The sequence below is a fragment of the Dyella solisilvae genome (assembly GCF_003351225.1).
Lineage (GTDB): Bacteria > Pseudomonadota > Gammaproteobacteria > Xanthomonadales > Rhodanobacteraceae > Dyella > Dyella solisilvae.
The window spans coordinates 421158-477823 of the sequence record NZ_QQSY01000003.1; the positions used below are offsets into that span (position 1 = coordinate 421158).

Consider the following 56666-nt stretch of genomic DNA (forward strand, 5'->3'; position numbering starts at 1 on the left):
CGCAAAGAAAAGTGACCCGGGCCGCGGCAGCGGTCCGGACGCCCGCCGCAGGCGAGCAAGGTCGCGGAAACGCCACGTTCAGAGCAAAGTCACTGGATCCCAGCGTCCTCTGGGATGACGGGCTAGGAAGAGACAAGGACACATGCCTCGCTTCGTTGGATCAGCCTCAGGGACAACACCCTAGGCAAGAACCCACGCCAGGATAGTTAACTTATCCAGTCTTCCCAGTTACCACCGCTTCCTGCCACCCACCACCCAACGCCTGAATCAACGCCGCCGTGTCACTGAGCCGCGCCGCCTGCGCCTGCACGCGCGAAATGCGCGCTTGTTGATACGCCTGCTGCGCATTGATCAGCGTGAGCACATCGACGTAGCCCAGCTGCTGCTGCTTCTGCGTCAGTTCCAGCGTTCGCCCAGCAGCCTTCTCGGCATCGTCGGCCGCCGCGAGGGCGCGGGCATCGCTGTCGATCGCATACAACGTGTCGGCCACGTTCTGGAACGCGCCCAGCACCACGCTGCGGTATTGCGCCGCGGACTGCTGCAAGGCCGCCTCGGCGGCGCGCTGCTTGTGCTTGAGGGCGCCGAAGTCGAACACCGTCTGGGTGACGCTGCCGGCCAGCGCCCAGAAGATGTTGTCGTCGGTGAACATGCGCGAGAACGAAGTGGAACTACCGCCATAGGCGCCGCTCAGGGTGAACTGCGGCAGGCGGTTGGCCAGGGCCACGCCGACTTCGGCGCTGGCCGCGTGCACGTTGGCTTCGGCAGCGCGCACGTCGGGACGCTGATCCACCAACTGCGAAGGCAGGTTGAGTGGCAACGTCACCGGTAGGGTGAGGTTTTCCAGCTCAAACTCCGGCGCGCCGGCCTGATCAGGCGTGTCGCCGCACAGCACAGCCAGCAGGTCGCGATTCTGCTGCAGCTGCTTCTGCAGGCCCGGCAGCGCCTGGCGCGCCTGGGCCAGCGTCGTTTCCTGCGCGGCTACATCCATGGCCGACGCATAGCCGAGGCGGTGCTGGTCGTGCAGGATCGTCAGCGCGTGCGTCTCCGCCGCGATGACGGCCTCGGTCGCCTCGATCTGTGCGCGCAACGACGCTTCCTGGATCGCCGCGTTGACGACGTTGGAAGCGAGGGTCAGTCGCGCCGCTTCGAGTTCATAGCGCTGGTTGTCGGCCTGAGCCTGCAGCGATTCCACGGTGCGGCGGTTGAGGCCGAACACGTCCGGCGCATAGCTGATGTTCAACTGTGCCGTATGCAGCGTGTAGTACGGGGCTCCGGAGTTGAGCGCTGGCGATAGGGTGCCCACGGCGTCGCGCTGGCGCGACGGCGAATAGCTCACCTGTGCCGATGGGAAGAAGCTGGCGCGCTGCGCCGCCACGTTCTCGCTCGCCTGCCGCAGGGCCGCCTCGGCCGCATCCAGATCCGGGTTGTGCGCCAGTGCGCGCTTGACGCGATCGTTCAGCGCGTCAGATCCGAATACTTCCCACCAGGTCCGCGCGATGGCCTGGCCGCTGGCCAGCTGCTGCGGCGAGTGGGTGTCGGCGCCCAGGGTGGCCGGCATGGCATCGCGGGTGTACTGCGTGGGCGCAGGCGTGGCCGGGCGCTGATAGTCAGGACCGACGGCGCAACCGGCGCAGGCCGCCAGCGCCGCAGCGAGCAGCGCCGGTCGAAGGGAAGGCATCAGACGGGTCATGGCGATTCTCCGCTCACGCGACGTTGCTTGCGCCGCTGGGACCACTCGACCACCAGCACCTGCAGCGCAGGCGCCACGATCAGCAGCATCACCGGGCCGATCAGCATGCCGCCCACCACCACGGTGGCCAGCGGTCGTTGCACCTGGCTGCCGATGCCGGTGGACAGCGCCGCCGGCAGCAGGCCGATGCAGGCCGACAACGCGGTCATCAGCATGGGACGCATGCGTTGCTCGGCAGCCTGCGCCATGGCCTCCAGCGGCGGCAGGCCGGTGAATAGGAGATGGTTGAAATAGGTGATGACCAGGATGCCGTTCATCACCGATACGCCGAACAGCGATACGAAGCCGATCGCGGCGGAAATGCTGAAGTCCAGGCCCGACAGGTACAGCGCGATGATGCCGCCCGCGATGGAGAACGGGATGGCCGCCAGCGTGAGCAGGCTGTCGCGGAACGAATTGAACAGGGCGAACAGCAAGGCGAGGATCAGGCCCACCGCGATCGGCAACACCACCGCCAGGCGCTGCTTGGCCTGCTGCAGGTCGTTGAACTCACCCGCCCATGACAGGTGGTAGCCGGGCGGCAGGACCACGTGCTCGGCGATGCGGCGTTGGGCTTCGGCCACGGTGCCGCCCAGGTCGCGTCCGCGCACGCTGAATTTCACCGGCACGAAGCGCTCGCCGCGTTCGTGGTAGATGTACGAGGCGCCGGTGTCGAGCGTGATGCTGGCCACCTCGCGCAGCGGCACGTAGCCGGCGCCACCGTTGGGCAGGCTGTAGCCGACCTGGATGTTGCCGATGTCCGCGATGCTGCGGCGGAACTGCGGCGCGAGCCGCACCACCAGGTCGAACTGGCGATCGCCCTCGAGCACGGTGGTGGCGGATGTGCCACCGGCGGCGGCTTGCACCACGGTGTTGATGTCGCCGGTGTTGAGCCCGTAGCGCGCAGCCCTGGCGCGGTCGATGGTGATGTTGAGGTTGGGCTGGCCCAGCACGTGGAACACGCCGAGATCCTCCACGCCGCGTACCTTGCGCATCTCGCGCATCACCTGGTCGGCGAGGCGTTCCAGCTCGGGCAGCTCAGGGCCGATGATCTTCACCGAGTTGGCGCCCTTCACGCCGGACAGGCCTTCCTCGATGTTGTCCTGGATGTACTGGGAGAAGTTGAACTCCACGCCAGGCATGGCGTTGTCGAACTCGCTCTGCAGTTCGGCCACCAGCTTTTCCTTGGTGTGGCCGGAGGGCCAGTCGCCCTCGGGCTTGAGCGGGACGAACAGCTCCACGTTGTAGAAGCCCGAGGCGTCGCTGCCGTCGTCGGGACGACCATGCTGGGACACCACCGTCACCACCTCGGGGTGCTTCAACAAAATGCGGCGCAACTGGTTGACCTTGCTTTCGCCCGCCTCGAGAGAAATGGTGGGCGGCATGGAGGCGCGGATCCACAGGTTGCCTTCCTCCAGCGCAGGGAGGAACTCGGTGCCCACGCGGGTCAGCAGCAGCGCCGCCAGCAGCAGGAAGCCCACGCCGATGCCGACCGTGGTGCGGCGACGCTCCAGCGCCCAGCGCAACACCGGCGTGTACACGCGTCGGATTGCGCGCACGAACAGCGTCTCGGTCTCCTTCACGTGCTTGGGCAGCAGCAGCGAGGCCAGCACGGGGGAGATGGTGAAAGTGGCGATCAGCGCGCCGGACAGCGCATAGGCATAGGTGCGCGCCATCGGGTTGAAGATCTGGCCTTCCACGCCCTGCATGGTGAACAGCGGGATGAAGGCGGCCACGGTGATGGCCGAGGAGAACAGGATCGCGCGGTCCACCTGCATGGCGCTGACGAACAGCAGGCGCAGGCGGTCGGTCCAGCCGTGGGTGGCGCCGCCGCGCATGTAGACGCCCAATTCGCCCTGGGCGGCGTCGTGCAGGATCTCGCGTTGTTCCTCCGCGCTCTTCTGGAAGTTGCGGAAGATGTTCTCGATGAGGATCACCGCCGAGTCGACGATGATGCCGAAATCCACCGCGCCCAGTGACAACAGGTTGGCGGAGTCACCCATCAGCACCAGGATGATGATGCTGAAGAACAGCGCCACCGGGATGTTCGCGCTGACGATGATGGCGCTGCGCAGGTCGCCCAGAAAGACCCACTGGATCAGGAACACCAGCAGGCAGCCGAAGATCAGGTTGTGCAGCACGGTGTGGGTGGTGACCGCGACCAGGTTGGAGCGGTCGTAGAACGGAACCAGCTTCACGCCGGCGGGCAACGAGCCGTCGCTGTTGAGCTTGTTCACCTCGTCCTTGACGCGCGCCACCACCTCGTTGGTCTGCAGGGTGCGGTTCATCACCACGATGCCGGTGACCACGTCGTCCTGCGTGTCGCGGCCCGCGCGGCCCAGGCGCGGCACCGCGCCGACTTCGACCTTGGCGACATCCTTCACCAGCACCGGGGTGCCGCTGCTCTGCACGAGCACGGTGTTGCCGATGTCGTCGACATCCTTGATCAGGCCGACACCGCGGATATTCACCGACTGCTGGCCGATGTTGATGGTGCGTCCGCCCACGTTGCTGTTGGCATTACCCAGCGTGCTCACCAGCTGGGGCAGGGTGATGCCATAGCTCTGCAGCTTGGCGAGGTCGGCCTGGACGTCGTATTCCTTGGTCGTGCCACCCCAGGTCACCACCTGGGCCACGCCGGGCACCGACAGCAGGCGGCGCGTGACCACCCAATCCTGCAGCGTGCGCAGCTGGGTCAGGCTGGTGCTCTTCGGGCCCACCAGCTGGTAGCGGAAGATTTCGCCGACGAGGCTGGAGGCCTGGATCTGCGGCTGCACGTTGTTGGGCAGGCTGACGTTCTGCTGCAGGGCCAGCGCGGCCTGGGTGTAGTCGAAGTAGTAGTCGGTGCCGTACTTGAAAGTGACGCGCACGAACGACAGGCCGTAGAACGAGGTGGAGCGGATGCTTTCCACGCCAGGCGTGGTTGCCAGGCCCACTTCCATCGGGCGCGTGTAGCTGCGCTCCATTTCCTCGGCGGACAGACCCGGCGCCTGCGCGGTGATCTCCAGGATCACCGGCGCCGGATTCGGGTAAGCCTCGATATTGAGCCTGGCGTAAGCCGCGAGACCGGCGACGACGAAGGCGGCCAGCGCCATCAACACGATGGCGCGGCGGGTCAGCGCGAACGCGACGAGGCCTCTGAACACGATTAATCCCTGTGACTAAAGGAAGCGACGGCGACGATCACTGCGACTGCAGCGCCAGTGCGTTACTGAGGAACAACGCGCCCTCGGTGGCGATCCGCTGGTGCGGCGGCAGTCCCGCGAGCACCGGGTAGTAGCCGTCCTGCAAGGGACCAACCTGCACCGGATGCCGGGTGAAATGCAGGCCATCGGTGGTGGTGAACATCACCATTTCGCCGGCGCCTTCGCGCACCACCGCGTCCACCGGTGCGGCGTCGTGGCGGGTTGGCGCGGCCGTGGTGATGCTGAAGTTCGCCAGCATCTGCGGACGCAGGGCGGGCGGTGGGGAGTGCAGCACCGAGCGCAGCATCACGCGGTGCGTGGCCGGATCCGAACTACTGCCGACGTAATCCACATGCGCTGCGATGGGCTGCCCCGGCAGTGCGGGCAGGCTGGCCGTGAGCGCCTGGCCGACTTGTACCTGTGGCGCATCGGACTCGGCCACGTTCGCCACGAGCCAAAGTCTGTCGGCGACCGCCACCGTGAATGGCGCGGGCGTGTTGCCGGGCTGGACCAGGTCACCCGGCGCGACGGTGCGGGCAGTAGCCACGCCGGCGATCGGGCTTTCAATGCGCAACTCGCCGTCGGCGATTCGCGAGGCGGCGATATGGTCGATCTCCGCGTCACTCTTGTTGAAGATGTGCAGCGCGCGACGGGCCGCCTGGTAATTGCCTTCGGCGGTTTGCTGGTCGGAGACCGCCTGTTCGAGGTCGCGTGGCGCATTGGCTTCCACCTTCGCCATGGCGCGCGCGCGCTCGAGCGCGGCAGTGGTTTGCGTGCGCGCCGCGGCGGCGCTCACCAGGGTGGCCTCGGCCTGGGCAAGGTCGGGGCTGTCCAGCGAAAACAGCACCTGGCCGCGGGTGACGCTGTCGCCGGCGCGGACGAATACTTCGCGCACGCGGCCGGCATAAGGCGAATTGACCTGGGCAAGATGATCCTGGTCGAAATCCACATAACCGACTGCATCCACCTGTGGCGAAAAGTCGCGCTCGGTGACGTCAGCCACGCGCACCTGCTGCGCCTGCTGGGCAGTGATGGTCACCGACTGGTCGTCGACTGGCTTGGCCGGCGCCGCCGCGGGCGTTGCGTCATGGCGCGCGAACAGCGCAAGCGAAGCCGCTGCGAGCAGGCAGCAGACCGCGAAAATTCGTCCGTGATGCTTTTTCATGTTGGTGTCGCCGTTGCTGAGCGGGCGCCGGCTCAGCGCACGAAATCGATCAGGCGGGGATACCTGGTCGCTGCGACTGAAGGGCGCGGGCGGCCACGCCGGCACGTCCGGCTAGCCTGCTGAATGCCGCGCGCAACGTTAGTCCTGCCGCAAGGGCGGCGACAGTTACGGTTTGGAAAGAGTGGCCGCGGGCAAGTTGATGTCCACTTTCAGGCCCGGCGTGGTGTTGGACAGCACGAGCTGCCCACGGTGCAAGGCCACCACCGCCGCCACGAGGCTCAGGCCAAGACCATTGCCACGCTGGTGGCGGCTGCTGTCGACCCGGAAGAAGCGTTCCGTGGCGTGCGCCAGGGCGGGTTCCGGAATGCCGGGACCATCGTCCTGCACGCTGATGCGCACCCGCCCGCCATCACGCGCGGCGCGTACGGCGACATTCGCGCCCCTGCCGGCGTACTTGAAGGCATTGTCCAGCAGGTTGGCCAGCACGCCGGCCAGCAGGTGGCGATCGGCCAGCACACACGGATCGCCGTCCACTTCGCCATGCAAGGTGATCGCCAGCGATTCGGCGGCCGGCTGATAGAGCTCGACGATGTCCTCGAGCAGGCCGCGCAGCGCCAGCGGTTCGAAACTCTGGCGGCGCACGCCCGATTCCGCCTCGGCGATCTGCAACAACTTGTCCAGCACCATGATCAGGCTATCAATCTCGTCGATCGCGTACTGGGCGTTCTGTGGCAGGCGCTCATGGCGCTGGGGCGAGCGCAGCGCCTGCTCCAGCGCGGCGCGAACGCGGCCCAGCGGCGTGCGCAGGTCGTGGGCGATCGCATTGGAGACATTGCGCGCGGTGTCCATCAGCCGCTCGATCTCGTCGAGCATGTCGTTGATGTCGCGCGCGACCACCGCGAACTCGTCGCGCGAGTCGCCCACCGCGACGCGTCGATCGAGCCGGCCTGCGGCGATCTCGGTGGTGGTGCGGTGGATCGCCTTGAGCTGGCCTTGCAGTTGCGTGCGGAACAGCGCCGCGCCTCCGCCGGCCAGCAGCAGCGCGAGCACGCCGCCGAGACCCAGCGCCACCAGGATCATGTGTTCGAGCTCGCGCACGTCGCGCATGTCGCGACCGACCACCAGCACCGCGCCGTCGGCGAAACGGTAGACCAGCAGCCGACTGGAGGAATGGCGGCCCAGCCGCTGCACATCGCGCTGGCGCAGGCCGTCGCTGGCCACGGCGTCCGCCGGCCAGGCGGTGAGGTTGCCGATCAGCTTGCTGCCGTCGGCAGCCAGCAGCAGGTAAATCTCGGTGTCGCTGTCCTGGTTGTCGGTGAGCAGGCCATGGATTTCCTCCACCAGCGCATCGGTGTTGCGCTGGTCCTTTACCTGCACCAGATGGCGCGAGGTGCTGCGCAGCTGCTCGTCGATATCGCGGCGAAGGAGACCGGCCGTGGCGACGTAGAACACCGAGGCGATCACCGCTACCGACAGCAACAGCAGCAGGCCATAACCTGCCGCCATGCGGAACACCACCGAGTGACGGAAACTAGCCATCCGCATCGACGTCATCCTGTGCAGGGACGGCGATGGTGAAGCCCACGCCGCGCACGGTGCGGATCAGGGCGGGCGCGCCTTCCTTGTCGATCTTGTTGCGCAGCCGGCTCATCTGCACGTCGATCACGTTGGTCTCCGGGTCGAAGTGATAGCCCCACACCGCCGCCAGCAGCATCTTGCGGGTGACCACTTCGCCCTGGTGGCGCATCAGGTATTCCAGCAGCTGGTACTCGCGCGGTTGCAGCAGCACCGGCTTGCCTTGACGGAACACGCGCCGCGTACGCGGCTCCAGCGTGAGGTCGCCAACGCTCAGCTGCTCCGGCTCGACGCGCTGGCCGGCGCGGCGCACCAGCGCCTCGACGCGGGCCAGCAGCTCGTCGAGGGCGAACGGCTTGGTCAGGTAGTCGTCGCCGCCGGCGCGCAGGCCGCGGACGCGTTCATCCAGGCTGCTCAGCGCGCTCAGCACCAGCACTGGCGTGGTGTCGTCCCGCAGGCGCATCGCGCCGAGGATGGCCAGGCCGTCCAGGCCGCCGGGCAGCATGCGATCGAGCACCACCAGGTCCCAGCGCTCGCCGGTGGCCCGGGCCAGCCCGCTGGCGCCGTCGTGGCAAACCTCGACCTCGTGACGGGCCTGCTGCAGGCCTTCGCGAATCAGCGCGGCGGTTTGGGTGTCATCCTCGATCAGCAGGCAACGCATGGTTCCGATCCGGCAGGTGGTGGCGGTGGGTGCAAGCGTCGCGCCGACGCCGCATGATGGGGCTATCGTAGTGACTCGCCGGGGCGCCCGTGGAGCAGTGGCTGGACAAAGCGATGCAGGGCGTGGATCCCGACAGCCCCGACGCGGCGCTGCAGGTCTTCATGAACCTGATGGGCATGCTGCCGTGGACGGCGCTGATCGTGTGGAGCGTGGTCTTCGTCGTGGTGGGCGCCGTACTGGGCTGGTGGCGTGGGCGCACCGTGGAAGGCATCGTGTGGGCCGCAGCGCTGGGGCCGTTCGGCTGGATCGTCGTGCTGCTGCGTCCTCGGCCACGGCCGAAGGCGATGCCGCCGCCGCTGCCCAGGCTCTAAGGGAGAACTTGCGACCGGGTGTATCATGCAAGGCGAGGTGAACCGATTGAGCCTACCCCTTTCCAGCAAGCCGCACGTGCACGACCACCATCACGACGACGCGCAGAGCTTCGTGCGTGCGGTGGAGCACGCGAGCGAGGAGCGCGGGCTGCGCCTGACGCCGCTGCGCAAGGAAGTGCTGGAGCTGGTGGCTGCGGCGGGCAAGCCGGTCAAGGCGTACGACCTGCTCGACCAGTTGCGCGAACGGCACGGCAACGCGGCGCCGCCCACGGTGTACCGCGCGCTCGACTTCCTGCTCGAGCACGGCTTCATCCACAAGCTGGAATCGATCAACGCCTTCGTCTCCTGCCACCATCCGGCCGAGGCGCACCAGGTGCCGTTCCTCATCTGCGACAACTGCTCCAGCGCCCAGGAAGTGTGCGACGAGCGCGTGGCCGAGCTGATCGAGGCCCAGGCCAAGGCGTTCGGTTTCCGCCCGCAGGCCCAGACCCTGGAAGTCCACGGCCTCTGCAAGAACTGCCGCAAGCCCTGAGCGGGTGGGTTTCCGCAACCCCGCCGGTGGGGCTAGCGCCAGAATCCGGGGCCTCAAGACGTTGAAGGCAAAGGCACGGAATCCCGTCAGTACGGGATGACGCGCGTCAGCGCGGTCGTTCAATGCTCCCCTTACAGTCAGCCCCGGCATTTGCGTTTGCGACGTTATAATGTAACATCCTCATTTAGGGCTGCCCCGGCCCGTGACGCACACTGGTCCGAACCGATGGATTCCAGAGCACCGAACAAGAAACGCTGGTGGTCCGTTGCCGATCGGATCGGCGCCACGGCGTCGTTTCTCTGTGCGATCCATTGCGCGGCGCTGCCGTTCGTGCTCGCGCTGCTGCCCCTGCTAGGCCTGGGCTTTCTTGCCGACCACCGTTTCGAGCGCGGTTTCGTGATGTTCGCCTGCGCGCTTGCGTTGTTCACCCTGATCAGCAGCTACCGTCACCACCGCCGCACGCTGCCGCTGATGCTCGCCATGCCCGGGCTGGCGCTGCTGATCAGCGGCGTCAGTCTCGCCGAGAATTACTCGGTGGCCCTGCACAGCGTGCTGGTGACCTGCGGTGGCTTGCTGGTGGCGTCGGCGCATTTCATCAACCTGCGTACGCATCGCGCCGTCCACGTGCATGGGCCGCAGTGTGCGCACTGAGGCGGCGGCAGTTCACCATGGTGATTGTGTAACGGGGCGGGCGGTTCCTAGCATTTGCCCCATGAGCACGGCCCACGCGCACACCCACGACCATCATGGCCATGACCACGTCCACGGTCATGCGCATGGTCACGAGCACAGCCACGACCACGGCGACTTCACCGGGCGCGAGCGCAAGCTGATTTTTGCCTTCGTGCTGACCACCGCGATGATGCTGGTGGAGGCGGTGGGTGGTTTCTGGTCCGGCTCGCTGGCGCTGGTGGCCGATGCGGGCCACATGCTGATCGATGCGCTGGCGCTGCTGCTGGCGGTGATGAGCGCCTGGTTTGCGCGGCGCCCGGCCGACGCCCGCCGCAGCTACGGCTACGGCAGGCTGGAGGTGCTGGCGGGCTTCGTCAACGCGCTGACCCAGTTTGCGCTGGTGGCTTTCATCGCCTTCGAGGCGGTGGACCGCCTGTTCCATCCGGCCGAGATCCTGTCAGGCATGATGCTGGTGGTGGCGGTGGTCGGCCTGCTGGTGAACCTGCTGGTGCTGCGCACCCTGCATGGCCACGCCCACGACGACGTCAACCTCGCCGGCGCCACGCTGCACGTGCTGGGCGACCTGCTGGGTTCGGTCGCGGCGGTGGTCGCCGCCTTGCTCGTGCGCTGGAAGGGCTGGAACTGGGCCGACCCGGTGCTTTCGCTGCTGGTCTCCCTGCTGATCCTCAACAGCGCCTGGCGTTTGCTGCGGCGTTCCGCGCACATCCTGCTCGAAGGCGTGCCCGAGGGCATGGATACCCGCGATGTCGCGGCGGCGCTGCGACACGCCGATCCGTCGATCCGCGACATTCATCATGTGCACGTGTGGCAGTTGGCTTCAGGTTCGCGCATGGCGACCCTGCACGCGGAGCTGCACGAGGGGCAGGGCAGTGGCGCGGCGATCGCGGCGATCAATCGGGTGCTGGCCGAACGATTCGGCGTGCAGCACGTGACGGTGCAGATCGATCCGGGCAATTGCCCTGACCAGGGGCTTGGCTGCGCCGGGCACGACTGAACCCTTGCGCTTTGGGCGGTCGCTGATACGATGGTCGGCCGTGTTCACCCTAACGAATCAAGGAGTTCCCCCATGGGCAAGGGCGATCGCAAGACCCGTCGTGGCAAGACCTACCGTGGCAGCTACGGCAACAGCCGCGTGCACGCGCTGCAGCCGGCCGTGGCTGGCGCCAAGGCGACGGTGACCAAGCCGGCCGCCGCCAAGAAGGCCGCTCCGAAGAAGAAGTCGGCCTGAACCTGACCGGTTCCCGAAAAGCCCCCGCCCAGGCGGGGGCTTTTTTTTGCCCTTAGGCATGATCGTCGGCACGTTTTCACCACTGGACGCGTGTTCCAATCGATGCGGCTCAACGAGGGAGAGACGGCATGGGAATGCAGTGGGGGCAGCGTTTTCTGGTGGTCTATTCGGGCGTGCTGACTACGGCGGTGGTGGCGGCTTTGCTTTGCGGTTTCGTGGTGAAGCCGAAGAAGCTGCAGATCGATGAGCTCGACGTACAGCGGATCAACCTGATCGAGCCGGACGGCACGTTGCGCATGGTGATCTCGGACAAGGCCAACTTCCCCGGGGCGATCTTCAAGGGGAAGGAATACCCGCATCCGCGACCGAACGCTGGCATGTTGTTCTACAACGACGAGGGCACCGAGAACGGTGGCCTGATCTTCAGCGGTCACAAGGACAAGGACGGCAAGATCGTCGACAGCGGCGGCAGCCTCACCTTCGACAAGTACGAGCAGGACCAGCTCGTGCAACTGGTGGGCGCCCACGACAGCAGCGGGCATCTGGCGGGGCTCATCGTGAGCGACCGTTCCGATCGCCCCATCGAGCAGGACTTCATGGATGCCGACAAGCAGAGGGCGATGCCGGCGGCGGAGCGCGATGCGCTGATCGCGCAGCGCGTGAAGGAAGGCTATTACGGTGTGACCCGCATAACGGTCACGCGCGGTGACGATGGACTGGCCAAGCTGTCCCTTCGGGATGCGCAGGGACGCCCTCGCATCGTCATGGGCGTAGCGGCGGACGGCGCGTCCAGCCTCAAGTTTCTTGATGCGGACGGCAAGGTGCTCAACGAGCTGACGCCGGCGACTGGAAAGTAGATCGCTGGCGATGGCTTGAATCGCTCAGGAATCCGGCGACAGCAGTTCGCCGCCCAGGAAGATGTCCCGCAAGGCGTGGCTGCCGCCGATCCAGTAGCAGAGCTCCGCCGGTTCGCGCACGTTCCACACGGCGAGGTCCGCACGCTGGCCCTCGGCGAGCGTGCCGCGATCGGTAAAGCCAAGGGCCTTCGCGGCGTTCACCGTGACGCCGCGCAAGGCTTCCTCCGGAGTGAGCCGGAACAGCGTGCAGGCCATGCTGGCGGCCAGGCGCAGCGACAGCAGCGGGGAGGTGCCGGGGTTGCAGTCGGTGGCCACGGCGATGGGCACGTGGTGTTCGCGCAAGCCGGCGATCGGAGGCAACTTCGTCTCGCGCAGCGCGTAATACGCGCCGGGCAGCAGCACGGCCACCGTGCCGGCCGCAGCCATGGCGCGGATGCCGCTGTCGCTCAGGTACTCCAGATGGTCGGCGGACAGGCCGCCGTAGCTGGCGGTGAGCGCCGCGCCGTCGAGGTCGGACAGCTGCTCGGCATGCAGCTTGACCGGCAGGCCCAGTTGCGTGGCGCGATCGAACACGCGGCGCGTCTCGGCCGGGGTGAAGCCGATGCCTTCGCAGAACGCATCCACCGCGTCGACCAGCCCTTCTTCGGCGAGCTCCGGCAGCATGCGGTCGCATACCAGCGCGACGTAGGCGTCGCGGTCGTCGCGGAATTCCGGCGGCAGCGCGTGCAGGCCCAGGAAGGTGGTGCGCACGGTGATGCCCAGCGCCTTGCCGAGGCGACGGGCCACGCGCAGCATGCGCCGCTCGGTCGCCGTGTCCAGGCCGTAGCCGGACTTGATCTCGATGGTGGTGACGCCGTCGGCCAAGAGCGCGTGCGCACGCGGGAGCGACTGCTCGAACAGCACGTCTTCGCTGGCTTCCCGCGTGGCGCGCACGGTGGAGACGATGCCGCCACCGGCGCGGGCGATCTCCTCATAGCTGGCGCCATTGAGGCGCAGGTCGAACTCATGGGAACGATCGCCACCGAAGACCAGATGGGTGTGGCAGTCGATCAGGCCCGGGGTGACCACGGCGCCATTGAGGTAGTCGACGCGCGCCGCCAGTGCTGCGGCCTCGCCGGGCAGCTCCTCGCGTGCGCCCACCCAGGCGATACGGCCCTGGTGCAGCGCCAGCGCGCCCTGCCTGATCAGTCCATAGGGCGCATCGCCAACGAAGGTGGCGAGGGTCGCGTCCAGCAGCAGGTGATCCCAGCGGGTGGTCATGTGAGTCGTTGGTCTTCGGTGTCAGGGGAGTGGCCTTGCGCCGGCGGCAGCGGCGTGGCCGGATCCTCGACCATGGGGCGGGCGGCATCGTACGCCGCGTCGTCGTCGTACGCCGTCGCCGCAGCGCGACGGGCCAGTTCCTGCTCGTAGCCCTCGATCAGTTTGTCCGCAAGCGCGCGGTAGACCGGCTTGCGCGACAACAGCGACGAGGCGGCGCGCGCCAGCAGGCAGGTGGCCATGATCGGCAGCACCATCTGCTGATTGGCGGTGAGCTCCATCGAGATCACCGTCGCCGTGAGCGGCGCCTGCGTCACGCCCGACAGGTAGGCGGCCATGCCGAGCAGGACCACGGCCGAAGGATCCACGCCCGGCAGGATGGCCGTGAGGTTGTTGCCCAGGCCGGCGCCGACCGCCAACGCCGGCGAGAAGATGCCGCCGGGGATGCCGGCCCAGTACGAGGCGACGTTGCCGAAGAACTTCAGCGCGCCGAAGCTCTTCACCGTCTCGTTGTGGTTCTCCAGGATTTCCTTGGCCTGCGCATAGCCCGTGCCGTAGAGGCCGGTATGCGTGAGCTGGCTCAGCAGCACCAGCGCCAGGCCGCAGCCGGCCGCGAACAATACCGGCTGGCCCGCACGCAAGCGGCCGACGATGCCGCGCAGTCCGTGGTCGCTGGGCTGGATCAGGCGGGCGAACAGGCCGCCGGCCAGTCCGCACACGATGCCGGTGGCCAGCACCGACAACCACGCCTCGCCCAGCGGCAGGCCGATGTCGAAGTGGCCGAAATACGAGTAATTGCCAAGGATGCCCAGCGACACCACGCCGGAGATGATCACGGCGGTGAGCAGTGTGCCGCTCATGCGATGCTCGAACGCGCCGCTCATCTCTTCGATCGCGAACACCACGCCGGCCAGCGGCGTGTTGAACGCGGCGGCGAGGCCCGCGCCAGCGCCGGCCAGGATGAAGCGGCCGGCGGCGGCCGGTTCGGCAAAGCCGAAGCGACGACCTAGTGAATAGAGCAGTCCCGCGCCCACGTGCACGGTGGGGCCTTCGCGGCCCACCGAGGCGCCGGCAAGCAGCGCGGTCAGTGTCAGCGCCATCTTGCCGATCGCCACGCGCAGCGAGAGCAGGCTCTGGCGGAAATCCTCGTCCTCGATCTTGAGTGCGGCGATCGCCTGCGGGATGCCCGAGCCACGCGTGGGCTTGAGCGCGCCCTGCGTGAGCCAGGCGAGCAAGGCGAAGGTCGGCGGCGTAATGAAGAAGGCCCAATACGGGTGGACCGTCACCACCCCATGGAACACGCCGAACGCCCAATCGGAGGCCCGCGCGAAGCCCACCGCGGCCAGGCCCACCAGCACCGCGCCGCTCCAGAACACCACGCGGCGACGCCACTGCACTGGCGAGAACAGTTCCGAATCGGCGAGGCGCTTCATTCGCCCGGGCGCGCTTTCCAACGGCCCGCCGCCGTCCCCTTTGGGGGCGCTCACGACGACGCCTCGGATTTGCGGGTCCAGCGCGTCTCGTACAGGTCGAAGCGGCGATCCTTGAGGTTCTGCACCGCGCCGGCGTTGCGCGCGCGGGCGAGGCTCTCCAGATGGAGGTCGGCGAACAGCACGGTCTCGATGTTCGGCGTGGAGTCGGCCGCGATGCCGTCGCGCGCAAACGGGAAGTCGCTCGGCGTAAGGATGCAGCTCTGGCCGTACTGGATGTCGAAGTTGTTCACGCCGGGGAGGTTGCCGACGTTGCCCGACAGCACGACGTAGCACTGGTTCTCGATGGCGCGCGCCTGCGAGCAGTAGCGCACGCGCAGGTAGCCTTCGCGCACATCGGTGCAGAACGGCACGAACAGGATCAGCGCGCCCTGGTCGGTGAGGTGCCGCGCGACTTCGGGGAATTCCGAGTCGTAGCAGATCATCACCCCGATCGGGCCGCAGTCGGTCTGGATGGTCGCTGCGCTGTCGCCGCCGCTCACGTTCCACACCGTGCGTTCGCTGGGCGTGGGATGGATCTTCTCCTGCTCGTGGATCGAGCCATCGCGCAGGCAGACGTAGCACACGTTGTGGATGTCGCCGTTCGGCTGCTCGGTGGGATGCGAGCCGGCGATGATGTTGATGTTGTAGTGCACCGCAAGGCGACCGAACAGCTCCTTGACCTGCGGCGTGTAATGGCTCAGCTTGCGGATCGACTCGACTGGCGACAGCTCCTCGTTCTCGATCGACAGCAGCTGCAGCGTGATCAGCTCGGGGAAGGCGACAAAATCCGCGCTGTAGTCGGCCGCGATATCGGTGAAGTACTCCACGTGCGTGGCGAACTCCTCGAACGAGCGGATGCGCCGCTGCTGGTACTGCACCGAGGCCACGCGCACCAGGTCGGGCAGGCGCTGCGTGGAGGGAATGGAGGGAATGTCCGGCTGGTTGAGCAGTTGCGGGTTTCGCCACACCAGATGCGCGGCATAGCCCAGCGATTCGTAATCCGATGGTACGTAGCCGCGCAACAGGCCGATCACTTCGAAGTCGTTGCTCAGTTGGAAGCTCAGTGTGGGGTCGCGTCGGCGTCCATCCACCACCGCCTGCACGTAGGCGTCGACGCTGCCGTAGCGGTGCATGCTGCGCGCAAGCCCAGGAATGCGTCCGCCAAACACGATGCCGCGCAATTTCAGGTCAGTGCACAGACGCTTGCGCGCCTGGTAGAGGCGCTGGCCGATGCGCATGTTGCGGTAGGCCGGATGGACCACCACCTCCATGCCATACAGCCAGTTGCCGTCGCGCCGATGGCGCGAGCCCATGCCGCCGCCGGTGATCTGCATCCAGGTGTGCGGCGCCAGCGCCGTGGCTTCGTCGATGCGGAAAGTCGCGCAATAGCCGACGATCTTGCCCTCGTACTCGACCACGAACTGGCCTTCCGGAAAGTGCGTCTGCTGGGAGCGCAACATTTCCGCGGAGTGGCCCCATTCCGGCGTGTATACGCGGGCAGTGAGGTCGACCAATGCCGGCACGTCAGCGGGCATTGCCTGGCGCACCAGCAGCTTCGGGGCGTGTTCCTGGTTCTTCTTGGCCATGGGCGCATTATGCCGCAGCGGGCGGTTACACTCGTACGCATTTCTTCACGGAGCAGGCTGATGTCATCCCCCATTGCCAGCCGATACACCGCCGATCGCCTGTGGACCACCCATGGCTGGACGCGCGATGCAGGTATAGGGGTCGATGCGCAAGGCAGGATCGCAGGGCTTGCGTCGGGCGAGGGCGAACGTCTTGGGCATTGGGTGTTGCCTGGCATGCCGAACCTGCACTCGCACGCATTCCAGCGCGCCATGGCAGGCCTGGCCGAACGCAAGGGAAGGAGCGACGACAGCTTCTGGACCTGGCGCGAGACCATGTATGCATTCGCGGCGGCGATTGGCCCGGAACAACTGCAGGCGGTTGCCGCGCAGCTGTACGTGGAGATGCTCAAGGCCGGGTACACCCAGGTCTGTGAATTCCACTACCTGCATCACCAACCCGACGGCACGCCGTACGCGCAACCGGAGGCGATGTCGCTCGCGCTGATCGAAGCGGCGCGCGAGGCTGGCATCGCGCTGACGCTGTTGCCGGTGCTGTACATGAGCGGCGGCTTCGACGGGCGGGCGCTGACGCCGCGTCAACGCCGGTTCGGCCACGATGTCCCCTCGTACCTGCGACTGTTGCAGAACCTGCGTGCGCACGAGAGCGAACGGTTGCGCGTGGGTATCGCGTTGCACTCGCTGCGTGCGGTGCCGGAGGAGGCGCTGCGCGAAGTGCTGGAGAGCGAAGCCGCAAAGGACTGCCCGATCCATATCCACATCGCCGAGCAGATTGGCGAGGTGCAGGATTGCCTCGCCACCCGTGGCGCCCGGCCGGTGGAATGGCTGTTCGAGCACGCCGACGTGGACGCGCGTTGGACGCTGGTGCACGCCACCCACCTGAGCGCGCATGAGACGTCGCAGCTCGCGCGCAGCGGTGCCGTGGCCGGACTCTGTCCCACCACCGAGGCGAACCTCGGTGACGGCCTGTTTCCCTTGGCCGACTACCTCGACGCGCACGGCACACTCGGCATCGGCTCGGACTCGCATATCTCGATTTCGCCGATTGAAGAGCTGCGCTGGCTCGAATACGGGCAGCGCCTGGTCACTCGCCATCGCAACATCGCGGCGCGCCGCCAGGGTGACAGCGTGGGTGAAACGCTGTGGCCCGCCGCGCTGCGCGGCGGCGCCCTGGCTTCGGGCCTGCCGATCGGCGAACTGCGCGCTGGCGCGCGCGCCGATCTGCTGGTGCTGGATGATCGCGCGCCCTTGCTCGCGGCGCGAGACGAGGCCTCGCTGATCGACAGCTTGCTGTTCGCCGGCAACGCGCCGCTGGTGCGGAACGTGATGGTGGGAGGCGAGTGGATCGTGCGTGACTTCCGGCATCGCGATGAGGAACGCATTGCATCGCGCTATCGCGCGACGGTGGAGCGCCTCGGCAAAGGCTGAGGCGCAAGCGGGACGACAGCATGAACGGTGGCTGCGTTTTGCATGAACCGCAGCCATCGCGTCTCCCGTTTTCCGTCATCAACCGATCGTGGCCGGCGTTCTCCGTGGCAAGCCCACAACACAAGGAGTGCATCATGCGTCGACTCATGCTGATCGGTCTCGGCCTCGCCGTCATGTTCAGCGCGAGCCTTTCGCTCACCGGTTGCGTGGTGGTGGCGCCACGACCGCACTACGCGGCGACCGTGTGGACGCCGGGCTACTACGCGCCGGGTGGCGTGTGGATTTCGGGTCACTGGCGCGGGTGATTCGCTCCCCGTAGGCGCGCATCTTGTGCGCGACGTGCCTGATGCCGCCGTCGACCAATGGGCATTCGCGCACAGATGGCGCTTCTACCAAGTCGAATGCTCGGCGATATGCCGGCGCAGGTGCTCGATGAACACGCGTAGCTTGGGAGGCACCTGCAGCCGGCTGGGGTAGTAGAGGTAGAAACCGTCGAATGGCGGCAGCCAGTCGTCGAGCGCCGTCTGCAACTGGCCGGAGGCGACTGCGCTGCGCACCGCCGGCTCGACCATGTGGGTCAGACCCAGGCCTTCGATCGCGGCGCGGATCGCCAGCGCTGGTTCGTTGGTGGTCAGCGCGCCATCCACATCGACCACGAACCACTGACCCTGGGACGCGCCGTGCGGATGGGCAAATTCCCAGCGATAGATCGCGCCGCTGCTGAAGCGGAACCGCACGCAGTCGTGGGTGGCGAGTTCGGCCGGGTGCTGCGGGCGCCCACGGCGCGCGAAATACGAGGGTGAGCCGACCACCACCGCGCGCTGCCGGCCGCCCAGCGGCGCGGCGACCACGTCGCGCGCCAGCCGTTCGCCCAACCGGATGCCGGCGTCGAAACCTTCGGCGATCAGATCGGTGAGGCGGTTCTCCACGTGGATGTCGACCTTGAGCTCCGGCCATGCGCGCATGAAGTCGGGCAGAGTGGGGATGATCAGGAGGTCCAGCACCATCTGCGGCACGGCGATGCGCAGCGTGCCGACCGGGCGATCGCCATGCTGGCGCATCGCCTCAATGGCCGCGTCGATGTCGCTTAGGGCCGGTGAAATCCGCTCCAGGAAGGCGCGGCCGGCCTCGGTCAGCCCGACCTGGCGCGTGGTCCGGTGCAGCAGGCGCACGCCGAGGTGGGATTCCAGCTGGCGCAGGCTCTGGCTTAGCGCCGACGGAGTGACCTCCAGCTCCGCCGCGGCGCGGGTGAAGCTGCCATGGCGCGCGATCAGCCGAAAGGCGCGGAGGGCGGAGGCGTCGTCGATGCGCATTGATTAGCTCCACTTAATAACGCATCCACAAGATGCGGATTTTTCAGCGCAATGGCAAGGCGCAGACTGTGCCCATTCCCCAGCCATGCACGGAGTGCCCCCATGTCGCTCGACACCTACTACACCCTCGGACGCTCCGGTCTGCGCGTCAGCCGCCTGGCGCTGGGCGCCATGACCTTCGGCGACAACTGGGGCTGGGGCGCGGCCGAGGACACGGCCCGCGCCATGTTTGACCGTTACCTCGCGGCCGGCGGCAACTTCCTGGATACCGCCGACCTTTACACCGATGGCGCCAGCGAAGAGTTGCTGGGTCGCTTCATCGCCGAGGCTGGCGTGCGGGATCGCGTCGTGCTGGCGACCAAGTTCAGCTACAACGCGCAGCCGGGTAATCCGAACGCCGGCGGCAACGGCCGCAAGAACATCCTGCGCGCGGTGGAAGGCTCGCTGCGCCGCCTGGGCACCGACTACATCGACCTCTACCTGCTGCACACATGGGATCGGCTGACGCCCGCTGAGGAGGTGATGCGCACGCTCGACGACCTCGTGAGGGCGGGCAAGATCCGCTATGCCGGCCTGTCCGACGTGCCGGCCTGGTATGCGTCACGCGCCCAGACCTGGGCCGAGGCGCACGCGCTGACGCCTCTGGTCAGCCTTCAGCTGGAGTACTCGCTGATCGAGCGCCACATCGAGCAGGAGTTCGTGCCGATGGCGGGTGAGCTGGGCATGGGCATCACGGCGTGGAGCCCGCTGGGCATGGGCCTGCTGTCGGGCAAGTACAAGCCCAGCGAGGCCGGCGGCAGCGGCGAGGGGCGCCTGGCCAAGGTCGCCGGCATGCCGGGTTTCGACCGCTTCACCGAGCGCAACTGGGCGATCGTCGCCGCGCTGGAGGAAGTCGCCCGCGCGATCGGCAAGCCGATGGCGCAGGTGGCGCTGAATTGGGTGGCCACCCAGCCCGGCGTGGCCTCAGTGATCGTGGGCGCCACCAAGCTGGCGCAGCTCGACGACAACCTGGCGGCGCTGTCCTTCCAGATTCCGGCTGAACTGCGCGCGCGCCTGGATGCCGCCAGCGCGATCGAGGCGAGTTTCCCGTACTGGTTCTTTGGCGACGTGCAGCAGTCGCGCCTGCATGGTGGCGTGGCGGTGGGCAGCAAGCCCGCTGGCTATGCCCCGCCGGTATTCGTGGCTGCGCAGGCGTCGGGCGACTTCAAGACGGATTGAACGGGCAAAAAAAATCGGCGCCAGCATGCAGACTGGCGCCGAGGTTTCGAGGAGAGGGGCGCCTTCAAGGCGCCCTCGTTTGTTATGACACGTCGTTCAATTACTGGGCCGTGCTGCCCGAAACCGGATGCTGTGCCTTGAACTGCTGCCACTGCTGGCGGCGGGCCTGGTTCTCGGCCTTGATCTGGGCCAGCGTCGACTGCTGGGCCGGCGTCAGCAAGGAGTAGATCTGGGCGCGAATGGCGGCGCGCTGCTGCACGCGAGCCTGCGCGGCGGCGCCTTCCGCCTGGGCGAGGCTGGCCGCGGCGGCCTGGTAACCGGCCGAGTTCGGGGTCATCGCGGCGAACGCTTCGCGCTGCTGGCGCAGGGCTTCGCGCTGCGGCTTGTTGGCGGTGCGGGCGTTCTGGATGATCTGCTTGATGTTGGCCTTCTGGGCATCGGTCAGGTTGAGCTTGCTGGCCGCCTCGAAGAGGGCGCCATGGCCGTGGCCATGGCCGTGCCAGCCGCCGTCCTGAGCGACGGCCATCGCGACGGGAGCGAGAGCCATGGCGGACGCCAGGGCCAGGGCGAGGGTAACGTTCTTGCGCATGGGGGAGATCCTATTGTCGTTGGAATGGACAACTGCAGTGGTCACGGTCTATTTGACGACATCCCCATGTGTATGTTCTTTGCCAAAAGGTAAAGAAGGGTAAAGCCGTTGGAGTTCACCGGGCGGCGCGGCTTGAATTCCCCCGGGAGTTACTGAAAACCATGCCAAGAATCCTCATCGTCGACGACGACCGCGCTCTGGCCGCCCTGCTGGCCGAATACCTGCAACGCGAAGGCTTCGCGGTCGATGTCGCCCATGACAGCGACACCGGGCTGGCCCACCTGCACAATCCTGCGATGCGGCCAGACCTGCTGATCCTCGACGTGATGATGCCCGGGCGCGACGGCCTGGACACGCTGCGCGAGCTGCGGCTCAAGCACCGTCTGCCGGTGATCATGCTGTCGGCCAAGGGTGAACCGGTGGACCGCGTGATCGGTCTGGAGCTGGGCGCCGACGACTACCTCACCAAGCCGTGTCTGCCTCGCGAGCTGCTGGCGCGCGTGCGTGCGCAATTGCGGCGGTCCACGCCGGTAGCGGCCGGGGCGATGCAAGTGGGCAACCTGCGGCTGGAGCCGGGGGAGCGTCGCGCCTACGTGGATGAGCAGGAGCTGAGCCTGACCGGCGCCGAATTCCAGCTGCTGCTCGCACTGGCCCAGCGCACCGGCGAGCTGGTGGACAAGGCCACGCTGACGCGCATGGCGTTGGGTCGTGAGCTGGAGCGCTTCGACCGCAGCATCGACGTGCACGTAAGCCGCCTGCGCCACAAGCTGGCCGATGCATCGGGCCAGTCGCCGCGCATCGAATCGGTACGCGGCGCGGGCTACAGCCTGGTGGCGGGCAGCGCATGAGTCCGTTCAAGAGTTCGCTGTACTGGCGCCTCCTGCTCAGCTTCTGCGCGGCCAACCTGCTGGCTCTGATGCTCGGCGGCTTCCTGACGCAAAGCTTCATCGAATTCAGCACGGCGGTGGAAATCAATTGGTCCGTGCTGGCGCAGGGGGCGGACAAGGCTTACGAGGGCGGCGGATCCACTGCGCTGGCGGATTGGTCGGCCCAACAGCGGCGCGAAGGCATCGAGGCCACCCTGTTCGAGAATGGCCAGGAACTGGCGCCGATCCGCATGCCGAGCGTGATGCGCGAATCCTTGCCGACCTGGCTGGGCGAGCAGCGCGACCTGGTGCTGCAGCCCTGGCCGAACCTTTACGTCGCCGTGCAGCAGGTGCATGGCGCGGACGGCAAGACGCGCCAGTTGGTGGCGCTGAGTCGCACGCATTCGAGACTGCGTCCACGGACGCGGCAGAGCATTTTCCTGGCCATCCAGGGCGTGCTGTCGCTGCTGTTCATTGGCCTGGTGGGCTGGTGGGTGGCGCGGCGCGTGGCCAAGCCGGTGGAAGCGATCCGCCGGGCGACGCGGCGCATGGCCTCGGGCGAATTGTCCGCGCGCGTTGAAGGGCAGGGCCGGGACGCCCAGGACGAGCTGGCCCACCTCGCGCGCGATTTCGATGCGATGGCCGAGCGCATCGAGGCGCTGGTCGCGCATGACCGCAGCGTGCTGCAGGACCTGTCGCACGAACTGCGTTCGCCGTTGGCGCGCCTGCACCTGATCCTCGACCTGGCGCGACGCAGCCGCGACCGCGAAGAAGCAGCGCGCTATTTCGAGCAGGCCGAGCAGGAGATCAGTCGAATGGACGGCCTGACCGGCGAGATGCTGGCGCTGTCGCGCCTGGAGGGTGGCATCCCCGGCGAGAGCCGCGGCCCGGTCGATGTGTCCGCACTGCTGCGCGAATGCGTGCGGCGCGCCGGCGTGGAGGCGACGGCGCGCGGCATCACGCTTGCCGCCGACGCGCCGGCGCCAGCCGTCGTCTCTGGCAGCGAGCTGCTGCTGGAGCGTGCGTTGGACAACCTGATTGCGAACGCGATCAAGTTCAGCCCGGAGGGCGGTCGTGTGGAGCTCAGCGCGCGGTCCGGCGCAACCGAGGTCGATCTGGCCATTCGCGACCACGGCCCCGGCGTGCCTGCTGGCGAGCTGGACTCGCTGTTCCGTCCGCTGTTCCGCGGCAGCAATGCCGCACGCGCGGGCGGCCATGGACTGGGGCTGGCCATCGTGCAGCGGGTGGTGCAGGCCCATGGCGGTGAAGTGCGCGCCAGCAATGCCGAGGGTGGTGGCTTGGTGGTGCAGCTGGCTTTGCCGCTTGCTTCCGCAGTGTCGGCGTAAGAGCCGAATCATGCAGGTGGGTCGGGAGTGGCGCAGCGGTCCACTTCCGACGCGGTCCGCTTCAAGCTCGTCATTCCTGCGCAGGCAGGAATCCAGTGACTTTTATGCAGTGAGGAGCAAAGTCACTGGGTGACCAGCTTCGCTGTTGTAAAGCGCCTCCCGCTTTCGCGGGAATGACGACCAGGGCATCCGGTCTTCTCGTGTGTCTGGAAGATTGTGGCGGTTTCCCCGGCTACGAAAACACAGACGCATTTGCGACACTCGCCTCTTTGGGCAACGGGATGCCAATGCGTTCCAACGCGATCGCCGCGGTAGGCTTGGCGCTGTGCGCAGCGCTGTTCTTCACCATGACCTACGTGCTGAACCGCAGCCTGGTGGCCGGTGGCGGCCACTGGGCGTGGGCGGTGATCCTGCGTTACCTGATCACCCTGCCGTTGCTCGCCATCGCGCTTCCCTGGCAGGGCGGCCTCGGCGAGCTGCCCACGGAACTGCGCAACCACCCGCGCGTGTGGCTCAAGTGGAGCGCGGTGGGCTTCGTCTTGTTCGGCCTGCCGCTGACCTGGGCCGCCAACAGTGGCCCCTCCTGGCTGGTGGCGGGAAGCTTCCAGACCACCGTGCTGGCGGGTCCTTTGCTGTCTCCCTTCATCTATCGCGACGATCGTCGCCGCCTGCCATGGCGCAGCGTGGTGATCGGCATGCTGATCGTGGCCGGCGTATTCGCGCTGCAATGGGGGCATGCGCAGGGACGCCTGCGCACCAGCGACTGGCTGGCGATGGCGGCGGTGGTTTTCTCCGCCTTCGCCTATCCGCTCGGCAACCGCATGCTTCTGCTGCATCTGGAAGGGAGTGGCACGCGCATCGGCGCCACCCAGCGCGTGTTCGGCATGACCTTGTGCAGCTGGCCATTGTGGCTGCTGCTGGCCGCGATCACCTGGACCATCGTCGGTCCGCCGGGCTGGCGTGAAATCCTGCTCGCGGGCGGCGTCGCGTTGTCGTCGGGTGTGATCGCCACCGTGCTGTTCTTCCGCGCCACCGACATGGTGCGCAGCGAACCAACCGCACTTGCCGCAGTGGAGGCGATGCAGGCGGCGGAGCTGTTGTTCGCCACCGTGATCGGCGCGAGCTTCCTCGGCGAGGCCTGGCCCAGCGGCTACTCCGCCATCGGCGCCGGGATGATCGTGGTCGGCATCGCGCTGTTCGGGTGGATCAGTGGGCGGTCCGCGGCAGGGCATGTCGAGGAGTTGCGCACCTTGCGCACGGATCGGGGAGCCTGATGGCCATCACCAGGTGACCTGCGCCGCTGCCGGGTCCATCTGGAACTTCCCAGTTGCCGGAAACCGGGTTACACACCGGCGCTGTGACCCGAAAGCTGAGTCACGGATGGAAGATGGACGCTGGACAGGGATGGTGGCGAGGCGCAGTCGGTGGAAGGTTTCCAGGCGGCGATGTTCAAACCCGGTAAGGCCATTTCGGTGGAGCTGGGCAATGGGCTGGTTGATGGTGGTGGAGTGACGAGTATGAGAGAGGCTTTGGTGTTGTGCCTGCTGGCGCTGTCGACGCTTCTGAGCGCGGGCGCGTCGGCCACACCGCAGGCGGATGTCGCTGGCGAACACGCCATCGCTATCTCGCATCTGGCTCTGGACGCCAAGGCGTTCGCCCCGGAGCAGATCAAGCTGACGATCTATCTGCCGCCTGGGTATGCGGAGGAGGCGGCGCATGGCCGGCGCTATCCCGTGTTGTATGCGAATGACGGCCAGGACATGGAAGCGGTGGGGCTGACGCAGACGCTTTCCTCGCTGTACGCGAAGCAGGCGATCGAGCCGGTGATCGTGGTAGCGATCGACATGCTTGCCGATCGCGCCTCCGGCTACGGCCTGTCCGACCGCGCGCGCCGACGCAGCGTGGTGGGCGGATCGCGGATTGGTCTGATCGGCAGCCGCGCCTACGAGTATTCCGAATGGGTGGCGACGCAACTCGTGCCCTATGTCGATGCCCATTACCGCACGCAGGCTACGCCGCGCGGACGTACCGCACTGGGCTGGTCGCTGGGCGGACTCAATGCGTTCAACCTGGGCTGGCAGTATCCGGAGGTGTTTGGCCAGGTTGCCGCGTTTTCGCCGTCATTCTGGCTGGCGGCGGACCGCAGCAGCGCGGAGGCGGTGGAAGACACGCGGCTGGCGCAGGCCATGCTTGCCCACTCGACGCCGCGACAGGGATTGCGCTTCTGGTTCGCCATTGGCGCACGCGAGGAAACCAACGACCGCAATGGCAACGGCATCATCGACGCGGTGGAGGATCTCGAGGATCTGGTCCAGGGCTTCCGCGCGCCGGATGGCACGCAACGGCCCGGCCTGCGCGACCTTGGCTATCGCGTGGACATGGACTACGCCGCGCATCCCTCGTGCAGCGACGACGTCGCGTTTTACCTGTTGCCCGATGGCGAGCACAACCAGGCAACGTGGAAGCGCGTGCTTCCCGTGTTCCTGGGCTGGGCCTACGGCGCCGACGGCCGCTAGGCCGTCGCCATGCTGAGCCTGCCGATTTTCAACAGGCCCGGACTGAATTCGAGATCAGCGGGCAGCACCGTCTTCGGGTTGGGCGTGGGTTCGGGCAAGGACATGGCCATGCTGGCCTGCAGTGGCATGTGGCCGGACTCGTCCAGGCCCAGTCGTGCGCGCGCCTGCTGCAAGCGGATGCCCAGGTCGTCGTGGTCGGGGGCATCGGCGCTGGCGGCGAGGGTGACTTCATGCATGCCGTGCATGGGCGCCGCGAGCAGGGCGATCTCGGTGGCGACGCTGGGCTTGCGGCCGGCGCGGCGCAGGTCATCCAGGCACTCGTGCGCCAGCGCAAGCAGATCGATGTCCGGCAGCGGCGTGTGCTGGCGCGAGCGCGTCACGATGGGCAGGCGCAAGGCGTGCGGCGGTTCGGTCACCGCCTCGTCGAACCCGCGGTAGACCAGTTCGCTGCAGACCACCTGGTTCGGATCGTTGTCGATCACCAGGTCCAGCGCCATGCGCAGCACGCGCCTGAGGTCGCGGCTGCCGGGAATCTTGTTGCGCACGGCGCACACCAGTCCGAGCGTGAAAAGCGACGTCATCGGGTAGGGGCGGCCGACGTAGGGCATCAGCGCATTGCGCAGCAGCGCGACTCTTGCATCACGGTCATGCCCTTCCAGGCAGCTGGGCCGGAACACGTCGATGTAGTGGAAGTTCGCGACCATGCCGGGGCGATCAGCCAGCGCGGCGAGCCTTACGCCGCTGGCGGCCGCCTCGATCAGTTGTTCGCCGTCCATCACCACGGCGGTGTGGCTGTAAGCGCTGTCGCCCACCCAGGCGATCAGGCGGGACAGTTCACCGCATCCCATGTGCAGCAGGACGTCGCCTGCCTCCAGGTCCTGCCAACGTAACGCGCGAAATGTATCCACGAAGGTCCTTGTGGTCAGCTGCCGGTGGCGGCGATCGGGTCGTGCGAGACGATGCGGTTACGGCCGTCGGTCTTGGCGCGATAGAGCGCGCCGTCGGCACGCGCGATGAGATCGTCGGCGGTGTCGGCAAGGCCTTCCAGGCAGGCGACGCCCACGCTCACCGTGGTTTGCAGCGTGCTGCCGCGGGTATGCACGTGCAGGGCCTCGATGCGATGGCGGACGCGCTCGCCGATCGCCATGGCGTTGTCGTGGCTGGCGCCGGGCAGGCCGATCACGAATTCCTCGCCGCCATAGCGGCCCAGCCAGTCCCCGGGGCGCAGCTCGTCGCCAATCGCCTCGGCCACCGCGCGCAGGCAGGCATCGCCGGCCGGGTGGCCGTAGCGGTCGTTGATCGACTTGAAGTGGTCCATGTCCAGGAACAGCAGCGCCAGCGGCTCCTTTTGCAGGCGCGCCTCGGTGATCGCGGCATGCAGGCGGCGCACCAGGGCGCGACGGTTGAGTACGCCGGTGAGTGCATCGTGATCGGCCAGATGATGCGCCATGTCGCGCTCGCGTCGCGCGCGCAGCGACAGGTCCGCCAGGCCGATGGTGACCACGATGCTGGAGAACGCCATGGTGAAGGGATAGCCGTATTCCAGCCAGGCGGGCTGGTCCAGCGCCAGCAGCACCTGCGTCGTCCGAACAATTGTCAAGGCGACCTGAGGCATCCACGCCACCAGGAAGAAGCGCGCCTGCCGTCCGCCCCGTATCACGGCGAGAATCACCACGCCCAGCGACCACGTCGACGAGACGATGAACCACAGGTTGAACGAGCTGGCCAGCGCATGCGTGCGGATGGCGAACGGCAGGCACAGCAGCGGCGCGGCGACCACAAACGGCCAGCGCATCCATCCCAGTACGCGCGCGCCGAACGGCGTGATCTGGCGCAGATCGCAGAACTCGATGATGAAAGACATCGACAGCGGCGCGCTCAGCGCGGCGAACAGCCACGGCGCATGCGTATCCAGCGGCGCCAGCAGCCTGCCGCCGGGCAGCTCGTAGAGTTCGCCGCTCATCAGCATCTGGTACATCAGCTGGAACGCGGCATAGCCGATGAAGTAGGTCAGCACGCGGTCGCGCAGCACCACCCAGAGGCAGAGCGCGGCAAGGATCATGGTGAACTGCACGCTGGCGAACAGCGTGGTCAGCCGGACGTGATTCAGATCCGATGCCTGGTAGCGGGCCAGGTCGGTGATGTTGGCCTTGATCTGCCGCGTGAAGCTGTCCGACGCGACCTGCACGTAGATGGGTTGCCCGGCGCGAAGGTCGTGTGGCAGCTCCACCGCCAGATGGTGGCGGGTGAATCGTGGCGCCTGCTCGGTCTGGGCAAACCACAGCTCGTGCGGCTGGTAATCCGGAGGCGCGTAGACGGTGATGCGGATGTAGGTCGCGCCACTGAAGTTCAGCACCGGCGAGGTGGGCTGGTTCCAGTCGTGGCTGAGGGTGAGCCGGTACCAGCGCTGCTGCTCGACGGCATTGGGCGTGTAAGGCCTGCCGGAGGAGACAAAGGCGGCATCCAGCGCGCCATGGATTACCTGCGCGGACGTAGGCGCCGGCATGGAGGCGGGCAGGGCGGCGACCTGCAGGTCCGGCCTCGGGGCGCTCAGGGGCGAGGCATGCGCCACCAGCGCGAAGAGCGCGGCGAACATGCATGCGACGAAAACCACTACGGGTTCGCGATACACCTTACATCCCCCTGGTTTTGCCCGGTCCCCAGTTACCGGGCAATGAGTCCGCCAGTCCGTCGGTCGGATCTCAATGTGCCTTATGTATCACGTTTTCGCCCGCCGCCGGAATGCGCGAACTCTTGCGAACGGGCCGGCGAAACCTTGCCAAACAGGTGTTTGAGTGACGCCGGTCGATCGCCGCAGCCGCAAGTCCTATGCTTGCAGCGTGTAAAGCTCGCAGGCGGTTGTGGCATGGCAAGTCAGGATGGCGTGGACGCGGTGTCTCAAGCGGGGCATCGGCCTGGTGGACAGGAACTTGAGCCGGCTGAGTACATCCGTCATGGCACGGCGGTGTTCCGCCGGACCAATTGGGCCCTGTTCGCCGCCGGCCTGGCGACCTTCGGCCTGCTGTACTGCATCCAGCCGCTGATGCCGGAGTTCAGCCGCGACTATGGCGTGAGCGCGGCCACCGCTTCGCTGTCGTTGTCGCTCACCACCGGCGTGCTGGCGTTCGCGATGCTGTTCGCCGGTGGCGTATCCGATGCATGGGGGCGCAAGTCGGTGATGACGGCTTCGCTGGTGTCCTCAGCGGTGCTCGTGCTGCTGACCGCCATGGTGCCGGACTGGCACATGCTGCTGATCCTGCGCGCCTTGCTTGGCCTGACCCTCAGCGGCTTGCCCGCGGTGGCCATGACCTATCTCAGCGAGGAGATGCACCCCGAGTCGATCGGCCTGGGCATGGGGCTGTACATCAGCGGCAACGCCATCGGTGGCATGGGCGGGCGCCTGGTCGCCGGCGTGATGGCAGACTTCGTGAGCTGGCGCTGGGGCGTGGCCACGGTTGGCCTGATCGGGCTGGTGTCGGGGCTGGCGTTCTGGCGGATGCTGCCACCGTCGCGCCACCACGTGCACCATCCGCTGCATCTCGGAGCGCTGCTTCGGCGTTTCGCGCTGACGTTCCGTGACCCCGGCCTGCCATGGCTGTTCGCCGAGGGCTTCCTGCTGCTTGGCGCGTTCGTCACCGTCTACAACTACATCGGCTACCGCCTGCTGGCCCCGCCCTACAACCTCGGCCAGGCGGTGGTCGGCGCGATCTTCAGCGTCTACCTGATCGGCACCTTCAGTTCAGCGTGGATGGGGCACCTGGCCGGACGGCTGGGGCGGCGCAAGGTGTTGTGGACGGCGTTCGTGCTGATGCTGGCCGGCGTGGGCCTCACCATGGCGCGGCCCCTGCCGGTGATCGTGCTGGGCATCGTGGCGGTCACGTTCGGCTTCTTCGGCGGCCACTCCATCGCCAGCAGCTGGGTGGGCCGGCGCGCGGGCAACGCCAAGGCGCAGGCGTCGTCGATGTACCTGTTCTCGTATTACATGGGATCGAGCGTGGCGGGCGCCAGCGGTGGCCTGTTCTATGCCTCGCACGGCTGGAACGGTGTGGCGTTGTTCGTCGCGGCGCTGGTGCTGGCGGGCTTGCTGATCGCATGGCGCCTGTATCGCTTGCCGCCGCTGCCGGGTCCGCCGTCGCCGGGCACCGAGCCCCCGATTCCGCAATAAGGGCGCTGCCCGCCGATTACCCTTGTTGGTTGCAGGAGCGCGCAGGCGCGCTCCTGCCGTGGGCGTGAGGCCTTTACTGCGCCTCGGGCCTGAGCATGTCCTTCACTGCCTGGTAGTCGCCGTCATTGGCGGCAGCCGGAAGGCCAAGCAGGTGGGCCATCAGCGGGTAGACGTCCACGTTCGGGAACGACGGCGCCGTGACGCCCTGGCGGAACGCCGGACCGTGGGCGACAAACAGCGCCTGCATCTGCGGCGCCTCGTTGTCGTAACCATGCTCGCCAAGGCTCAGCTTGCCGTTCTTCTTGGCCACATGCGAGGTGGTGGTGATGCGCCAACCCACATCGGCCAGGCACAACAGCTGCGGCACGCGCGGGTTGCTGCCGTAGGCGAGGCGCGCCGGGACGCGCGACTTGTCCCAGCAGGTCATGTGCTTCTGCGGCTTCTCCAGTTGGGCTTCGATCTTCGCGAAATCGTGGCCGGGTGTGGGATTGAGGCCGGCGAGCACGCCAAGGCTCACCACGTCCACGCGATTGAGCAGGATCAGCTTGTCGAGCATCACGCTGTGATCCGCCGGCACCGACGCCATGCCGTGGTCGGCCAGCACGATCACGTTGATGCGATCGAGCAGCCCGCGTTGCTTCAGGCCCTGCAACAGCCGCGCCATCGCGGCGTCGGTATCGCGCAGCGCCTGGTCGACCTGCGGCGTGTCCGGGCCGTAGGTGTGGCCGGCGTGGTCGACGTCATCGAAATACAGGGTGAAGAAGGAGGCGCGCTCGCTGGCGGGGAGATCCAGCCACGCGAGCACCTGGTCCACGCGCTGCGCCGGCGTCACGCTGCCGTCGTAGGGCTTCCAGAATTCGGGGTGGCTGCCATGGATGTTCGCCTCCGAGCCGGGCCAGAACATGGTCGCGCTCCGGAGCCCATGTTGCCGGGCGGTTTCCCACAACGGCGTGCCTTGGTCCCACCAGCGCCCATCGCTGACCGCATCGCGGTTGCCGAGCGTGAAATTGCCGAGCACCGGGTCGACCATCGTGTTGTTGACGATGCCGTGGTGATCCGGACGCAAGCCGGTGACGATGGTGTAGTGATTCGGAAACGTCAGGGACGGAAACGACGGCTGCATGCCGGTCGCATGCACACCGTCCTTGGCCAGTTGCTCCAGGGTGGGGCTGAGTCCGCGGGCGAAGTAGTCGCTGCGGTAGCCATCGATCGAAATCAGCAGCAACGGGGTGGGCGCAGCATTCGAGCTGGATGTACTGAACGAGGATACCGAGGCCGGTGTTGGTGCGGGTTGGGTGGCGCATCCGGCGCCAAGCGCGATCAGCGAACCAAGCAACAGGCGAAACGGTATTTTCATGTACGGTCCAGTACTATAATTCGAATCCCCCATCATCGCCCATCGAGATGACCATTTCACGTCCTTTATGCTGCGCGAGGGCCCTCGCCCTGGTCGTGATGCTCGGCGTGAGGGGGACGGCGCTGGCGCAACAGGCGATCGCCACTGAGCAGCCCGCGGCGGTGGCGGCGAATGCTTCGTCCGGCACGGTCGCATCTCCGCTAGATGCACAGCGCACCTCGGGCGAGCAAACGCGGCCGCCGACATCGCGGACTGCGATGGCCGAGCACCCGCACGCAGCGAACTCGACGATCGAGCCCGGGCACGCCGGTGATCGCTATAAATCCAACCCGCACGCGTTGCTGGATCCCTACCAGCAGGCGGTGACGCCGCCGGTCGAGGGTGGGCGTTAGAACGTGCCCGTCATGCGGCGCTTATCGCCGCGCCCGGACATGACTCGAGCAGCGATGACATCGCCGCGTGCGACGCGCCCACGCAGGTGCCGGTGACCGGTCATTTCGCCAATGCGTTGGCGCCAAACAGGTCGCCGTGCGCGATGCGGTCTTCCAGGGACAGCAGGTAGCGCTTGGTCGGCAGGCCACCACCGAATCCGGTCAGACTGCCGTCCGCGCCGATCACGCGGTGGCACGGCAGAACGATCGGCAACGGGTTGCGGCCGTTCGCGGCGCCCACGGCGCGCATGGCCAGGGGCTGTCCGATGCGGCGCGCAAGTTCGCCGTAGCTGATCGTGCCGCCGTAAGGAATGCGCGCCAGTTCCCACCACACGGCCAACTGGAACGGCGTGCCTTGCGGATGCAAGGCCAGATCGAACTGCTGGCGCGTGCCCGCGAAATATTCCTCCAGCTGTCGCCGTGCTGCCGCCAACGATTCGGGCGCGCGCAGCCAGTGCGGCTGCGCGGCCTTGCGGTGGCTGCCTCGCTCGAACCAGATTTCGCGCAACCCCATCTCGTCAGCGACCAGCCGCAACATGCCGACCGGGCTCGGCATCTCGTCGTACCAGAGGGCGTGTGTGCCGGACATCAGGCGGCCCGCCGGGCTTTGCCGGGTTTGGCGGCGGCCAGAGCCGCATCGCTGGCGCTGCGCCACAGGTGCATCACGGCGTAGGCCCGCCATGGCCGCCACGCCTCGGCAAGCGTGGTCAATGCCTTCGTGCTCAGCGCTGGCGCATCGCCGGCCGCCATGCGGCGCAGGATCAGGTCGGCGGCGGGAAACGCATCCGGATGGCTCAGCGCACGCATCGCCATATAGTGCGCCGTCCATTCGCCGATACCCGGCAGCTCAACCCAGTGCGCGACGAATTCATCGAGCGGCTGCTCGCTATGAAACGCGATGCGGCCATCCAGCAGCGCCCGCGCCACGCCACGCACGGTGGCCGCGCGCGCGGCGGTGAGGCCGACCTCGCGCAGATCCACGTCCACCAAAATCTCCGGGCCGGGAAACAGCCGCTCCAGCCCGGGCGGCGAGCCGGCCACCGGCGTGCCGTAGCGATGCACGATGCGCGTGGCGAGCGTGCGTGCGGCCGCGACACTGACCTGCTGGCCGAGAATCGCGCGTACCGCGATCTCGAATCCGTCCCAGCCACCCGGAAGGCGAAGGCCCGGGCGCTTGCGAAGTAGCGGGCGCAGCACGGAACTTTCGCGCAATGCGTCACCGACGGACTGCGGGCACGCATCCAGGTCGAACATGCGGCGCAGCCTCGCCACGACGCCAAGCATCTGCGCCGGCTGCGGGCAATGCAGTTGCAACTGCAGCGCGTGTTCTTCGCCGGGCCATGCGCTGAGGCGCAGCCAGCCCGGAGCGTCGGCCGGGCCGAACACGCGCGCATAGCTGTGCTCGTCGACCTGTTCCACGCCCGGCAGCGCGCGACCTCGCAGGAACGTGAGGATCGCATCGAAATCGTAGGGAGGCCGATAACCCAGCCGCAGCGTGATCGCATCGTCCGTGGCCGCTTTCGGAAGGCGCCGCAATTCGCGCGGTGGAATGCGGTTCGCCTGCAGGAACGCGGCGTTGAAGCGGCGCAGGCTGCGAAAGCCGGACGCCATCGCCACCTCGGTGACGGGCATCGACGTTTCCGTCAACAGCTGCTTCGCAAACAGCAGGCGGCGCGTCGTGTGCACGTCGATCGGTGGGGCGCCGAGCCGCTCCACAAACAGCCGGCGCAACTGCCGGGCGCCGAGTCCGACGCGCGCAGCCATCGCATCCATCGACAACTCGTCCATAGCGCCGCTTTCCATCAGCTTCAGCGCGCGGGCGATGACGTGATCACCACGCTGCCACGCGTCGTTGCCGGGAGACAGCTCCGGCCGGCAGCGCAGGCAAGGGCGGAACCCGGCCGCCTCGGCGGCGGCCGCGCTCGCGTAATAGCGCACGTTCTGAGGTTTCGGCGCTGGCGCCGGACACACCGGGCGGCAATAGATCCGCGTGCTGGTGACGGCCGTGAAAAACAATCCGTCGAAGCGGGCATCGCGGCTCAGGCGCGCCTGTTCGCAAACGCGTGCGTCGGGGAGTGGGTCATGGGTGGTGGCCATGTACGAAGGCTAGCACCACCGCACGGCGCCGACTCGCCGTTTTCGGACATCAATGATCGACCCGTCAGCAGGGTCTCATTTGATGGGAGCCATCAGGTGCTGATAGGGCGTGCCGGCCCACATCACGTACGGTGCACTGGTGTCCGGATTCGGGTCCTTCGGATAGATGTCGTAGAACGCCGCGTCGGCGCCGACCACCATCACGTGCGGGCCGGTCTTGATCCAGTGGTTGCCCGGCGTCGGTCCTGCCGCGTACGGATCAGTGTTGCTCGCATCCGTGCCGCCTTCCAGCATGTACATCAGGCCAATCTTTCCGACCGGCGGTGGCTTGTGCGACATCCACGCATTCGCCCATTCCATCGCGTTCTTGTCCAAACACATGGGATCAGGTCCCGGCGTGGCGGGATTGTCCGGCATGCAGGTGAAGCCATTCGTGCCCTGGCGGAGCGTTCGCATCTTGCCCTGCGCTTCCACCACGACGATCGTCGCGTTCTTCGCCACGCCCGGCGGCGCGGCGCGCATCGCGCTCGCGATCAACTCCTGATCAGACGGGGCGCTCTTGTCGGCGGCGAGGGCCCCTGCCGGCAGGCACATGAATGTGAGCACCAGCAACGAAAGCGGGTATTTCGCGCTCATGGAAGTTCTCCCACAAGTAACCGCGACGGTCACGCCAGGAGTCCCTGCGTCAGTCTGGGTGCGCCAAATCCGGCATTCAATCAGCCAGATGGCCACGGATGGCCGATCAGGTCGGCGCGCCGGGGACCTTTGTGCCCGGGTCTTCTCCCGGATCACATTCGCCCCGATACTCCGGCGGGGATCATCCGGCCTTGGGGGAGGCGCCACATGGGATCACGTCGACATTGGCTGCAGGGTGGGGCGATCGCCCTGTTTGTTGTCTTCGGACTGGTGTTCGCGACATGGCAGACGGGACGCTTTGTGCGACGGATGAACGAGATCACCGTCCAGTCGCGGGCACAGGCGCAGGCAAAGGAACAGCAGGAGTACCGGCTGGCCGGTATCAAGGGGCGGTTGTTCACCCGCGCCGAGGTCTATGCTTTCCTCAAGCTGGCGAAACAGGCCGAGTCGATTGCGGACCCGATGCAACGGTGTCTTGCGTACCCGGATCCGCCGGGCAGTCACTGGTCAAGGGACGCAGTGGTTGCCTATTGCCGCTACCGCACGCAGCCGCTGATGACGTTTTCCGACGTGCAGTCGTTGGTGCAGCACGGGCAGGCAGCGGAGCTCGATCGACGACTGCAAAAGCTGCTTGACGCGAAATCGACCCAGCCTGGGGCCGGGGCATTGCTGGATCGTACCTATGATCAGCTATTCAAGAACGGCAGCCTGGATGCCCGCGCGATCATCGACGCGTGGAAGCGGGATTCGCCGAAAAGTGCGTTTGCATACGCTGCGAGCGGCCAGGTCTATGAGGCCATGGCATATGACGCGCGTGGCAGCGACTACATGCGCAACACGCCGCAGAGCAACATCGCATCGATGGAGCGGTTGCTGGCCATGGCGGATGAGGATCTGCGCAAGGCCATCGAACTGGACCCGCGCGTCACACCCGCCTACGTCACCATGATCAACGTGGGTGGGCTCAGCGCCGGAGAGGCGTATGCGACGCGCGCCGCGAAACAGGGCCTCGCCGTCGATCCGGCGAATTTCCACATCTACGACGCCCTGCTGTGGAAGTTCCAGCCAAAGTGGGGCGGATCACTCGGCGCGATGACGCGCATCGCGCAGGATGCGCAGGCCCATGCGAAGGAGAATCCGCTGTTGATATTGCTGCTTGAGAAGGAACTCGGCTACGAGGCAAATCTGGACGACTGCGATTGCCATACGAAGGAGCAGCTCGGGCTGTATCCCACCGTATTCGACCAAGTGTCGACGGCGCAGCAACTGATGAGTGCCGGCTACGCGTCGGAGTCGAGCCATCACCTCGAGCTTTCTGTCGTGTATTTCTCCGAGGCGCTGCGCTTCTCGCCGGACCTGGATGACGTGCGGCTGCACCGCGCATTCAACCTTAATGAGTTCGACGAATCGCAGTGGGCTGCGCATGAGGGCGACAAGCTGCTCGCTGGCGATCCAAGGAACGAGGCTTATTACAAGGCGCGTGGTTACGCCTACGAATCCTTGAATGACTACGCAAAGGCGGAAAAAGACTATCGCGCCGCCATCGCGCTGGCGCCAAACGACGAGACGGTGTGGAAGCAGCTTGGCTATCTCTACGTCAACATGACCCACGAATGGGACAAAGCGTGGGAGCTGGACAATCACCTGATCGACATGTACCCGAACGAGCCCTATGGCTGGCTGATGCGATCAGAGATCCAGCTGAACCAGCCGCGCGCCGGCCTCAAGGAGACCGTGGACTATTACGCGTCGCACTTCGATACCGATCCAAAGGCGCACAAGACCTTGCTGCGGCTGCAGGCCGCGCTTGCATTGCAATCGAAAGCGGGGAGCAAGGCATCCGAAAAGTAACCCGGTTTGCCGCAGTGCAAGACGTGGGCGACGCCTGAGCTGGCCTATACTCGGCGTTCGATTTGTCGGAGCTCTCGTTCATGAATGCCCCCACCCGTATCGATACCACCCGTACCATCCGCGCGCCGCGCGGCGCTGAGTTGAACTGCAAAAGTTGGCTCACTGAAGCGCCATTCCGCATGCTGCAGAACAACCTGGATCCGGAAGTCGCCGAGAATCCTGCCGAACTCGTCGTCTACGGTGGCATCGGTCGCGCCGCCCGCAATTGGGAGTGTTTCGACGCGATCCTGCGCGCACTGCGCGAGCTCAATGACAACGAAACGCTGTTGATCCAGTCCGGCAAACCCGTGGGCGTGTTTCCCACCCACCCGGACGCGCCGCGCGTGCTGCTGGCGAACTCGAACCTGGTGCCGGCCTGGGCGAACTGGGAGCACTTCAACGAGCTCGATAAGAAGGGCCTGATGATGTACGGCCAGATGACGGCCGGCTCGTGGATCTACATCGGTTCGCAGGGCATCGTGCAGGGCACCTACGAGACGTTCGTGGAGATGGGTCGCCAGCATTACGCCGGCAACCTCAAGGGCAAGTGGATCCTCACCGCCGGCCTCGGCGGCATGGGCGGTGCGCAACCGTTGGCCGCGACCCTGGCCGGCGCCTGCTCGCTGAATATCGAATGCCAGCAGAGGAGCATCGATTTCCGCCTGAAGACGCGTTATGTCGACGAGCAGGCGACCGATCTCGACGATGCGCTCGCGCGCATCGCCAAGTACACCGCCGCCGGCGAGGCGAACTCGATCGCGCTGCTCGGCAATGCCGCCGACGTGCTGCCGGAACTGGTGCGCCGCGGCGTGCGTCCGGATGCGGTCACTGACCAGACCAGCGCGCATGACCCGGTCAACGGCTACCTGCCGGAAGGCTGGACGGTGGAGCAGTGGTTCGAGCGTCGCAAGAGCGACCCGGCAGGCACCGCGAAGGCCGCGAAGCAGTCGATGAAGAAGCACGTTGAAGCCATGCTGGCATTCCACGCGCAGGGCATTCCCACCTTCGACTACGGCAACAACATCCGCCAGATGGCGAAGGACGAAGGCTGCGCGAACGCGTTTGCGTTTCCCGGTTTCGTGCCGGCGTATGTGCGGCCGCTGTTCTGCCGCGGCGTCGGTCCTTTCCGCTGGGTGGCCTTGTCCGGCGATCCGGAAGACATCTACAAGACCGACCAGAAGGTGAAGGAGCTGATCCCCGATGACCCGCACCTGCATCGCTGGCTGGACATGGCCAAGGAGCGCATCAGCTTCCAGGGCCTGCCTGCGCGCATCTGCTGGGTCGGCCTTGGCCTGCGCCACAAGCTCGGCCTCGCATTCAACGAGATGGTGCGCAAGGGTGAGCTGAAGGCGCCGGTGGTGATCGGCCGCGATCACCTCGATTCCGGCTCTGTGGCCAGTCCGAATCGCGAAACCGAAGCGATGCGCGACGGTTCCGACGCGGTCAGCGACTGGCCACTGCTGAATGCAATGTTGAATGTCGCTGGCGGCGCGACCTGGGTGTCGTTGCACCATGGTGGCGGCGTGGGCATGGGTTATTCGCAGCATTCGGGCGTGGTGATCGTGTGCGACGGCAGCGAAGCGGCCGACAAGCGCATCGCGCGCGTGCTGTGGAACGATCCGGGCACGGGCGTGATGCGTCATGCCGATGCCGGCTACGACATCGCCATCGAATGCGCGAAGGAGCAGGGACTGAAGCTGCCGATGCTTTGAGCTACGCCGTACATCTCAAAGTAGGAGCGCACCCCTGCGCACGACCGGGGCATTACGAAGTCACTGACCCTTCGTTCTGTCGCGCCCTGGGTGCGCTCCTGGAGGAGAGACTCTCTCCGTAGAAATACGGTGTTTGCTGCCCGTGAATGGGCGCAAACTAAACAGGCCGGGCAAGTTTCGCAAACGCACCGGCGGGCGCGCAGCGTGGCTCTGCGGCCGGGCTGAGCGGTCGAGGTCTTATGCGGGATGTCGGCCATGGCCTTCGTCGATCCGCTGATCTTCTGTCGCTTCAACCTGGTGCCGGTTGCGTTGTTTGCTCTCGCCGCACCCAGCTATGCGGTTTGCGACAACCATGCGCCTTCTACCGGGCAAGCCGTCACCTGCGACGCCAGCACTCCCAATCCGGATCCACAGGCAGTCGTTGCTGTTTCGGGCGCCACCAACGTTACCGTTCATGTGCTTGCGGGAGCGGAACTCAATGTTTCGGGTGGCAGCACCATTGCCCTGGGCAACCAGAGCAGTGTGCTGAACGAGGGCACGATTACCCAGGCCAGCAGCACTGTCTACGACGCCGTCAATATTGGCGATACCGACAGCGTGACCAACCAGGGACTCATCGAGACCTCGGGATTCCAGTCAGAGGGCATGTTTTCCGCTGGAAGCCACAACCTGTTGGTCAACGACACCGCCGGCAGCATCGTCACCCATGGCAACAACTCCGATGCCATGTTGGTGGATGGCAGTTCACTTCTGCCGGCGACTGGCAACACCTTGCTCAACCGGGGGTTGCTACGCACGTTCGGCAGTGGCTATGGCCTGGAGGCCATCAACGGAAATACCAATATCCTGACCAACATTGGCCAGATCATCACCAGTGGCGCGGGGGCTGTCGGCATCAATGCCACTGGCGACACCAACCAGCTCGGCAACAGCGGTGCGATCAGCACGGGCAATGACAATGCGCCGGGCATGCAGGTCAGTGGCAACGGGAACACGCTCGACAATTCGGGGACGATTGCCACCGCGGGCTCGCTTTCGTTTGGTCTGCGAATCAATAGCGGCAGCAGCAATACGATGACCAATGCCGCCACCGGACGTATCACGACGACGGGTTCTGGCGCAGATGGCGTGCGTATCGAAACAGGTGGCAACCAGCTCGACAATGCCGGGTCGATCAACACGCAGGCCGGCGGCGCCGATGGCGTCCAGATCGACGACGCCGGCGTCACGGTGAATAACACGGGCGCCATCACCACACAGGGGCACGATGCGGACGATGTCTTTTCCCAGGCGGGCCACCATCAGGTGACGAATGCGGGGACGATGATGGCCTCGGGCGACCTGGGCAATGCAATTTACATTGGCAGCGGCGGAAACGTCCTGCGGAATCTGGCGGGCGCCGTGATGATGACGGCGGGCGCAGATGCGCCGGTGATTGATATCGAGAGTGGCTCGGACAACACGATATCGAACGAGGGGCGCATCACGGCGACGGGTCTGGATTCGGCCGGTATCCAGGTCGTGGGTGACCGCAACACGCTGACGAACAGTGGAACCATGATGGTGACGTCGCACGGCCTGGCAGCCACCGGCAATGCCAATGCATTGACCAACCAGGGTCGCATCGACGTAACGGGCGACAATGCGGATGGCATTTACTCCGTCGGCACTGCGCTCGGTCCGGTGGCGAATTCGGGGACGATCATGGCTCATGGCGTCGGTGGCGCGGGCGCGTATTTCGGCAGTGCGATCGCATTCACCAACGCCGCGGGGGCCGAGGTAAGCAGCCAACAGGGCGTGGCAGTCGTTGCCGATGGTGGTGGGACGATCGCCAACGATGGCGTGATCCAGGCGCAAGGTATTGGCGTATCCATCGCTCATGGCGTCGCGTCGGTCACCAACGCCGGCACGATAGCAAGCGTCGGCAGCGCGGCAATCTTCGCGAGCGGTCCCGACGACATCACCGTGAACAACACGGGCAGCCTCAAAGGTGGCGCCGGCACAGCTGTACAGACCGATGCGGGCAATGACACCTTCACCATGACGGCTGGCTCGGTGACGGGAGTGGTCGCGCTCGGCGATGGCGCCAATCATTTCACCCTTTCCGGGGGGCAGCTCAATGGCGGAGTCACCACCGGCGTCGGCGACGATTCCTTCCAGTGGAGCGGTGGCTCCATCGCTGGCCGGGTGGTACTGGGCGGTGGCAATGATGTAGCCACACTCTCGGGGCTTGGCAACGCCAATCTATCCGGCTTGACCCTGCTCGACGGTGGCACGGGCGTGGACGCACTGACGCTGGACCACACGCAGGCAGCGGCCTTGGGGCGATTGACCGGTTGGGAGGTCATCAATCTCACGAACGGCAGCCAGCTCTCGCTCGACAAACAGCCGCTCGTGCTGGGAGACAGCGGTACACGCACGGGCGAACTCGACGTTGACGCCACCAGCGCATTGCTGGCGGGTGGGTTCGGCGATCCATCCATCGTGCCGGCGGTCGCGGGCGCATTTGCCAGCGTGAAAAACGCCGGCACGATCGACCTCACCAATGGCGGGCAAAGTACGTCGGACGTGCTGGAGATCCACGGCAACTACGTTGGCCAGAACGGCCATCTTCTCCTGCAGAGCGTGTTGGGTGGGGACAATTCGCCTGCCGATCGCCTGGTGATCTTCGGTGGCGCAGCCAGTGGCAGTACGGCCATCGCGGTGACGAATCTCGGAGGGGCCGGGGGCCTCACCACGGCTGATGGCATCTTGTTGGTGCAGGCGAGCAACGGCGGAACGACTGCTCCCGGTGCATTCACTCTGGCAGGCGTGGTGGATGCGGGCCCCTATGAGTATCTGCTTTATCGAGGCGGCCTCAGTGCCGGAACAACTGACAACTGGTACCTGCGTTCCATTGCGCCTCCTGCACCGCCACCGTCTCCCCCTCCGACGCCTTCACCTGCGCCGGCGCCGTCTCCCCCTCCGGCGCCATCACCTACGCCGGTACCATTGCCTCCCTCATCCGAAGTGCCTTTGCCAGTACCGTCCGCACCATTCTATAGGCCAGAGGTAGCCGTCTATGCGTCTGTGCCTGAAGTGGTTCGCGGCCTGGTCGTCGACGCACTAGGCACTTTCCATCAGCGTCAGGGGGACCAGCGGCTGTTAACGGAGCAGCAACCGTTTTCGGTCGGCTGGGTACGTGGCCTTGGGACGAACATCGACCAGGCATGGCAGGGTGCATCCTCGCCTTCGTTCCGTGGCGCGGTCAGGGGCTTGCAGGCTGGCATCGACTTCTACGCCGGCGAATCGGGCAGTGGCATGCACGACTACGCCGGCATGTTCCTGGCCTACACGCACGCGAATGGCGATGTGCGTGGTTTTGCTGTTGGGCAGGAAGACGTGCCCGTCGGCAGCCTCTCGCTCCACGGTGATGGAGTCGGCCTGTACTGGACTCGCGTGACGCCTCGCGGGGCGTACCTGGATAGCGTGCTGATGGCCACCAGCATCCGTGCGAGTCCAAGCTCCTATCGCGGGCTCGATTTCGATACCCGCGGCAACTCATGGAGCGCTTCGATCGAAGTCGGCTACCCCTTTGCATGGAGCGATCAGGTCCTGTTCGAACCACAAGCGCAGCTCATCTGGCAGAACCTGTCGCTCGACGGCGGGCGCGACCGTATTTCCAGCATATCTTTCCATGACGACGCCGGGTTCGTAGGGCGCCTCGGGGCACGCTTGAGTACGGTCTTCCATCATGGCGCGGCGACGTGGCTGCCCTATTTGCAGGCGAGCGTGTGGCGCGGCGCGCACGCCGGGGACAATCTCGTGTTTGCGCAGGTGAATGCTGTGGGCACGCACGCCGGCGGGACCACCTCACTCGATCTTGGTGCGGGCATCGCTGGCACTTTGAGCCCTTCGCTGAGCCTGTTTGTCGTTGCTGATCGCCAGGTCGATCTCACCGGTGAGCATCAGCGCCTGTGGCAGGCGAACCTGGGTGTTCGCCTGAGCTGGTGACGACGCGGGATGTGCCCCATCTCGTCCGGGTATGGCCATGTTCTCGCCATCCGTCATGCAAGATACTCAGCAATCTATCCGCTTCGCCCAGGTTTGACTCCATGCAGTCCACCCCATTTCGTTGTCTCTCCATGGCGGTCGCCGCGGCCTTTGCGCTTGCCTGCCAGGCGTCATACCCGGCGTTTGCAAGCGATCAACCTGTCGCGGCCAGCGCCGATGCCCGCCAGCTTCAACGCGCACTGGACGCGCTGGTCCAGCGTGCTCGCCCGGGCGTACTTGGCGTGGCCGTACTCGATCTGCAGAGTGGCGCTTCGGCCGGCGTCCATGCCGACCAGGCGTTCCCGATGATGAGCGTGTTCAAGGCGCCGGTCGCCGCCGCGGTGCTGGCCCGCGTGGACGGTGGCAGCCTGTCGCTCGACCAGCCCGTCGTCATCCATCAGGCGGATGTGCTCAGTGGCTCGGCCGTGCCCTCGATCGGCGCGCACTTCCATGGCGAGCAAATGACATTCACGGTCGGGCAACTTCTGACTGCGGCCGTCAGCCAGAGCGATAACACCGCCGTGGACGCGCTGATCAAGGTAGTCGGCGGCCCGGAGGTGGTGACCGCATTCCTGCGCGCGCATGGCATTGCAGGCATGCGCGTGGACCAGGGCGAGGCGGGCGTGTCGCGCGTGGCGCAGGACCTGCGGCCGGGAGAGTCGGAGCCCGTCGACGAATCCGCGCAGGCGGCGCGGGCGCGACACCTGCGAGGCTATCAGGCGTTCCTCGCTGACCCGCGCAACCGGAGCACGCCGGAGGCGGCCGTGACGTTCCTGCACAAACTCTGGAAGGGGGAGCTGCTGTCGCCGGCTTCCACCCAGCGCCTGCTCAACCTGATGTACGCGCAAACGATCCCGAATCGCTTGCGCGCGGGCTTGCCGGCCAATGTCCGACTGGCGGACAAGAGCGGCACGTCCTGGACCGTGGATGGCCGTATCGCTGCTTACAACGACATCGGCATCCTGAGCTGGCCGGACGGCCACGTCGTGATCGTGGCGGCCTTCCTGTCCGATTCTCCCGCTACACCAGCAGCGCGTGACGCCCTGTTCGCCGGGCTCGCCCGGGATATCGCGGCTGCCGCCCGACGCTAGGGCAACACTGACTGGCCCAGTGGCCTGCCGCAGCCGCCGGGCGCATGATGGCGCCACATCCAACGGGGAGCTGCGACATGCCAGTCGAACTGAAGGTGTTGGGATGGTCGATCGCGCTGGGTCTGGCTTACATGCTGTTTGCCGTCACCCTGGCGGCGCTGCAGCGGGGCCCGATGTGGGCCGCGGGCAATCGGGACGGTAACGTCGCGCCTCTGACAGGCCCGGCGGCCCGGGCTGACCGGGCCAGCCGGAATTTCGGCGAAACCTTTGCCTTGTTCGCCGCCGCCGTGCTCGGGGTGGTGCTGCTGCAACGCACGAACGCCCACAGCGCGCTCGGCGTGCAGCTGTATTTCTGGGCGCGCCTGGTCTATCTGCCGGTGTACACCATCGGCATTCCCTTCCTGCGGACCCTGGTCTGGGCAGTTTCGCTCGTGGGCATCCTGCTCGTGCTATCCGGCCTGTTCTAGGGCCGGATCACCCTCTCCGGGTGAGCCCGCGTTGTCGATCAGCGGCGCCGGCCTGGGCGCCGCTTTGTTGACGGGTGTCGGCTTTCCGGCGTCATCGGCTTGACTCGACGGCCTCGTTCTGGGTCAGTCGATTCCTGCTGTTCATAAATATTGTCACGATTATTCAATGGCTTGCCATGAGTTTGTGAGGTAGGTGGTCAGCGTCGGTGTTCGCAAGGCGCCGGCACATGACCACTATGCGGTTCCGGCGCATCAGCGCCGGACCGCCGGCAAGGGGCCGGCGGTTTTCCTCACTGTTCCTGGAGAACTGCATGAATAATCACTTCGAACGCACCGGCCCGCTGACCGAACTCACCAGCTACCCGCAATGGGCGCAAGACCTGGTGGCGGCCTGCGAACCCGCCCGCCGACGCGTCCGCGATCACCTGATGTGGGACCTGATGGGCACGGGCCGCATCGACCACGCCACCATGCGCAACTTCATGGTGGGCACCTGGTCGCTGATCGAGCGCTTTCCGTCCTTCATGGCCCAGAACCTGCTGAAGACGCAGTACGGGCGCAGCGCCGGCGACAACCTTGCCCGGCGCTGGCTGGTGCGCAACATCCGCGTGGAACAGAACCACGCCGAGTACTGGCTGGACTGGGCCGAGGGCGCCGGCGTGGCGCGCGAGGAGGTGCTCAAGGGCCGCCCGCCGCGCGGGACCCAGGCAGCGGCCGAGTGGTGCCACGAGGTGTGCGGACGGGATACCCTCGCCGCGGGCATCGCAGCCACCAACTACGCAATCGAGGGCGTGACGGGTGATTGGTCGCAGAAGGTCTACGACAGCGTGGCCTATGCGCAGGGCCTGCCGCAGGCGGGACGCAAGGCTACCCTGCGTTGGCTACAGCTGCACGCGGCCTATGACGACACGCATCCATGGGAAGCGCTCGAGATTGTCTGTACCCTGATGGGCAACCATCCGGCGCCGGAAGAGGTTGCGCACCTGCAGGAATGCATCGAGCGCAGTTACGTCAGCCTCCATTACGGGCTGGAGCGTTGCCTCGTTCAAGAAGTCGCCGAGCAGGTCGAAGAACAGGCGGCATGATGGGGAGAGTCCCGTCGTCGACAGTGTGACGGGACGAAAGGTAGCTTTGTGAAGTGGTCAGGTAAAAGGGACGCCATGGATTCCATCCGTAGCACCTCGCTAAGACCGCTGTCCCATCGCTTGAGGCCACTGGCCTACGGGCTGGTGGCCGTCATCGGCCTCATCCTCGCGCTGACCTGGGGTGCGCTCCAGGTCCAGGTGACTCTCGCCGGGTTCCTCAACGGCGAGAGCATCTGGAGCAAGGCGCAGAAGCAGGCCGTGATCGACCTGGCCAGCTTTGCCGAAACCGGCAACGCCGAGCGGCTCGCCGGCTACGAACGCAACCACGAGCTGCTCGTTTCCGACGGTTGGGCGCGCGATGCGATCGCCTCCGGCCGCTATGATCGGGAGGCGGTGAATCGCGCGTTCGAGCGCGGACGGATCCTGCCGGCGGCCAAGCCCGGCATGATCTTCATGTTGAGCTGCTGCACCTCCGTGACGCATATGCGCGAGGCCGTGCAGGCCTGGCGCGCCGCTGACCGGCCGCTAAGGGAGCTGGACGCCATCGCCGCCGAGTTGCGGCAGGCCTACGCGCAGGGTCGGCCTTCACCCGAGTGGATCGCCGAGCGGCTGGCCGGCATCAACCAGATCAATGACGAACTCACGCCGCTGACCAACCTGTTCTCGCTGGAAGTGGCGCAGGGCGCCATCTGGCTGGGACGCGTGCTGTTCCTCGGGGTGTTCCTTGCCGCCAGCGCGGCCTCGCTGCTGTGGCTGCTCATGGCCCGGCGCATCCTGTTCCAGATCCGCGGCACGGAAGAGCGCTACAGCCTGTTGTTCGACAGCGCCGCCGACGCCATCGTGATGGTCGACGAGGCCAGCGACACCATTCTTGGCGCCAACCGCACGGCGATGCAGTGGACCGGCCTGGACATGGAGACGCTGCTGCGCACGCGTCTGTCCGAGCTGTTCGCGCCGTTGCAGCACCGTGCCGACGGCGCGGTCACCGGCGACCTGCTTGGCCCCGGCGGCGAGGCGCGTCCGGTCGAAATGCGCAGCAGCGTCACCCACTGGGGCGCCCGAAGCGTGCGCCAGTCGATCCTGCGCGACATCACCGAGCGGGTGAACCTCGAGCAGCAGCGCCGCATCGCCGCCGAAGCGCTGGCGGGTATCGCCGAGGGTGTGATCATCGCCGACGCCGAGCGCCAGGTGACCCGCGTCAACGCAGCGCATATCCGCATGACTGGTTTTACCGCGCAGGCCTTGCAGGGCGTGCGCTTCGACGACCTGCGATCACTGCCCGACGGCTCCCCGTTGCCTGACTCGGTGTGGAAGGCCATCGACACCGAGGGCAACTGGGTGGGCGAGGTGCGCAGCCGGCGCCTGGACGGCAGCAGCTATCCCGAACTGCTCAGCATCAGCGCGATCCGTGATCCGGACGGACAGGTGCAGCATTACGTGGCCGTGCTCAATAACATCAGCACGGCCAAGGCCAACGAGCAGCGCCTGCAGTACATGGCGGCGCACGACCCGCTGACCGGGCTTAGCAACCGCGCGGAGTTCGAGCGTCGTTGCGTGCAGGCCGTGGCCCAGGCCGAACGCGAGCGCGGCATGGCCGCCGTGCTGTTCATCGACCTGGACGCCTTCAAGGCGGTCAACGACAGCTATACCCACGCCATCGGCGACCACCTGCTGGTCAAGGTGGCCGAGCGCATCGCCTACGAGCTGGGTGATCGCGGCGTGGCGGGGCGCATTGGCGGCGATGAATTCACCGTGCTGCTGTCCAACCTGCAGTCTCGCGAACAGGCCAGCGCGATCGCAGGCCGCCTGCTCACCACGCTGGCCGCGCCGGCGATCGTGGGCGATTACGAGGTGGCGCTCAGCGCCAGCATCGGCATCGCCTGTTACCCGCTGGACGGCTCGGACGTGCCGACCCTGATCAGCAACGCGGACGCGGCGATGTACGCGGCCAAGACCGAAGAGCGCAACGCGTTCCGCTTTTATTCGCCACGCATGCAGGCGGATGCGCGCCGGCGCATCGCGTTGGCGTCCGAACTGCGCACGGCGCTGTCGGAGAACGAATTCCACCTGGTCTTCCAGCCCACGGTGGAGATGCGCAGCGGGCGCATCGTGGCGGTGGAGGCGTTGCTGCGCTGGCGGCATCCGCGTCGCGGCGAGATTCCACCCGGCGAGTTCATCCCGATGGCGGAGAAGCTGGGATTGATCCGCCGCATCGACCAGTGGGTGCTGCAGGCGGCGTGCACCCAGATGTACCTGTGGGACAGGGCCGGCGTGCCGCCGCTGCGCATGGCCGTCAATGTCTCGGCGCACTGGTTCGGGCAGGCCAATTTCGTCGACGACATCCGCGCGCTGCTGGAGTCGCGCCGTCTGGCGCCCGAACGGCTGATGCTGGAGATCACCGAAGGCGCGATCCTGCGCCTGGGCGAGGAGATGGAGCGGACCTTGTACACCCTCAACGCGCTGGGCGTGGGCGTGGCCATCGACGACTTCGGCACCGGCTATTCGTCGATGAGCTACCTGAAGCTGCGCGCCATCGCGTATCTCAAGATCGACCGGAGTTTCGTCACCGGCCTGCCCGAGGACAGCAGTGACGGCGCCATCGTCGAGGCCATGCTCACCTTGTGTCGCAACCTGGACATCACGCCGATCGCCGAAGGCATCGAGACGGAAGAGCAGCATCGCTTCCTGCTGCGCGCCGGCTGCACCGAGGGCCAGGGTTTCCTGTATTCCCGCCCGGTCGAGCCGGAAGCGATCGTGCAGATGCTGGGCGCCGAGCGCCGCGCGGTCAGCCCGCATCTGCGGCTGGTGCCGCCGGAAGTCTAAGCGCGCGTCGCTCCGGTGGGGGCCATGACGATCAGTGCAGGTCGACGCTCACCACTTGCTGAGCAGGCTGGTACAGCGCAGGGAACTGTTGCTTCAGATGCGCCACCTTCGGCGCATCATTGAACAGGATGTACGGCTCGTTCGGGTGTTGCTCGGCGTAGTCCTGGTGGTAGGACTCGGCCACGTAGAAGCCGTTCAGCGGCGTCACCTGGGTCACGATCGGGTCGGCGAACGCATGGGCGGCGCCAAGCTGGGCGATATAGGCGGTGGCGATGCGCTTCTGCTCGTCGTTGCCGTAGAAGATCACTGAGCGGTACTGGGTGCCCACGTCCGGTCCCTGGCGGTTGAGCTCGGTGGGGTCGGTCGCGACGGAGAAGTACACCTTCAGCAGTTGGCCGTAGCTGATCTTCGACGGGTCGTAGAGGATTTTCACGGATTCGGCGTGGCCGGTATCGCCATCGCTGACCCGCTCGTAGCTGGCGGTGCTGGCCGATCCACCGGCATAGCCGGCCCATACGTGCTTGACGCCCTTCACGTGCTCGAACACCGACTGCAAGCCCCAGAAGCAGCCGCCGGCCAGCACGGCCACCTGGTTGCCCTGCGCGGGCGCGGCGTCGACCGCCGGGTCGGGCAAGGGCCCGGTACTGCCATCGGCGGAAGCCAGGCTGCAGGCGCTCAGGCCCGCCAAGGCCAACATGCCGGCAAGCACGACGTTGAAACGGATGCTCATGGTGAGACGCTCCATCGGTGGGGAGATGCGTCGCTGGCCCTGGGCCGATGACGCCGCGGCCGGGCATTCACCCGGCTGACATCCCACTATTCGCCGCCGGGCCCGATCCGGTTACCTCTCATCGTGGCGCCTCCTCCGGCCGCCGGCGCGAAGGCGGCGCCAAGACGATGTTATGGTGCGCCTCCATCGTCCCCACGATTGACGCCATGACCCACGTGATCGACCTGAACGCGTACCTGCGTCGCATCGGCCATGACGGTCCGCTGACGCCGGGGCTGGACACCCTGCGGGCGCTGACCACGGCGCACGTGGCCGCGATTCCGTTCGAGAACCTCGACCCGCTGCTGCGGGTACCGGTGTCGCTGGAACCGGAGGCGATCGAGCGCAAGCTGGTGCGCGACGGGCGCGGCGGTTATTGCTTCGAACAGAACGGACTGCTGCTGGAAGTGCTGCGCACGCTCGGTTTCCAGGTGCACGGACTGATCGCCCGCGTGCTGTGGATGAAGCCCGAAGACGCGATGGTGGCGCAGACTCACATGCTGCTGCGGGTGGAGCTCGAGGGCGAGAGCTGGCTGGTCGACGTGGGCTTCGGCAGCATGGCGTTGAGTGGGGCGCTGCGTCTGCAGCCCGATATCGAGCAGGCCACCGGCAACGAGCCGTTCCGCCTGCTCGAGGGCGGCGGCGATTGGCGCATGCAGGCGCTGGTGCGCGGCGAGTGGAAGACGCTATACCGCTTCGACCTTCAGCCGCGCCCCTCCATCGACTATGTGGTGGCCAACCACTACACCTCGACCTATCCGGACTCGCACTTCCTGCACGGCCTGATTGCCGCGCGCACGCTGGCCGGCCGTCGGCTCGGCCTGCGCAACAGGGAGTTCGTGGTGCATCCGGCCGACGGTGAGTCGGTGCGGCGCACGCTCGACGGCGTGGAGGAGATCAAGCAGGTGCTGCGCGAGCAGTTCGACATCCGCCTGCCGGCGCATCCGGAGCTGGATCGCACGCTGGCGGCGCTGCCGTTGCCGTCGCAGGAGTAATGCGCGCCGCTCAGTCGATGGCGCGCACGTGGATGGCGATGTCCTCGATCTGCACCACCTGGCCCGCGTGGATCTTGCAGGTCTTGCGCAGCTCCTGCACGCCGTCCACCGAAACGGCGCCGCTGGCGACGATGGCCTTGCCCGCGCCGCCGCTGTCGCACAGGCCCACCAGCTTCAGCAGCTGGTTGAGTTCGACGTAGTCGCGGTCCAGTTCAAATTCGATCTCTTGCATGGGGTCTCAGGCGTCGGTGTCGTCGAAGGCGCTTTCGGGCAGCGCGAAAAACACGAAGAACGGTGATTCGGCGTCCTGCCAGTAGTCGACCGCTTCCTCGAGGATGTCCAGCAGGGTGTCGAAGTCTTCCTCGTTCGCGTCGCGCATGTCCTGCGCCTGGTCGAACAGCAGGGTATAGCCCGGTGACTTCAGCCAGGAGAGGTCGCGCACGCTGTCGGCCAGCGCATCCCAGTTGCGTCCGAATTCGGCCGGCAGGCGCAGCGCCATGGTCAGGCGGTCGAACAGGAGTTCGCGGTCCGTGTAGTCGGCCAGGCTGACGCGGCACACGCGCAGTCCTTGCATGCCTGCGGCATCGCCGAGCGGATCGAGGTCTTCGGAGGTGACGAAGAAGATCCCGCCGTGTTCGGGATCGCCGAAATCAAGGTCGAACTGTGCATTCATGGCGATACCTCAAACTGTCGGAAAGTGCGGTAGTGATCGTCGGTGTAGTAGTAGACGCGCGGCGGCGATCCGCCGGTGATGATGCGCCGCGCGCCGCGATAGTCGAGCCCGGGCGTGTCCACGGTGTACTCGTGGTAGTAGCCATCGGGCATCCGCGGCAGGCGGTCTTCGCGATTCTGGAACACCACGCCGTCCTGGCGATGCTCGAACGGCCCGCCGTGGGCGATGCGCGAGAGCGTATCAGCAGCCTCCGGCGGCAGGAATGGCGGCAAGGCGGCGCCCGTCGCGGGCACGCTGGCGTGGGACGACGGCTGGCCGATCCCCGCGGGCGATGGCTCCGGCGTGTGCCTTCCCCACAGCAGGGCAGCGATCGCCAGGACGACCAGCAACAGCAGGGGTTTGAGCGCGCGCATGGCGGAGGTCCGGACGGAGTGGGGCGAGTGTAGAGCTTCCGCCGCCGTGCGGCACGTCCGTGCTCAACCGGCGGCGTCGACCCGCTGTTGCAGTGCCATCGCCGCGGCCGGATTGCGCTCCTTGGCGCTGCTGATGAAGTAGATGAACACGTCGCGCGGGCCTTTCGGCGCCAGCGGCGGGGCCACGTGCGGCAGTTCCGCAAGGTCACTGCCCTCGGCCCAGCGCCGGGCGCGTGCGCCCCACTGGTCGAGTTCGTCGTCAGCGTAACCGGCGGTCAGTTGCGACTGGCTGCGCATCAGGCGTGCATAGGTGAAGTCGCCGGTGATGTCGGCCAGTGAGGGGTGCTGCGTTGAATCGGTGAACACCGTGGGGATGCCATGCGTGCGCGCCAACGCCACGTAGCGCTCGTCGAGGAAGCTGGTGTGGCGTACCTCCAGCACGTGCCGCATCGCCTTTCCGTTGAGTTCGCGCGGCAACAGGTCGAGAAACGCGGCCAGGTCATCGGGGTCGAACGGCCGCGTGGGCGGCAGCTGCCACAGCACAGGCCCGAGGCGGTCGCCAAATTCCGCCAGTCCACCGAACACGAAGCCGTCGATGCCGCGCGCGGTGTCGGCCAGTCGCTTGCCTTCGGTCACGTAGCGGGGAGCCTTCAGCGAAAACACGAAGCCGGCCGGCGTCTCCGCTGCCCACTTGGCGTAGATGGCGGGCTTCTGCGCGCCATAGAAGGTGCCATTGATCTCGATGGCGCGCAGGTGGTGGCTGGCGAACTCCAGTTCGCGCCGTTGCACCAGTCCGGCCGGATAAAAGTTGTTGCGCCACGGCGCGTAGTTCCAGCCGCCAATGCCGACGCGGATGCGCGCGGCGGCGTTGCCGGCAGGCCGTGAGAACAGATCGTTGGGCATGGGGCGATTCCGCTGGGGCGGAGCATGATGCCACGGCTGCAGCGTCTCCCTGTAGGAGCGCGGTTCAATCCAGCGGAAGATGGTTGGGGTAGGGACCGCGCGCGGCCATGAAGGCGCTTGGCGTCATGCCGGCGAAATCGTGGAACTCCCGAACCAGGTGCGCCTGGTCGCCATAGCCGCCGTCCGCCGCCACGGCGCTCCAGTCCACCCGGGCGCTGCGGTACACCGCATCGACCACGCTGCGAAAGCGAATCAGCCGCGCATAGCGCTTCGGCCCCATGCCGACCTGGCGGCGGAACAGGCGGCCGAAGCGGTAATCGGACAGGCCGGTCTCGCGCACCAGCGCACCGATGCGCGCCACCTGTGGTCGGCGGCCGATCTCATCGAGCGCATAGTCCACCTCGGGGGCCAGCCGCGGCATGCGCATGTGCGCCTGCAGCCATTGCTCCAGCAACGCCAGTCGTTGGGTGGCGCAGGGAGTGTCGAGCAGACGTTCACGCAGATGGTGCGCACTGGCGCCGAAAATGTCTTCCAGGTTGATATCGCGCTCGATAAGGACACCATGGTCCTCGCCCGTAAGCGCGTGCGCGCCGCCCGGATGGAACACGACGCCCATCACGCGCACCTGTTCGGCCGTGTCGATGATCTGGCTGCGCAGGCAGGGGCCGCCGATCACGGAAGCCGACGCACGTGTGCAGCGCCGCTCCGCATCGTCGCTGTAAACGCGAGTCTCGTCTTCGTGCAGATTGATGATCAGGCCGGCGCCCGGCTGGGGCAGCACGCGCTCGTAGTGATGCGTGGCGGGCGGCATGTCCCAGTCCCACAGGCGGGAAACCAGGGCATCAAGCGGCGGCGCAGGTACGGCGACGAGGTGACCCATCGGATGGCCTCCCGAACTTCACCGGGAGTTTAGGGAAACGCGGATTAACCCCGCGTAGGCGTCACCCGTCCTGGCAGCCCGTGGATGGGCCGGCGCTGTCAGGTCTTGCTGCCTGGAATAACCGTGCCCTGGGTGGTGGGTGAAGGCTCGCCGCCGTCCTTCTCCGGTCGCATGGTGCGCACCACCATGTCCTGCGGCGTGGTGAGCGGCATTCCCGACTTGCGCAGGCTGTCGATGATCTCGAACAGCAGGTCGCTCTTCACGTTGCCGGCATCGCGCGGGTTGCTGACGTAGGCGGTGCACACAAACATCAGCGAGCCGGCATCGATCGTGTCCAGTTGCACGCTGGGCGAGGGCGCGGTCAGTGTGCCGGGGTGGTCGCGCAGGATGCCGAACACGATGTGCCTGACCTTGCCCGCGTCACTGCTCAGCGGCATCGGCAGGCGGATCTGCACGCGGCCCAGGGCGTTGGCCAGGGTCACGTTGCGCACGTTCTGGGTGATCAGCTGCGAATTCGGCACGATCATGGTGGAGCGGTCGCCCAGCTGGATTTCCGTGGCGCGCACGTTGATGCGGCGGATGTCGCCCTCCACGCCACCGATGCTCACCCAATCGCCCACCTTCACCGGTCGCTCGGCCAGCAGGATCAGGCCGGAAATGAAGTTCTGCACGATGGCCTGCAGGCCAAAGCCGATACCGACAGACAGCGCGCTGGCGACCCAGGCGATGCTCTGCACGTTCACTTGCAGCGCGCCCAGCACCAGCACGAACACCAGGATGCCGCCGACGTAGCCGAGCAGGGTGACGATGGACGTCTGCATGCCCACGTCGAGCGAGGTCTTGGGCAGCAGCTGCTTGCTCAGCCATCGCTTGACCAGGCGCAACACGATCGTGCCGAACAGCAACACCATCAGGGCGTTGAAGATGCTGGTCGGGTTGATGGTGAGGCTGCCCAGCGAACGGCCGGCGAACATGCGCGTGCCGCGGTCCGCCAGCTCGGACAGGCCGGCGCCATAGGGCGCGAGGATCAGCGGCACGGCCAGGATCAGCAGGAATGCCCGGGCGACACCCGAGAGTACGGTGGCGGACTGCTCCAGCCGCGCCGGGGCAATGCCGAAATTCTCCTGCATGCGAACGCCGCTGCGCGACTCGGGGTTGAGCAGTGACTCGCACAGGTCGTTGATCAGGTGCATCAGCAGGTAGAGCAGGCCGATCAGGAAGCCCGCGCCCAGCATCTGTCGCGCCACGAAGAAGCCGAACGCGATGTAGCCGGTCACCACCGCTGCCAGCGCCAGCACGGCGCCGATGAAGGCGCAGCCCACCACCACTCCCACCCACAGCGGACGTTCCGCCGGGCGCACCCCACTGGCGATCAGCGCACGCCTCGCACGACCCATGCGCATCAGCGCTGCGAACACCAGGCCACCAATCAGGATGGAAGCGAGTGCGTTCGCCGCCATCGTGGTGGCGAGGCTGGCGCCGATGTCGGCGGTGACGCGTTCAAGCACGCCGACCAGCAGCGCGGTATAGGCGAACAGGCCAGGAAACAGGCTCAGCCGTTTGGCCAGGTCGTCGGAGATCGGCGGCAGGCGCCACGACGGGCGCTTCGCGCTGAGCAGTGCGCGACCGAGACCGGCCAAGGTCGCCACGAAGAACATCAGCTGCACGATCGGGCGCACCAGGTCGTCCAGGTCCTGGTCGTAGACGCCGCTCCAGTTGATCGCCAGATAGACCAGCCAAGTGGCCAGACCGTAGGTGAGCGTGGTGACCAACGTGATCAGCAGCGCCATCGCGCTGCGCCGCAGGTGCCCCGACGGCAGGTACTTGCTGGCCATGTCCAGCATCTGGTGTTCGAGCAGGCGGCGGCCGACCGCGAGCAGTGCAATCGCCGCGACCAGGCAGGCAATGAGCGGCGTGCGGTTGGCCGGCTGCCACGCCTGCGCCAGCGCGCCCTTTACCGTCTTGCCGAGCGCAGCGAAATTCGCGCTGTCGTCCGGCAGGTTCTGCATCATCCGCTGCCAGAACGCCACGCTCAGCGGCGAGGCCGTGCGCTGGCTGATCTGCGCCTGGAACAGGTCGCGGCGCAGCCCGGCGATCTGAGTGATCAGCTGCTGGCCTTCCAGGCTCAGCGTCTTCGCCTGCTTGATCTGGCCGTCGAGGTCGGACTTGTCCTTGGCGAGCTGCTTGCGTTGGCTTGCCACCTCGGGTGTTTCCGGCGGCGCGCCTTTTTCGGGCGCCGGTCCCAGCACATCGAGCTTGGCCTTCAGCGCATCGGCCTGGGGCAGCAGGCTTGCGGTGAGCTGGTCTGCCTTCTGCTGCAACGTCAGCGCCTTGCTGCGCGCATCGCTCAGCACGGTGTCGGTCAGTTTGGTCTTGTCGGTGAGCGATTGCTTGATCTGGTCGAGCTTCGTGCTCAGCTCGTCCGGGCTGGCGATGGTCGCTGGCGTAATCTGTGCGGCTGTCTGGCCACTTGGCGCGGTTTGCTGGCCGCTCTGGGCCAACGCTCCGGTGGCGCCGCAAGCGGCAAGCAGCAGGATCAGCAGCAGGCGGGACAGGATAGGCATGGCGGCATGATCCCGGGCATGCCCTGAACCGGTCAATGAATAATTGCCTTGACGATCTGTTCAGACCGCAGTCTTCACGCTGTCTCGATGCAACGGGGAACCACTCACTACGCCGCCCCGCCATGGGACGGCGATGTCGCCAGGGCAAGAGCCCTGCAAGTCGAGCTGGCGGCGCAGGTGCGCCTGGTCGACGAGCATCCGCCGTTGCCCTATGTGGCGGGCGTCGATGTCGGCTTCGAGGAGGACGGGGCGGTGACGCGCGCCGCCGCTGTGCTGCTCGATGCGCAGACCATGGAGCCGCAGGCGGAAGTGATCGCGCGCTTGCCCACGCGCATGCCGTACATCCCGGGGCTGCTGTCGTTTCGCGAATTGCCGGCGGTGCTTCAGGCGCTGGAGCAGTTGCCGCGCACGCCCGACCTGGTGTTCGTGGACGGCCATGGCGTGGCGCATCCGCGCGGCTTGGGCATCGCCGCGCATCTGGGCGTGGTGACTGGCCTGCCGGCCATCGGCGTGGCCAAGTCGATCCTGGTGGGCACGCACGATGCGGTTGGGACTCGGCGCGGCGATCGCGTGCCGCTGATGCACCAGGGCAGGACGATTGGCTGGGTATTGCGGAGCAAGGATCGCATCCGCCCGCTGATCGTCTCGCCGGGGCACCGCGTCAGTATGGAAACCGCACCGGCGCTGGTGCTTGCGTACTGCACACGTTACCGCCTGCCGGAGCCGACGCGACTGGCGGATCGATTGGCGTCGAGGCGCGGGCGGGATATCAAGTCGCGGGCGCCGTGACCGGGCTGATCACACGATGAGGCAGCATCTGTCATCCCAGCGAAAGCTGGGATCCAGTGCCTTGGCGTTCGAAAAGCAGAAGTCGCTGGATGACCAGCTTCGCTGTTATGAAGCTCCTCCAGCTTTCGCTGGGATGACGAGCAGTGTGCGCATTGGCTGGAAGCCTCCGCGCGCCAGGGCTCTCAACTCTCCTTGCCGCCCTTGATGATCTCGTCGACCGCCTTCTGGATGATGCCGCTGATGCGCTTCACTTCCACCGCATTCCACGGGCCGCCATGCATGAACAGGGCGCGCTTGAGGTTGTGCATCGCCTCGCGCAGCGCCATCGGCGCCGCGGCGCGGGCGAACATCTGTGCGGTCTGCTGCATGCGTGACATCACCGCTTCAACGGCCTCCTTGTTCTCGGCGAGGAACGCCTTGCCCACCTCGGTGATCGAGTAGAGCTTCTTGCCGTCGCCGGATTCCACGCTGGCGTGGCCCAGTTCCTCCAGCAGGGTGAGGGTGGGGTAGACCGCGCCCGGGCTTGGCGCGTAGGCGCCGTCGAACATCTCCTCGATGGTGCGGATCAATTCATAGCCGTGGCGCGGCTGCTCGGCGATCAGGGCGAGCAGGATCAGCTTGAGGTCGCCGTGGCCAAACACCCGGCCGCCGCGGAAGCGGCCGCCCATGCCGCCCCAGCCGCTCGAACCCTCGTCGTCGCCGAATCCGCGGCCGAAGCCCCGTCCTCGGCCGAGGCCCATGGCTTCGCGGATCCAGGCCCCGCGCCCCTGGTGGAAGTAGTCGTGCCGGTCCCCGCAATAGTGGTGTCGCATGGCTGCACTCCGATATATCGTAAGTAACGGTCTTAAGATATATCGCAACTTTGACGAATGACAAGTGACCTGGGGAATCTGCCCTCTATCGGAGCCCCCTTTCGGCGAAAGACCGGGAGACCGGCGCATCACTGGCGGGGCAGTTGCGCACAAGCAGCGCACCTGCATGGTCGCGTGTCGGGCCGAAGCAGGAGGGGCAGCGCCTGTTCGACTTGAAAGCACGGCCCCGCGCCTTCACCCATCTGCTGTTACGCACGACTGCTTCCCAAGGACGATCCCCCATGCTGTTTCGCTGGTTCGAGTCGCTGATCGACGCCTTCAAGGACCCCGTCGACGGCATGCCGCCACAGTCGGTGTGGCGCTTCTATGTGTTCTATCTCCGCCAGGTGTGGCCGGTATTCGCGGCGGCGCTGGTGGTCGGCTTCGGCGTGGCCATCGTCGAGGTGTCGCTGTTCGGCTTCATCGGCAACATCGTGGACATGGCCAAGGGCGCGC

The 56666-nt window shown here is 66.5% G+C and carries 49 protein-coding genes (1 of these 49 only partly in view); 25 read left to right on the top strand and 24 right to left on the bottom strand.

What is annotated here, in order from left to right:
* Positions 1 to 211 precede the first annotated feature (211 nt).
* The 5 genes from DVT68_RS14040 to DVT68_RS14060 form a co-directional block, all read right to left on the bottom strand.
* On the bottom strand, positions 212 to 1678 hold the full coding sequence (locus tag DVT68_RS14040; protein WP_199536077.1) for an efflux transporter outer membrane subunit: 1467 nt from the start codon (positions 1676 to 1678) through the stop codon (positions 212 to 214).
* A gap of 8 nt (positions 1679 to 1686) precedes the next feature.
* A complete protein-coding gene (locus DVT68_RS14045; RefSeq protein WP_114825712.1) occupies positions 1687 to 4875 on the bottom strand; it encodes an efflux RND transporter permease subunit in 3189 nt (1062 codons plus the stop codon).
* A 37-nt stretch (positions 4876 to 4912) separates the two neighbouring features.
* The gene (locus DVT68_RS14050; RefSeq protein WP_147281737.1) at positions 4913 to 6079 is read right to left on the bottom strand and encodes an efflux RND transporter periplasmic adaptor subunit; all 1167 of its coding nucleotides are present in this window, start codon (positions 6077 to 6079) and stop codon (positions 4913 to 4915) included.
* Positions 6080 to 6244: 165 nt separating this feature from the next.
* The gene (locus tag DVT68_RS14055) at positions 6245 to 7624 is read right to left on the bottom strand and encodes a sensor histidine kinase (RefSeq protein ID WP_158543509.1); all 1380 of its coding nucleotides are present in this window, start codon (positions 7622 to 7624) and stop codon (positions 6245 to 6247) included.
* Positions 7611 to 8315, bottom strand: coding sequence for a response regulator transcription factor (locus DVT68_RS14060; RefSeq protein ID WP_114825715.1), 705 nt, complete (start codon positions 8313 to 8315; stop codon positions 7611 to 7613). The genes DVT68_RS14055 and DVT68_RS14060 overlap by 14 nt, the downstream gene beginning before the upstream one ends.
* A gap of 89 nt (positions 8316 to 8404) precedes the next feature.
* Here DVT68_RS14060 and DVT68_RS14065 point away from each other — a divergent pair, with 89 nt between their 5' ends.
* The 6 genes from DVT68_RS14065 to DVT68_RS14090 all read left to right on the top strand — a co-directional run bounded on the left by DVT68_RS14065 (position 8405) and on the right by DVT68_RS14090 (position 11996).
* Positions 8405 to 8686, top strand: coding sequence for a hypothetical protein (locus DVT68_RS14065; protein ID WP_114825716.1), 282 nt, complete (start codon positions 8405 to 8407; stop codon positions 8684 to 8686).
* Between the two features lie 25 nt (positions 8687 to 8711).
* Positions 8712 to 9218, top strand: coding sequence for a transcriptional repressor (locus DVT68_RS14070; protein WP_199536067.1), 507 nt, complete (start codon positions 8712 to 8714; stop codon positions 9216 to 9218).
* 225 nt (positions 9219 to 9443) lie between these two features.
* Entirely contained in the window at positions 9444 to 9869 is a 426-nt protein-coding gene (locus tag DVT68_RS14075) for a MerC domain-containing protein (RefSeq protein WP_114825717.1), read from the top strand.
* Positions 9870 to 9930: 61 nt separating this feature from the next.
* On the top strand, positions 9931 to 10905 hold the full coding sequence (locus DVT68_RS14080; protein WP_114825718.1) for a cation diffusion facilitator family transporter: 975 nt from the start codon (positions 9931 to 9933) through the stop codon (positions 10903 to 10905).
* Positions 10906 to 10977: 72 nt separating this feature from the next.
* Positions 10978 to 11139, top strand: coding sequence for a 30S ribosomal protein THX (locus tag DVT68_RS14085; protein WP_114825719.1), 162 nt, complete (start codon positions 10978 to 10980; stop codon positions 11137 to 11139).
* A gap of 128 nt (positions 11140 to 11267) precedes the next feature.
* The gene (locus tag DVT68_RS14090; protein WP_233523472.1) at positions 11268 to 11996 is read left to right on the top strand and encodes a hypothetical protein; all 729 of its coding nucleotides are present in this window, start codon (positions 11268 to 11270) and stop codon (positions 11994 to 11996) included.
* A 24-nt stretch (positions 11997 to 12020) separates the two neighbouring features.
* On the opposite strand, the gene hutI is transcribed toward DVT68_RS14090, so the two are convergent.
* Genes hutI through DVT68_RS14105 form a run of 3 tightly spaced genes read right to left on the bottom strand, consistent with a single transcriptional unit; the run spans position 12021 to position 16311 of the window.
* A complete protein-coding gene (gene hutI / locus DVT68_RS14095; RefSeq protein ID WP_114825720.1) occupies positions 12021 to 13256 on the bottom strand; it encodes an imidazolonepropionase in 1236 nt (411 codons plus the stop codon).
* Positions 13253 to 14686 (bottom strand): chloride channel protein, encoded by a 1434-nt coding sequence (locus DVT68_RS14100; RefSeq protein ID WP_114825721.1) that lies wholly within the window; start codon positions 14684 to 14686, stop codon positions 13253 to 13255. Before DVT68_RS14100 ends, hutI begins: the two co-directional genes overlap by 4 nt.
* A gap of 50 nt (positions 14687 to 14736) precedes the next feature.
* The gene (locus DVT68_RS14105; protein ID WP_114825722.1) at positions 14737 to 16311 is read right to left on the bottom strand and encodes a bifunctional GNAT family N-acetyltransferase/carbon-nitrogen hydrolase family protein; all 1575 of its coding nucleotides are present in this window, start codon (positions 16309 to 16311) and stop codon (positions 14737 to 14739) included.
* Between the two features lie 60 nt (positions 16312 to 16371).
* Between DVT68_RS14105 and DVT68_RS14110 the strand changes: the two genes are divergently transcribed.
* Together DVT68_RS14110 and DVT68_RS20460 are read left to right on the top strand one after the other, a co-directional pair.
* Positions 16372 to 17739: a formimidoylglutamate deiminase gene (locus tag DVT68_RS14110; RefSeq protein WP_114825723.1), complete on the top strand. Its 1368-nt coding sequence runs from the start codon at positions 16372 to 16374 to the stop codon at positions 17737 to 17739.
* A gap of 134 nt (positions 17740 to 17873) precedes the next feature.
* Positions 17874 to 18044 (top strand): hypothetical protein, encoded by a 171-nt coding sequence (locus tag DVT68_RS20460; protein ID WP_158543510.1) that lies wholly within the window; start codon positions 17874 to 17876, stop codon positions 18042 to 18044.
* Between the two features lie 84 nt (positions 18045 to 18128).
* Here the strand turns inward: DVT68_RS20460 and DVT68_RS14115 are convergent, their stop codons facing one another.
* Complete coding sequence (locus DVT68_RS14115) at positions 18129 to 19052, bottom strand: LysR family transcriptional regulator (RefSeq protein ID WP_114825724.1); 924 nt, start codon at positions 19050 to 19052, stop codon at positions 18129 to 18131.
* 102 nt (positions 19053 to 19154) lie between these two features.
* Between DVT68_RS14115 and DVT68_RS14120 the strand changes: the two genes are divergently transcribed.
* Complete coding sequence (locus tag DVT68_RS14120; RefSeq protein WP_114825725.1) at positions 19155 to 20270, top strand: aldo/keto reductase; 1116 nt, start codon at positions 19155 to 19157, stop codon at positions 20268 to 20270.
* A 100-nt stretch (positions 20271 to 20370) separates the two neighbouring features.
* On the opposite strand, the gene DVT68_RS14125 is transcribed toward DVT68_RS14120, so the two are convergent.
* Entirely contained in the window at positions 20371 to 20859 is a 489-nt protein-coding gene (locus tag DVT68_RS14125; protein ID WP_114825726.1) for a Spy/CpxP family protein refolding chaperone, read from the bottom strand.
* Between the two features lie 161 nt (positions 20860 to 21020).
* Here DVT68_RS14125 and DVT68_RS14130 point away from each other — a divergent pair, with 161 nt between their 5' ends.
* The 4 genes from DVT68_RS14130 (at position 21021) to DVT68_RS14145 (ending at position 25587) form a co-directional block, all read left to right on the top strand.
* Positions 21021 to 21707, top strand: a complete 687-nt coding sequence (locus DVT68_RS14130) for a response regulator transcription factor (RefSeq protein ID WP_114825727.1) — start codon at positions 21021 to 21023, stop codon at positions 21705 to 21707.
* Positions 21704 to 23071 (top strand): sensor histidine kinase, encoded by a 1368-nt coding sequence (locus tag DVT68_RS14135; protein ID WP_114825728.1) that lies wholly within the window; start codon positions 21704 to 21706, stop codon positions 23069 to 23071. Before DVT68_RS14130 ends, DVT68_RS14135 begins: the two co-directional genes overlap by 4 nt.
* A 287-nt stretch (positions 23072 to 23358) precedes the next feature.
* Entirely contained in the window at positions 23359 to 24345 is a 987-nt protein-coding gene (locus DVT68_RS14140; protein ID WP_114825729.1) for a multidrug resistance efflux transporter family protein, read from the top strand.
* A gap of 243 nt (positions 24346 to 24588) precedes the next feature.
* Positions 24589 to 25587, top strand: a complete 999-nt coding sequence (locus DVT68_RS14145; protein WP_114825730.1) for an alpha/beta hydrolase — start codon at positions 24589 to 24591, stop codon at positions 25585 to 25587.
* Here the strand turns inward: DVT68_RS14145 and DVT68_RS14150 are convergent.
* On the bottom strand, positions 25584 to 26495 hold the full coding sequence (locus tag DVT68_RS14150; RefSeq protein ID WP_147281738.1) for a hypothetical protein: 912 nt from the start codon (positions 26493 to 26495) through the stop codon (positions 25584 to 25586). The genes DVT68_RS14145 and DVT68_RS14150 overlap by 4 nt on opposite strands.
* Positions 26496 to 26509: 14 nt before the next feature.
* Positions 26510 to 28183 carry a GGDEF domain-containing protein gene (locus tag DVT68_RS14155; RefSeq protein WP_114825732.1) on the bottom strand — a complete coding sequence of 558 codons (1674 nt, stop codon included), beginning with the start codon at positions 28181 to 28183 and terminating at the stop codon, positions 26510 to 26512.
* Between the two features lie 270 nt (positions 28184 to 28453).
* Here DVT68_RS14155 and DVT68_RS14160 point away from each other — a divergent pair, with 270 nt between their 5' ends.
* The gene (locus tag DVT68_RS14160; RefSeq protein ID WP_114825733.1) at positions 28454 to 29752 is read left to right on the top strand and encodes an MFS transporter; all 1299 of its coding nucleotides are present in this window, start codon (positions 28454 to 28456) and stop codon (positions 29750 to 29752) included.
* 73 nt (positions 29753 to 29825) lie between these two features.
* On the opposite strand, the gene DVT68_RS14165 is transcribed toward DVT68_RS14160, so the two are convergent.
* Positions 29826 to 31109 (bottom strand): alkaline phosphatase family protein, encoded by a 1284-nt coding sequence (locus tag DVT68_RS14165; RefSeq protein WP_114825734.1) that lies wholly within the window; start codon positions 31107 to 31109, stop codon positions 29826 to 29828.
* A gap of 47 nt (positions 31110 to 31156) precedes the next feature.
* Here DVT68_RS14165 and DVT68_RS14170 point away from each other — a divergent pair, with 47 nt between their 5' ends.
* Positions 31157 to 31501: a hypothetical protein gene (locus DVT68_RS14170; RefSeq protein WP_114825735.1), complete on the top strand. Its 345-nt coding sequence runs from the start codon at positions 31157 to 31159 to the stop codon at positions 31499 to 31501.
* Positions 31502 to 31601: 100 nt separating this feature from the next.
* On the opposite strand, the gene DVT68_RS14175 is transcribed toward DVT68_RS14170, so the two are convergent.
* The 3 genes from DVT68_RS14175 to DVT68_RS14185 form a co-directional block, all read right to left on the bottom strand.
* Positions 31602 to 32129 carry a methylated-DNA--[protein]-cysteine S-methyltransferase gene (locus tag DVT68_RS14175; protein WP_114825736.1) on the bottom strand — a complete coding sequence of 176 codons (528 nt, stop codon included), beginning with the start codon at positions 32127 to 32129 and terminating at the stop codon, positions 31602 to 31604.
* A complete protein-coding gene (locus DVT68_RS14180) occupies positions 32129 to 33637 on the bottom strand; it encodes a DNA-3-methyladenine glycosylase 2 family protein (protein WP_114825737.1) in 1509 nt (502 codons plus the stop codon). Before DVT68_RS14180 ends, DVT68_RS14175 begins: the two co-directional genes overlap by 1 nt.
* A gap of 75 nt (positions 33638 to 33712) precedes the next feature.
* Positions 33713 to 34273 carry a hypothetical protein gene (locus DVT68_RS14185; protein WP_114825738.1) on the bottom strand — a complete coding sequence of 187 codons (561 nt, stop codon included), beginning with the start codon at positions 34271 to 34273 and terminating at the stop codon, positions 33713 to 33715.
* 207 nt (positions 34274 to 34480) lie between these two features.
* On the opposite strand from DVT68_RS14185, the gene DVT68_RS14190 reads away from it, so the two are divergent.
* The 7 genes from DVT68_RS14190 to DVT68_RS14220 all read left to right on the top strand — a co-directional run bounded on the left by DVT68_RS14190 (position 34481) and on the right by DVT68_RS14220 (position 47373).
* Positions 34481 to 36124, top strand: a complete 1644-nt coding sequence (locus tag DVT68_RS14190) for a DUF4034 domain-containing protein (RefSeq protein ID WP_114825739.1) — start codon at positions 34481 to 34483, stop codon at positions 36122 to 36124.
* An 80-nt stretch (positions 36125 to 36204) separates the two neighbouring features.
* A complete protein-coding gene (gene hutU / locus DVT68_RS14195) occupies positions 36205 to 37875 on the top strand; it encodes a urocanate hydratase (protein ID WP_114825740.1) in 1671 nt (556 codons plus the stop codon).
* Positions 37876 to 38130: 255 nt separating this feature from the next.
* Positions 38131 to 41868: an autotransporter domain-containing protein gene (locus DVT68_RS14200; protein WP_147281739.1), complete on the top strand. Its 3738-nt coding sequence runs from the start codon at positions 38131 to 38133 to the stop codon at positions 41866 to 41868.
* A gap of 101 nt (positions 41869 to 41969) precedes the next feature.
* Entirely contained in the window at positions 41970 to 42998 is a 1029-nt protein-coding gene (gene bla, locus DVT68_RS14205) for a class A beta-lactamase (protein ID WP_233523473.1), read from the top strand.
* 77 nt (positions 42999 to 43075) lie between these two features.
* Positions 43076 to 43465, top strand: coding sequence for an MAPEG family protein (locus DVT68_RS14210; protein ID WP_114825743.1), 390 nt, complete (start codon positions 43076 to 43078; stop codon positions 43463 to 43465).
* A 311-nt stretch (positions 43466 to 43776) separates the two neighbouring features.
* Complete coding sequence (locus DVT68_RS14215; RefSeq protein ID WP_114825744.1) at positions 43777 to 44550, top strand: iron-containing redox enzyme family protein; 774 nt, start codon at positions 43777 to 43779, stop codon at positions 44548 to 44550.
* 75 nt (positions 44551 to 44625) lie between these two features.
* Positions 44626 to 47373, top strand: coding sequence for a putative bifunctional diguanylate cyclase/phosphodiesterase (locus DVT68_RS14220; protein ID WP_114825745.1), 2748 nt, complete (start codon positions 44626 to 44628; stop codon positions 47371 to 47373).
* 31 nt (positions 47374 to 47404) lie between these two features.
* On the opposite strand, the gene msrA is transcribed toward DVT68_RS14220, so the two are convergent.
* Positions 47405 to 48103, bottom strand: a complete 699-nt coding sequence (gene msrA / locus DVT68_RS14225) for a peptide-methionine (S)-S-oxide reductase MsrA (protein ID WP_233523474.1) — start codon at positions 48101 to 48103, stop codon at positions 47405 to 47407.
* Positions 48104 to 48309: 206 nt separating this feature from the next.
* Here msrA and DVT68_RS14230 point away from each other — a divergent pair, with 206 nt between their 5' ends.
* Positions 48310 to 49137 carry an arylamine N-acetyltransferase family protein gene (locus DVT68_RS14230; RefSeq protein WP_114825747.1) on the top strand — a complete coding sequence of 276 codons (828 nt, stop codon included), beginning with the start codon at positions 48310 to 48312 and terminating at the stop codon, positions 49135 to 49137.
* A gap of 10 nt (positions 49138 to 49147) precedes the next feature.
* Here DVT68_RS14230 and DVT68_RS14235 read toward each other — a convergent pair whose 3' ends face one another.
* The 6 genes from DVT68_RS14235 to DVT68_RS14260 form a co-directional block, all read right to left on the bottom strand.
* Positions 49148 to 49369: an RNA-binding S4 domain-containing protein gene (locus DVT68_RS14235; protein ID WP_114825748.1), complete on the bottom strand. Its 222-nt coding sequence runs from the start codon at positions 49367 to 49369 to the stop codon at positions 49148 to 49150.
* A gap of 6 nt (positions 49370 to 49375) precedes the next feature.
* Positions 49376 to 49810 carry a barstar family protein gene (locus tag DVT68_RS14240; protein WP_114825749.1) on the bottom strand — a complete coding sequence of 145 codons (435 nt, stop codon included), beginning with the start codon at positions 49808 to 49810 and terminating at the stop codon, positions 49376 to 49378.
* A complete protein-coding gene (locus tag DVT68_RS14245; protein ID WP_114825750.1) occupies positions 49807 to 50223 on the bottom strand; it encodes a guanyl-specific ribonuclease in 417 nt (138 codons plus the stop codon). The genes DVT68_RS14240 and DVT68_RS14245 overlap by 4 nt, the downstream gene beginning before the upstream one ends.
* A gap of 63 nt (positions 50224 to 50286) precedes the next feature.
* Positions 50287 to 51126, bottom strand: coding sequence for a DUF72 domain-containing protein (locus DVT68_RS14250; protein WP_114825751.1), 840 nt, complete (start codon positions 51124 to 51126; stop codon positions 50287 to 50289).
* 64 nt (positions 51127 to 51190) lie between these two features.
* Positions 51191 to 52006: a helix-turn-helix domain-containing protein gene (locus DVT68_RS14255; protein WP_114825752.1), complete on the bottom strand. Its 816-nt coding sequence runs from the start codon at positions 52004 to 52006 to the stop codon at positions 51191 to 51193.
* A gap of 98 nt (positions 52007 to 52104) precedes the next feature.
* A complete protein-coding gene (locus DVT68_RS14260; RefSeq protein WP_114825753.1) occupies positions 52105 to 54570 on the bottom strand; it encodes a DUF3772 domain-containing protein in 2466 nt (821 codons plus the stop codon).
* Between the two features lie 87 nt (positions 54571 to 54657).
* Between DVT68_RS14260 and nfi the strand changes: the two genes are divergently transcribed.
* Positions 54658 to 55359 (top strand): deoxyribonuclease V, encoded by a 702-nt coding sequence (nfi, locus tag DVT68_RS14265; protein ID WP_114825754.1) that lies wholly within the window; start codon positions 54658 to 54660, stop codon positions 55357 to 55359.
* 182 nt (positions 55360 to 55541) lie between these two features.
* On the opposite strand, the gene DVT68_RS14270 is transcribed toward nfi, so the two are convergent.
* Positions 55542 to 56171 carry a PadR family transcriptional regulator gene (locus DVT68_RS14270; protein ID WP_114825755.1) on the bottom strand — a complete coding sequence of 210 codons (630 nt, stop codon included), beginning with the start codon at positions 56169 to 56171 and terminating at the stop codon, positions 55542 to 55544.
* A 284-nt stretch (positions 56172 to 56455) separates the two neighbouring features.
* Here DVT68_RS14270 and DVT68_RS14275 point away from each other — a divergent pair, with 284 nt between their 5' ends.
* A protein-coding gene (locus DVT68_RS14275; protein WP_147281741.1) for an ABC transporter ATP-binding protein crosses the window boundary here: on the top strand, positions 56456 to 56666 show its start. The gene runs 1646 nt beyond the window's last position; only the first 211 of its 1857 coding nucleotides appear in the window; its start codon is at positions 56456 to 56458; its stop codon lies off the right edge, out of view.

Bases quoted from the DNA above. Each gene is read 5' to 3' on its own strand.
- DVT68_RS14040 (WP_199536077.1), bottom strand. From the start codon at position 1,678: ATGCCTTCCCTTCGACCGGCGCTGCTCGCTGCGGCGCTGGCGGCCTGC.
- DVT68_RS14050 (WP_147281737.1), bottom strand. From the start codon at position 6,079: ATGAAAAAGCATCACGGACGAATTTTCGCGGTCTGCTGCCTGCTCGCA.
- DVT68_RS14055 (WP_158543509.1), bottom strand. From the start codon at position 7,624: ATGCGGATGGCTAGTTTCCGTCACTCGGTGGTGTTCCGCATGGCGGCA.
- DVT68_RS14060 (WP_114825715.1), bottom strand. From the start codon at position 8,315: ATGCGTTGCCTGCTGATCGAGGATGACACCCAAACCGCCGCGCTGATT.
- DVT68_RS14070 (WP_199536067.1), top strand. From the start codon at position 8,712: ATGCAAGGCGAGGTGAACCGATTGAGCCTACCCCTTTCCAGCAAGCCG.
- DVT68_RS14075 (WP_114825717.1), top strand. From the start codon at position 9,444: ATGGATTCCAGAGCACCGAACAAGAAACGCTGGTGGTCCGTTGCCGAT.
- DVT68_RS14080 (WP_114825718.1), top strand. From the start codon at position 9,931: ATGAGCACGGCCCACGCGCACACCCACGACCATCATGGCCATGACCAC.
- DVT68_RS14085 (WP_114825719.1), top strand. From the start codon at position 10,978: ATGGGCAAGGGCGATCGCAAGACCCGTCGTGGCAAGACCTACCGTGGC.
- DVT68_RS14090 (WP_233523472.1), top strand. From the start codon at position 11,268: ATGGGAATGCAGTGGGGGCAGCGTTTTCTGGTGGTCTATTCGGGCGTG.
- hutI (WP_114825720.1), bottom strand. From the start codon at position 13,256: ATGACCACCCGCTGGGATCACCTGCTGCTGGACGCGACCCTCGCCACC.
- DVT68_RS14100 (WP_114825721.1), bottom strand. From the start codon at position 14,686: ATGAAGCGCCTCGCCGATTCGGAACTGTTCTCGCCAGTGCAGTGGCGT.
- DVT68_RS14105 (WP_114825722.1), bottom strand. From the start codon at position 16,311: ATGGCCAAGAAGAACCAGGAACACGCCCCGAAGCTGCTGGTGCGCCAG.
- DVT68_RS14110 (WP_114825723.1), top strand. From the start codon at position 16,372: ATGTCATCCCCCATTGCCAGCCGATACACCGCCGATCGCCTGTGGACC.
- DVT68_RS20460 (WP_158543510.1), top strand. From the start codon at position 17,874: ATGCGTCGACTCATGCTGATCGGTCTCGGCCTCGCCGTCATGTTCAGC.
- DVT68_RS14115 (WP_114825724.1), bottom strand. From the start codon at position 19,052: ATGCGCATCGACGACGCCTCCGCCCTCCGCGCCTTTCGGCTGATCGCG.
- DVT68_RS14120 (WP_114825725.1), top strand. From the start codon at position 19,155: ATGTCGCTCGACACCTACTACACCCTCGGACGCTCCGGTCTGCGCGTC.
- DVT68_RS14125 (WP_114825726.1), bottom strand. From the start codon at position 20,859: ATGCGCAAGAACGTTACCCTCGCCCTGGCCCTGGCGTCCGCCATGGCT.
- DVT68_RS14130 (WP_114825727.1), top strand. From the start codon at position 21,021: ATGCCAAGAATCCTCATCGTCGACGACGACCGCGCTCTGGCCGCCCTG.
- DVT68_RS14135 (WP_114825728.1), top strand. From the start codon at position 21,704: ATGAGTCCGTTCAAGAGTTCGCTGTACTGGCGCCTCCTGCTCAGCTTC.
- DVT68_RS14140 (WP_114825729.1), top strand. From the start codon at position 23,359: ATGCGTTCCAACGCGATCGCCGCGGTAGGCTTGGCGCTGTGCGCAGCG.
- DVT68_RS14145 (WP_114825730.1), top strand. From the start codon at position 24,589: ATGAGAGAGGCTTTGGTGTTGTGCCTGCTGGCGCTGTCGACGCTTCTG.
- DVT68_RS14155 (WP_114825732.1), bottom strand. From the start codon at position 28,183: ATGTTCGCCGCGCTCTTCGCGCTGGTGGCGCATGCCTCGCCCCTGAGC.
- DVT68_RS14160 (WP_114825733.1), top strand. From the start codon at position 28,454: ATGGCAAGTCAGGATGGCGTGGACGCGGTGTCTCAAGCGGGGCATCGG.
- DVT68_RS14165 (WP_114825734.1), bottom strand. From the start codon at position 31,109: ATGAAAATACCGTTTCGCCTGTTGCTTGGTTCGCTGATCGCGCTTGGC.
- DVT68_RS14170 (WP_114825735.1), top strand. From the start codon at position 31,157: ATGACCATTTCACGTCCTTTATGCTGCGCGAGGGCCCTCGCCCTGGTC.
- DVT68_RS14175 (WP_114825736.1), bottom strand. From the start codon at position 32,129: ATGTCCGGCACACACGCCCTCTGGTACGACGAGATGCCGAGCCCGGTC.
- DVT68_RS14180 (WP_114825737.1), bottom strand. From the start codon at position 33,637: ATGGCCACCACCCATGACCCACTCCCCGACGCACGCGTTTGCGAACAG.
- DVT68_RS14185 (WP_114825738.1), bottom strand. From the start codon at position 34,273: ATGAGCGCGAAATACCCGCTTTCGTTGCTGGTGCTCACATTCATGTGC.
- DVT68_RS14190 (WP_114825739.1), top strand. From the start codon at position 34,481: ATGGGATCACGTCGACATTGGCTGCAGGGTGGGGCGATCGCCCTGTTT.
- hutU (WP_114825740.1), top strand. From the start codon at position 36,205: ATGAATGCCCCCACCCGTATCGATACCACCCGTACCATCCGCGCGCCG.
- DVT68_RS14200 (WP_147281739.1), top strand. From the start codon at position 38,131: ATGGCCTTCGTCGATCCGCTGATCTTCTGTCGCTTCAACCTGGTGCCG.
- bla (WP_233523473.1), top strand. From the start codon at position 41,970: ATGCAGTCCACCCCATTTCGTTGTCTCTCCATGGCGGTCGCCGCGGCC.
- DVT68_RS14210 (WP_114825743.1), top strand. From the start codon at position 43,076: ATGCCAGTCGAACTGAAGGTGTTGGGATGGTCGATCGCGCTGGGTCTG.
- DVT68_RS14215 (WP_114825744.1), top strand. From the start codon at position 43,777: ATGAATAATCACTTCGAACGCACCGGCCCGCTGACCGAACTCACCAGC.
- DVT68_RS14220 (WP_114825745.1), top strand. From the start codon at position 44,626: ATGGATTCCATCCGTAGCACCTCGCTAAGACCGCTGTCCCATCGCTTG.
- msrA (WP_233523474.1), bottom strand. From the start codon at position 48,103: ATGAGCATCCGTTTCAACGTCGTGCTTGCCGGCATGTTGGCCTTGGCG.
- DVT68_RS14230 (WP_114825747.1), top strand. From the start codon at position 48,310: ATGACCCACGTGATCGACCTGAACGCGTACCTGCGTCGCATCGGCCAT.
- DVT68_RS14235 (WP_114825748.1), bottom strand. From the start codon at position 49,369: ATGCAAGAGATCGAATTTGAACTGGACCGCGACTACGTCGAACTCAAC.
- DVT68_RS14240 (WP_114825749.1), bottom strand. From the start codon at position 49,810: ATGAATGCACAGTTCGACCTTGATTTCGGCGATCCCGAACACGGCGGG.
- DVT68_RS14245 (WP_114825750.1), bottom strand. From the start codon at position 50,223: ATGCGCGCGCTCAAACCCCTGCTGTTGCTGGTCGTCCTGGCGATCGCT.
- DVT68_RS14250 (WP_114825751.1), bottom strand. From the start codon at position 51,126: ATGCCCAACGATCTGTTCTCACGGCCTGCCGGCAACGCCGCCGCGCGC.
- DVT68_RS14255 (WP_114825752.1), bottom strand. From the start codon at position 52,006: ATGGGTCACCTCGTCGCCGTACCTGCGCCGCCGCTTGATGCCCTGGTT.
- DVT68_RS14260 (WP_114825753.1), bottom strand. From the start codon at position 54,570: ATGCCTATCCTGTCCCGCCTGCTGCTGATCCTGCTGCTTGCCGCTTGC.
- nfi (WP_114825754.1), top strand. From the start codon at position 54,658: ATGCAACGGGGAACCACTCACTACGCCGCCCCGCCATGGGACGGCGAT.
- DVT68_RS14270 (WP_114825755.1), bottom strand. From the start codon at position 56,171: ATGCGACACCACTATTGCGGGGACCGGCACGACTACTTCCACCAGGGG.